At 63.9% G+C, this 56,805-nt stretch carries 47 protein-coding genes (1 of these 47 only partly in view); 23 read left to right on the top strand and 24 right to left on the bottom strand.

All coding sequences use genetic code 11. The annotated features are described in order from the left end of the window. Nucleotides 1–392, top strand: partial view of a uracil-DNA glycosylase gene (ung, locus tag ACGLHT_RS19530; protein WP_075046180.1) — the 3' portion only. 301 nt of this gene lie to the left of the window's left edge; only the last 392 of its 693 coding nucleotides appear in the window; its start codon lies off the left edge, out of view; the stop codon is at nt 390–392. Nucleotides 393–512: 120 nt separating this feature from the next. Here ung and ACGLHT_RS19525 read toward each other — a convergent pair whose 3' ends face one another. The 5 genes from ACGLHT_RS19525 to ACGLHT_RS19505 form a co-directional block, all read right to left on the bottom strand. Further along, nucleotides 513–1,544 carry an AbrB family transcriptional regulator gene (locus ACGLHT_RS19525; RefSeq protein ID WP_137162306.1) on the bottom strand — a complete coding sequence of 344 codons (1,032 nt, stop codon included), beginning with the start codon at nt 1,542–1,544 and terminating at the stop codon, nt 513–515. After that, complete coding sequence (locus ACGLHT_RS19520; RefSeq protein WP_085614236.1) at nt 1,537–3,051, bottom strand: tripartite tricarboxylate transporter permease; 1,515 nt, start codon at nt 3,049–3,051, stop codon at nt 1,537–1,539. Before ACGLHT_RS19520 ends, ACGLHT_RS19525 begins: the two co-directional genes overlap by 8 nt. 3 nt (nt 3,052–3,054) lie before the next feature. Further along, a complete protein-coding gene (locus ACGLHT_RS19515) occupies nt 3,055–3,513 on the bottom strand; it encodes a tripartite tricarboxylate transporter TctB family protein (RefSeq protein WP_274078335.1) in 459 nt (152 codons plus the stop codon). Nucleotides 3,514–3,713: 200 nt separating this feature from the next. Continuing rightward, entirely contained in the window at nt 3,714–4,694 is a 981-nt protein-coding gene (locus tag ACGLHT_RS19510; protein WP_274120330.1) for a tripartite tricarboxylate transporter substrate binding protein, read from the bottom strand. A 46-nt stretch (nt 4,695–4,740) separates the two neighbouring features. Continuing rightward, complete coding sequence (locus ACGLHT_RS19505; RefSeq protein ID WP_025340434.1) at nt 4,741–6,030, bottom strand: OprD family porin; 1,290 nt, start codon at nt 6,028–6,030, stop codon at nt 4,741–4,743. A gap of 199 nt (nt 6,031–6,229) precedes the next feature. Between ACGLHT_RS19505 and ACGLHT_RS19500 the strand changes: the two genes are divergently transcribed. Together ACGLHT_RS19500 and ACGLHT_RS19495 are read left to right on the top strand one after the other, a co-directional pair. After that, nucleotides 6,230–6,901 carry a response regulator gene (locus ACGLHT_RS19500; protein ID WP_025340433.1) on the top strand — a complete coding sequence of 224 codons (672 nt, stop codon included), beginning with the start codon at nt 6,230–6,232 and terminating at the stop codon, nt 6,899–6,901. Beyond that, nucleotides 6,894–8,273, top strand: a complete 1,380-nt coding sequence (locus tag ACGLHT_RS19495; RefSeq protein ID WP_025340432.1) for a sensor histidine kinase — start codon at nt 6,894–6,896, stop codon at nt 8,271–8,273. Before ACGLHT_RS19500 ends, ACGLHT_RS19495 begins: the two co-directional genes overlap by 8 nt. Before the next feature lie 127 nt (nt 8,274–8,400). Here ACGLHT_RS19495 and ACGLHT_RS19490 read toward each other — a convergent pair whose 3' ends face one another. Both ACGLHT_RS19490 and ACGLHT_RS19485 read right to left on the bottom strand, forming a co-directional pair. Then, a complete protein-coding gene (locus tag ACGLHT_RS19490; protein ID WP_015271603.1) occupies nt 8,401–9,207 on the bottom strand; it encodes an HDOD domain-containing protein in 807 nt (268 codons plus the stop codon). Between the two features lie 55 nt (nt 9,208–9,262). Then, complete coding sequence (locus tag ACGLHT_RS19485) at nt 9,263–10,204, bottom strand: folate-binding protein YgfZ (protein ID WP_025340430.1); 942 nt, start codon at nt 10,202–10,204, stop codon at nt 9,263–9,265. Between the two features lie 133 nt (nt 10,205–10,337). Between ACGLHT_RS19485 and ACGLHT_RS19480 the strand changes: the two genes are divergently transcribed. Together ACGLHT_RS19480 and ACGLHT_RS19475 are read left to right on the top strand one after the other, a co-directional pair. Then, complete coding sequence (locus tag ACGLHT_RS19480) at nt 10,338–10,592, top strand: succinate dehydrogenase assembly factor 2 (RefSeq protein WP_003252043.1); 255 nt, start codon at nt 10,338–10,340, stop codon at nt 10,590–10,592. Then, on the top strand, nt 10,576–11,040 hold the full coding sequence (locus tag ACGLHT_RS19475) for a protein YgfX (protein ID WP_100412747.1): 465 nt from the start codon (nt 10,576–10,578) through the stop codon (nt 11,038–11,040). Before ACGLHT_RS19480 ends, ACGLHT_RS19475 begins: the two co-directional genes overlap by 17 nt. Before the next feature lie 290 nt (nt 11,041–11,330). Here the strand turns inward: ACGLHT_RS19475 and nadB are convergent, their stop codons facing one another. After that, nucleotides 11,331–12,935, bottom strand: a complete 1,605-nt coding sequence (nadB, locus tag ACGLHT_RS19470) for an L-aspartate oxidase (protein WP_274120329.1) — start codon at nt 12,933–12,935, stop codon at nt 11,331–11,333. A gap of 434 nt (nt 12,936–13,369) precedes the next feature. On the opposite strand from nadB, the gene rpoE reads away from it, so the two are divergent. The 10 genes from rpoE (at nt 13,370) to pdxJ (ending at nt 23,350) form a co-directional block, all read left to right on the top strand. Then, entirely contained in the window at nt 13,370–13,951 is a 582-nt protein-coding gene (gene rpoE / locus ACGLHT_RS19465) for an RNA polymerase sigma factor RpoE (RefSeq protein WP_003252049.1), read from the top strand. Between the two features lie 31 nt (nt 13,952–13,982). After that, nucleotides 13,983–14,573 (top strand): sigma-E factor negative regulatory protein, encoded by a 591-nt coding sequence (locus tag ACGLHT_RS19460; RefSeq protein WP_075046173.1) that lies wholly within the window; start codon nt 13,983–13,985, stop codon nt 14,571–14,573. Between the two features lie 12 nt (nt 14,574–14,585). Continuing rightward, the gene (locus ACGLHT_RS19455) at nt 14,586–15,548 is read left to right on the top strand and encodes a MucB/RseB C-terminal domain-containing protein (protein ID WP_274120328.1); all 963 of its coding nucleotides are present in this window, start codon (nt 14,586–14,588) and stop codon (nt 15,546–15,548) included. 222 nt (nt 15,549–15,770) lie between these two features. Continuing rightward, a complete protein-coding gene (locus ACGLHT_RS19450) occupies nt 15,771–17,171 on the top strand; it encodes a DegQ family serine endoprotease (RefSeq protein ID WP_394520098.1) in 1,401 nt (466 codons plus the stop codon). A 181-nt stretch (nt 17,172–17,352) separates the two neighbouring features. Then, complete coding sequence (gene lepA / locus ACGLHT_RS19445) at nt 17,353–19,152, top strand: translation elongation factor 4 (RefSeq protein ID WP_025340425.1); 1,800 nt, start codon at nt 17,353–17,355, stop codon at nt 19,150–19,152. A gap of 5 nt (nt 19,153–19,157) precedes the next feature. After that, the gene (lepB, locus tag ACGLHT_RS19440) at nt 19,158–20,012 is read left to right on the top strand and encodes a signal peptidase I (protein ID WP_003258486.1); all 855 of its coding nucleotides are present in this window, start codon (nt 19,158–19,160) and stop codon (nt 20,010–20,012) included. 161 nt (nt 20,013–20,173) lie between these two features. Next, nucleotides 20,174–20,863 carry a ribonuclease III gene (gene rnc / locus ACGLHT_RS19435; protein ID WP_003258487.1) on the top strand — a complete coding sequence of 230 codons (690 nt, stop codon included), beginning with the start codon at nt 20,174–20,176 and terminating at the stop codon, nt 20,861–20,863. Beyond that, nucleotides 20,856–21,758, top strand: coding sequence for a GTPase Era (gene era, locus ACGLHT_RS19430; RefSeq protein WP_015271595.1), 903 nt, complete (start codon nt 20,856–20,858; stop codon nt 21,756–21,758). The genes rnc and era overlap by 8 nt, the downstream gene beginning before the upstream one ends. Nucleotides 21,759–21,882: 124 nt before the next feature. Then, a complete protein-coding gene (recO, locus tag ACGLHT_RS19425) occupies nt 21,883–22,566 on the top strand; it encodes a DNA repair protein RecO (RefSeq protein ID WP_015271594.1) in 684 nt (227 codons plus the stop codon). A 61-nt stretch (nt 22,567–22,627) separates the two neighbouring features. After that, nucleotides 22,628–23,350, top strand: coding sequence for a pyridoxine 5'-phosphate synthase (gene pdxJ, locus ACGLHT_RS19420; RefSeq protein ID WP_153670549.1), 723 nt, complete (start codon nt 22,628–22,630; stop codon nt 23,348–23,350). Nucleotides 23,351–23,459: 109 nt separating this feature from the next. Here the strand turns inward: pdxJ and ACGLHT_RS19415 are convergent, their stop codons facing one another. Together ACGLHT_RS19415 and ACGLHT_RS19410 are read right to left on the bottom strand one after the other, a co-directional pair. Then, a complete protein-coding gene (locus ACGLHT_RS19415; RefSeq protein ID WP_274120326.1) occupies nt 23,460–24,836 on the bottom strand; it encodes a heavy metal sensor histidine kinase in 1,377 nt (458 codons plus the stop codon). Continuing rightward, nucleotides 24,833–25,507: a heavy metal response regulator transcription factor gene (locus ACGLHT_RS19410; RefSeq protein WP_137162299.1), complete on the bottom strand. Its 675-nt coding sequence runs from the start codon at nt 25,505–25,507 to the stop codon at nt 24,833–24,835. Before ACGLHT_RS19410 ends, ACGLHT_RS19415 begins: the two co-directional genes overlap by 4 nt. Nucleotides 25,508–25,850: 343 nt before the next feature. Here ACGLHT_RS19410 and ACGLHT_RS19405 point away from each other — a divergent pair, with 343 nt between their 5' ends. Beyond that, nucleotides 25,851–26,054, top strand: coding sequence for a hypothetical protein (locus tag ACGLHT_RS19405; RefSeq protein ID WP_025340422.1), 204 nt, complete (start codon nt 25,851–25,853; stop codon nt 26,052–26,054). 68 nt (nt 26,055–26,122) lie between these two features. Here ACGLHT_RS19405 and cmoB read toward each other — a convergent pair whose 3' ends face one another. Then, nucleotides 26,123–27,079, bottom strand: a complete 957-nt coding sequence (cmoB, locus tag ACGLHT_RS19400) for a tRNA 5-methoxyuridine(34)/uridine 5-oxyacetic acid(34) synthase CmoB (protein WP_025340421.1) — start codon at nt 27,077–27,079, stop codon at nt 26,123–26,125. Continuing rightward, complete coding sequence (gene cmoA / locus ACGLHT_RS19395) at nt 27,076–27,819, bottom strand: carboxy-S-adenosyl-L-methionine synthase CmoA (protein ID WP_025340420.1); 744 nt, start codon at nt 27,817–27,819, stop codon at nt 27,076–27,078. The genes cmoB and cmoA overlap by 4 nt, the downstream gene beginning before the upstream one ends. A gap of 238 nt (nt 27,820–28,057) precedes the next feature. On the opposite strand from cmoA, the gene ACGLHT_RS19390 reads away from it, so the two are divergent. Together ACGLHT_RS19390 and ACGLHT_RS19385 are read left to right on the top strand one after the other, a co-directional pair. Further along, the gene (locus tag ACGLHT_RS19390; protein ID WP_137162297.1) at nt 28,058–29,209 is read left to right on the top strand and encodes an alpha-xenorhabdolysin family binary toxin subunit A; all 1,152 of its coding nucleotides are present in this window, start codon (nt 28,058–28,060) and stop codon (nt 29,207–29,209) included. Nucleotides 29,210–29,222: 13 nt separating this feature from the next. Next, complete coding sequence (locus tag ACGLHT_RS19385; protein ID WP_137162296.1) at nt 29,223–30,146, top strand: alpha-xenorhabdolysin family binary toxin subunit B; 924 nt, start codon at nt 29,223–29,225, stop codon at nt 30,144–30,146. A 7-nt stretch (nt 30,147–30,153) separates the two neighbouring features. Here ACGLHT_RS19385 and ACGLHT_RS19380 read toward each other — a convergent pair whose 3' ends face one another. The 5 genes from ACGLHT_RS19380 to ACGLHT_RS19360 form a co-directional block, all read right to left on the bottom strand. After that, nucleotides 30,154–30,546, bottom strand: a complete 393-nt coding sequence (locus ACGLHT_RS19380; protein WP_137162295.1) for a protease inhibitor I42 family protein — start codon at nt 30,544–30,546, stop codon at nt 30,154–30,156. Nucleotides 30,547–30,716: 170 nt separating this feature from the next. Next, nucleotides 30,717–33,137 (bottom strand): endopeptidase La, encoded by a 2,421-nt coding sequence (lon, locus tag ACGLHT_RS19375; RefSeq protein ID WP_274120325.1) that lies wholly within the window; start codon nt 33,135–33,137, stop codon nt 30,717–30,719. A 217-nt stretch (nt 33,138–33,354) separates the two neighbouring features. Further along, nucleotides 33,355–35,766, bottom strand: coding sequence for a glucose/quinate/shikimate family membrane-bound PQQ-dependent dehydrogenase (locus ACGLHT_RS19370; protein ID WP_238066867.1), 2,412 nt, complete (start codon nt 35,764–35,766; stop codon nt 33,355–33,357). Between the two features lie 30 nt (nt 35,767–35,796). After that, on the bottom strand, nt 35,797–37,131 hold the full coding sequence (locus tag ACGLHT_RS19365) for a carbohydrate porin (RefSeq protein WP_137162293.1): 1,335 nt from the start codon (nt 37,129–37,131) through the stop codon (nt 35,797–35,799). Nucleotides 37,132–37,434: 303 nt separating this feature from the next. After that, on the bottom strand, nt 37,435–39,480 hold the full coding sequence (locus tag ACGLHT_RS19360; protein ID WP_274120346.1) for a TonB-dependent receptor: 2,046 nt from the start codon (nt 39,478–39,480) through the stop codon (nt 37,435–37,437). A 165-nt stretch (nt 39,481–39,645) separates the two neighbouring features. Here ACGLHT_RS19360 and ACGLHT_RS19355 point away from each other — a divergent pair, with 165 nt between their 5' ends. Next, on the top strand, nt 39,646–39,867 hold the full coding sequence (locus ACGLHT_RS19355) for a VF530 family DNA-binding protein (protein ID WP_003252112.1): 222 nt from the start codon (nt 39,646–39,648) through the stop codon (nt 39,865–39,867). Nucleotide 39,868: 1 nt separating this feature from the next. Then, nucleotides 39,869–40,504, top strand: a complete 636-nt coding sequence (locus ACGLHT_RS19350) for a Pr6Pr family membrane protein (protein ID WP_274120324.1) — start codon at nt 39,869–39,871, stop codon at nt 40,502–40,504. A 259-nt stretch (nt 40,505–40,763) separates the two neighbouring features. On the opposite strand, the gene ACGLHT_RS19345 is transcribed toward ACGLHT_RS19350, so the two are convergent. The 3 genes from ACGLHT_RS19345 to ACGLHT_RS19335 all read right to left on the bottom strand — a co-directional run bounded on the left by ACGLHT_RS19345 (nt 40,764) and on the right by ACGLHT_RS19335 (nt 45,302). Next, nucleotides 40,764–41,525, bottom strand: a complete 762-nt coding sequence (locus ACGLHT_RS19345) for a siderophore-interacting protein (RefSeq protein WP_274078340.1) — start codon at nt 41,523–41,525, stop codon at nt 40,764–40,766. Beyond that, entirely contained in the window at nt 41,518–42,063 is a 546-nt protein-coding gene (locus tag ACGLHT_RS19340) for a PadR family transcriptional regulator (RefSeq protein ID WP_046614772.1), read from the bottom strand. Before ACGLHT_RS19340 ends, ACGLHT_RS19345 begins: the two co-directional genes overlap by 8 nt. Before the next feature lie 89 nt (nt 42,064–42,152). Further along, nucleotides 42,153–45,302 (bottom strand): transglycosylase domain-containing protein, encoded by a 3,150-nt coding sequence (locus tag ACGLHT_RS19335; protein ID WP_274120323.1) that lies wholly within the window; start codon nt 45,300–45,302, stop codon nt 42,153–42,155. A 476-nt stretch (nt 45,303–45,778) separates the two neighbouring features. Between ACGLHT_RS19335 and ACGLHT_RS19330 the strand changes: the two genes are divergently transcribed. Further along, nucleotides 45,779–47,197 carry an amino acid permease gene (locus ACGLHT_RS19330; protein ID WP_137164735.1) on the top strand — a complete coding sequence of 473 codons (1,419 nt, stop codon included), beginning with the start codon at nt 45,779–45,781 and terminating at the stop codon, nt 47,195–47,197. A 124-nt stretch (nt 47,198–47,321) separates the two neighbouring features. On the opposite strand, the gene ACGLHT_RS19325 is transcribed toward ACGLHT_RS19330, so the two are convergent. Together ACGLHT_RS19325 and ACGLHT_RS19320 are read right to left on the bottom strand one after the other, a co-directional pair. Further along, on the bottom strand, nt 47,322–48,941 hold the full coding sequence (locus ACGLHT_RS19325; RefSeq protein WP_025340407.1) for an FMN-binding glutamate synthase family protein: 1,620 nt from the start codon (nt 48,939–48,941) through the stop codon (nt 47,322–47,324). A gap of 276 nt (nt 48,942–49,217) precedes the next feature. After that, entirely contained in the window at nt 49,218–53,486 is a 4,269-nt protein-coding gene (locus ACGLHT_RS19320) for a DEAD/DEAH box helicase (RefSeq protein ID WP_274120322.1), read from the bottom strand. 246 nt (nt 53,487–53,732) lie between these two features. Between ACGLHT_RS19320 and ACGLHT_RS19315 the strand changes: the two genes are divergently transcribed. Continuing rightward, entirely contained in the window at nt 53,733–54,146 is a 414-nt protein-coding gene (locus tag ACGLHT_RS19315) for an NUDIX domain-containing protein (RefSeq protein WP_137164733.1), read from the top strand. Here the strand turns inward: ACGLHT_RS19315 and metR are convergent. Then, nucleotides 54,130–55,047 carry a transcriptional regulator MetR gene (gene metR / locus ACGLHT_RS19310; RefSeq protein ID WP_003258025.1) on the bottom strand — a complete coding sequence of 306 codons (918 nt, stop codon included), beginning with the start codon at nt 55,045–55,047 and terminating at the stop codon, nt 54,130–54,132. The two genes, ACGLHT_RS19315 and metR, sit on opposite strands and share 17 nt — an antisense overlap. Before the next feature lie 196 nt (nt 55,048–55,243). Between metR and ACGLHT_RS19305 the strand changes: the two genes are divergently transcribed. Then, on the top strand, nt 55,244–56,239 hold the full coding sequence (locus ACGLHT_RS19305) for an alpha/beta fold hydrolase (RefSeq protein WP_274120321.1): 996 nt from the start codon (nt 55,244–55,246) through the stop codon (nt 56,237–56,239). 414 nt (nt 56,240–56,653) lie between these two features. On the opposite strand, the gene ACGLHT_RS19300 is transcribed toward ACGLHT_RS19305, so the two are convergent. Next, on the bottom strand, nt 56,654–56,805 hold a 152-nt coding region (locus ACGLHT_RS19300; RefSeq protein WP_394520095.1), incomplete at its 5' end, for a GlpM family protein.

Raw genomic sequence — 56,805 nt, 5'->3', positions numbered from 1 at the left:
AGCTGCAGCGCGACCTGAACATCCCGATTGCCAACCATGGCTACCTGCAGAGCTGGGCCGAGCAGGGCGTGCTGTTGCTCAACACGACCATGACCGTGGAGCGCGCCAATGCCGCGTCGCATGCCAAGAAGGGCTGGGAGTTCTTTACCGACCGGGTCATCCAGGTGGTCAGCGAGCAGTGCCCGAACGTGGTGTTCCTGCTGTGGGGCTCGCATGCGCAAAGCAAGCAGAAGCTGATCGACGGGACCAAGCACCTGGTGCTGAAGTCGGTGCATCCATCGCCGTTGTCGGCTTACCGTGGGTTCCTGGGGTGCGGGCATTTCAGCCGGGCCAACAGTTTCCTCCAGCAGCGCGGGCTGGCGCCGATCAACTGGGCGTTGCCGCCGCTGTGATCACCTGAAAGAACGCGTCGCCTGCTTCGCGGGTGAACCCGCTCCCACAGGTACCGCACTACCCTCAGGGCTTGTGTGGTCCCTGTAGGAGCGGGTTTACCCGCGAAGAGGCCGTCACAGTCATTCCGGGGTTGCGTTCCACACCCGGAACAACGGCTCTGCCAGAAACAGCACGAACAACAAGCGCATCACCTGCAGCGCCGTCACCAGCGGCACCGACAGCTGCAGTGTCTCTGCCGTCAGGCTCATCTCGGCAATTCCGCCCGGCATCATCCCCAATGTCAGCGAGCGCAGATCCAGCGCGGTCATCACGCTCAATACCCAAGCGGCGCTGCCGGCAATCGCCATGCACAACGCCGTGGCCACCAGGGTACGCCCCAGGAACGACGGTGCGCGGCGGAAGAACGCGCGGTTGAAGTGGCAGGCCAGGCCACTGCCGATCAACCACTGGCCGATCTGGCTGGCGCCATTGGGCAGGGTTATCTGCAGGTTGCCCGCCAGGCTCACGGTGGCTGCCATCAGCAATGGCCCGAACAGCCACGGGTTGGGCTGGCGCAAGCGCTGCCAGAGCAGGGCGACGGCAACGCCCAGCGGCGCAATCAGCGCCAGCCAGCCCCAGCTCACACTGCCGGTGTGATTCAGCGGTACCCCGTCACCCAGCAGGAACTTGAACAGCGCCGGCACGCACAGTACCACCGCCAGCACGCGCAGGCTCTGCGCCGCCGCTACCTGGCTGAGCACCGCGCCGTTGCGCGCGCCAAGGTTGACCATCTCCCCCGAACCGCCCGGCATGCTGGCAAAGAACGCCGTGGCACGGTCTTCACCGGTGCGCCGCAACAGCCATACGCTGATCACGCTGGACAGGGTGGTGAACAGTGCGCCGAAGAAGATCAGCGCGAAATGGCTGGCCACCTGCTCGATCACCGCCGGGGTGAAGTGCAGGCCGATACCGATGCCGATGATCCACTGCCCGCATTTGCGACCATTGGGGATTTCCGGCAGCTGCCAGGGTGTCAGGCAGCGTACCAGGATGATCGCCAGCAACGAGCCGACCATCCACGGCAAAGGCCAGCCGACCTTGCTGGCGGCAAAACCGCCAGCGAGGCCGACCAGCCCGGTCGCGACAAACAACGGCAACGAGCGATCAGGCATCGGCCATCGCCCGGCGCTGCTGGCTGCGTTTGCGCCAGATGCGCAGCAGCGGCAGGGTCAGCATGCAAATGGTCAGTACCCATACCGACATGCTGATCGGGCTCGACCAGAGGATGCCCAGTTCGCCGTTGGAGATCGACAGCGCCCGGCGCAGGTTCTGCTCCATCAGCCCACCGAGGATGAAACCGAGCAGGATCGGCGACAGCGGGAAGTCCAGCTTGCGCAGGATATAGCCCATGATGCCGATGCCGACCATCAGGAACAGGTCGAAGGTGGTGGCATGCACGGCGTACACTCCGATCCCCGTGATGATGGCGATCACCGGCACCAGCGCCCAGTTCGGCACGGCGAGAATGCGGGTGAAGATGCGGATCATCGGGATGTTGAGGATCACCAGCATGATGTTGGCGATGAACAGCGAGGCGATCAGGCCCCAGACGATGTCTGGCTGCTGTTCGAACAGCAGTGGGCCCGGGGTGATGTTGTACAAGGTAAGAGCGCCGATCATAACCGCAGTGGTGCCCGAGCCGGGGACGCCCAGGGTCAGCATCGGTACCAGGGCGCCACAGCAGGAGGCGCCGATGGCGGTTTCCGGGGCGGCCAGGCCGCGGGCGTCGCCCTTGCCGAACTTGCCCTTGTCACCTGCCAGGCGTTTTTCGGTCATGTAGGCCACGGCGCTGGCCAGTGTTGCACCGGCGCCAGGCAGCACACCCATGATGAAGCCCAGCAGGCCGCAGCGGATGTTGACCACGAACACCGAGGCCGCTTCCTTGAAGTTGAACAGCATGCGCCCGGTGGCCTTGATCGCCTGGTGGCCATGGTGGGTCTTTTCCAGCAGCAGGAGGATTTCGCTGATGGAGAACAGGCCCAGCACCAGCACCACGAACTGGATGCCGTCGGCCAGATGCACGCTGTCGCCGGTGAAGCGGTACACGCCACTGTTGGCGTCGATGCCGACTGCCGACAGGAACAGACCGATCAGTGCGGCAATGAAGGTTTTCAGTGGCTTGTCGCCGGCCATGCCACCGAGGGCGACGATGGCGAACACCATCAGTACGAAGTACTCCGCCGGGCCGAAGGCGATTGCCCATTTCGCCAGCAGCGGGGCAAACAGCACCATGCCGCAGGTGGCGATCAGCGCACCGATGAACGAACTCCAGGCCGACAGCGACAGCGCCACGCCAGCCAGGCCATTGCGGGCCATCGGGTAGCCATCGAGGGTGGTCATCACGGTCGAGGCTTCGCCGGGGATGTTCAGCAGGATCGAACTGATGCGCCCACCGTACTCACAGCCCAGGTACACCGCCGCCAGCAGGATCAGCGCCGATTCCGGCGGCAGGCCGAGGGCGAAGGCGATGGGGATCAGCAAGGCCACGCCGTTGATCGGGCCCAGGCCCGGCAGCAGGCCGACCACGGTGCCGATCAGCGTGCCGGAGAGGGCGGTGACCAGGTTGTAGGGGGACAGGGCGACGCCGAAGCCCTGGCCCAGGTAGCTCAAGGTATCCATGTGTCAGTTCTCCAGTACGCTCAGCAGGCCAAGGGGCAGGGGCACGTCCATCACGCGGTCGAACAGCCAGTAGAGGAACAGGCTCATGCCCACCACCACGATGGCGCTGTGCAGCCAGCGGCCGCCGTACAGGCGGGCCATGGGCACGCCGACCAGAATGGCGCTGAGGATGAAGCCCAGGGCTTCGAAGGTGCTGGCGAAAACGATCAGCAGGCCGACGCAGGCGGTGATCTTGATCAGGGTTTCGCGGTCCAGTTCCGGTTCGTCGTCCTTGCGCACGATGGGCGTGGGGCGGAACACCAGGTACAGCAGGCCCAGGCCAAGCAGGCCGAGCATCAACAGCGGGTAGGCGCGCGGGCCCACCGGTTCATAGGAAAACGCCGCCTGGTAAGGCCAGGCCATCACGGCCAGGGTGGCGCACACCGCCAGCAGGGCCAGGGCGAAGATGCGTTGCAGGATCATGAAGGAATCCTCGTTGGGATCGCTCAAGCGAGATGCAAATCCTGTGGGAGCGGCCTTGCGTCGCGATCGGGCGCGAAGCGGCCGCAAAACCTGCCACTGCGATCTGTCTGAAGCATCGCATCGGCTGAGACAGGGGCCGCTGTGCGGCCCATCGCGACACAAGGCCGCTCCCACAGGGATTGTGGTAACTCCGGCCAGTGTTACTGGATCAGGCCAAACTCCCTGGCCAGTGCCTTGTAGTCAGCCACTTGCTTCTTCACATAGCCGTCCAGCTCTGCACCGGTCATGGCGAAGGGGAACAGTTCGCGCTGGTCACGCAGCTTGGCGAAGTCTTCCGAGGCCAGCATCTTGTCGAATGACTGTTTCCACCAGGCGTAGTCCTCGTCGCTCACCTTTGGCCCCAGGTAGAAACCGCGTACCACCGGCCAGACGATGTCGTAGCCCTGCTCCTTGGCGGTGGGGATTTCTTTCATCTCGGGCTCGTCCAGGCGGTTTTCCGAGAACACCGCGAGGATGCGCATGTTGCCGCTCTGAATGTGCGGCATGGAGTCGGAGATGTCGGTCGAGCCTACCTGGATATGCCCGCCCAGCAACGCCGTGGCGATTTCGCCACCGCCTTCCAGGGCCACGTAGCGCAGGTCACGCGGGTTGATACCGGCGGCCTTGGCGATCAGGGCGGTCTGCATCCAGTCCTGGCTGCCGACGGTACCGCCGGAGCCGATCACCACCTTGCTCGGGTCTTTCTTCAACGCCGCGACCAGGTCGTCGAGGGTCTTGTAGGGCGAGTCGCTTTTCACTGCGATGGCGCCGTAGCTGGTGCCGACGGCGGCCAGCCATTTCACCGCGTTTTCGTCGAAGCGGCCGAACTTGCCCTGGGCCAGGTTCAGCAGCGAGCCGCTGGACCAGGCCACCAGGGTGCCGGCATCGGCCGGGCGTTGGGCGACCACGGCGTTGTAGGCCACCGCGCCGACACCGCCGGGCATGTAGGTGACGCGCATCGGCTTGGTGAGGATCTTTTCCTGCACCAGGGCGCTCTGCACCAGTTTGCAGGTCAGGTCGAAGCCGCCGCCGGGCGAGGCGGGGGCAATGCATTCGGGGCGTTTCGGTTCGGCAGCGAGGGCGTTGCCGGCCAGCAGCAGGCAGCCGGTAGCGAGGACGAGGCGGCGCAGTGAAAAGGTCATCGTCTATCTCCGTGAGCGTTGTTGTTATCAAGTTATCGCTATGGGGTTACCACAGCGCCACGCTGTAGCTCACCAGCAGCCGCACCTCGTCCGCGTCGCGGGCGAAGTTGGAGCGGAAGGTGGCGTTGCGCAGGCGCACGGCGACGTTCTTCAACGGGCCGCTTTGTACCACGTACTTCAGTTCGGTGTTGCGCTCCCACTCCTTGCCCTCGCCACCGGCCGCGCGGCTGACGTTGTCGCCGCTGATGTAGCGGGTCATGAAGGTCAGGCCGGGCACGCCGAGTGCGGCGAAGTTGTAGTCGTAGCGCGCCTGCCAGGAGCGCTCGTCGGCACCGGCGAAGTCGTTGATCTGGACGAAGTTGACCAGGTACGGGTCGGCACCATCGACGTACGGGAAGGCGCTGTCGCCGGACAGCTGCTGCCAGGCGGCGCTGACCTTGTGCCCGCCCAGGGCGTAGCTGAGCATGCCGTTGACGGTGGTGTTGTCGATGTTGCCGGCCTTGGCGGCGCCGGCGTCGTCACTCACCGCCAGGCGCAGGTCGGCGCCGAAGGTGCCCGGGCCCCATGGCTGGGTGGCGACCATGCCGATGAAGTGCTGGCGGTAGATATCGTCGAGCTGGGCAAAGTGGTAGCTGCCGGTGATGCGATCGGTGAACTGGTAGTCGAGGCCGGCCAGGTCCAGGTTGTCGGCGCTGAACGAGCCACCGAAGCGGCCGTTCTTGTTGTTCAGGGCCAGGTCTTCCCAGTTGGTATCGTTGCGGTCCTTGGCCTTGTCCAGTCGGCCGCCGGTGAAGGTCAGGCCCTTGACCTCCTTCGAGGTGAGCAGGCCGCCTTCGAAGGTTTGCGGCAGGATGCGCCCATCGTTGGGCTGCAGGGTTGGCAGTTCGGGGATCAGCGTGCCGATCTTCAGTTCGGTCTGCGACACCTTCACCTTGCCGGTCAGGCCGAGCTTGGAGTACTCGTCGGCGGCCTTGCCGTCATCGTGGGTCGGCAGCAGGCCGGTGTCGGTGCGGTCGGGGCTGGAGTCGAGCTTGATGCCGAGCATGCCCAGCGCATCCAGGCCGAAGCCCACGGTGCCATCGGTGTAGCCAGACTCGAAGTTGAGCATGAAGCCCTGGGCCCACTCGTCGCGCTTGGATTGCTGCGCACTGGTGCCGTCGCGGAAGTCGCGGTTGAAGTACATGTTGCGGGTTTCGAAGGTGGCCGTGCTGTCTTCGAAGAAGGCGGCCTGGCTCATCGGGGCGACACCGGCAAGCGCAAGGGCGCTGGCGATGGCGGAGGGGCGTGCGGCAAAGGAACGGGTAGGCGCGAACGCCTGCGGCTGCGATGACAGCATCACTGATGGCTCCGTTTATTGTTCTTATTCGTTGCACCTTGCTGGTGCTTTTTTCGGCGCGAAGGGCGACCGTGGTGCGATGCTAGGTAACCAACCTTTCGCTAACCTTTCAGCGTGAAAGGTTTGTCGACAGGGCTTCACAGGCCTGCCGACAGCGGTACACTCCGCGCCACCGTCCCACCCGAGCAGGGAGAATCCGATGCGTGTGCTGCTGGTCGAAGACCACCTGCAACTGGCCGAAAGCGTGGCCCAGGCCTTGAAAAGCCATGGCCTGACCGTGGATGTGCTGCATGACGGCGTGGCCGCCGACCTGGCCCTGGCCAGCGAGGAATACGCCGTGGCCGTGCTGGATGTCGGCTTGCCGCGCATGGACGGCTTCGAGGTGCTGGCGCGCCTGCGCGGCCGTGGCAAGACCCTGCCGGTGCTGATGCTGACCGCGCGCAGTGACGTCAAGGACCGGGTCCACGGCCTGAACCTGGGCGCCGACGACTACCTGGCCAAGCCGTTCGAGCTGACCGAACTGGAAGCACGGGTCAAGGCCCTGCTGCGGCGCAGCGTGCTCGGTGGCGAGCGCCAGCAACGCTGCGGGCCGCTGGTGTACGATCTGGACACCCGGCGCTTCGCCCTGGGTGGCGAAAACCTGACCCTGACCTCGCGCGAACAGAGCGTACTGGAAGCGCTGATCGCCCGACCGGGCCGGGTGATGAGCAAGGAGCAACTGGCCGCCCAGGTGTTCGGCCTGGACGAAGAAGCCAGCCCCGACGCCATCGAAATCTACATCCACCGCCTGCGCAAGAAGCTCGACGGCCACCCGGTGGCCATCGTCACCTTCCGTGGCCTTGGCTACCTGCTCGAGCACCGCGATGCGTGACAACGGCAGCCTGCGCGGGCGCTTGCTCGGCAACCTGGCCTTGCTGCTGGTGGTGCTGATGCTGGCCAGTGGCCTGAGCGCCTACTGGAACGGCCGCGAGGCCGCCGATACCGCCTACGACCGGACCCTGCTGGCCTCGGCGCGGACCATTGCCGCAGGCCTGTCCCAGCGTGACGGCTCGCTGAGCGCAGATGTGCCCTACGTGGCCCTGGACACCTTCGCCTACGACAGTGCCGGGCGCATCTACTACCAGGTGCTGGACATCCAGCAGCGGCTGATTTCCGGCTACGAGAACCTGCCAGCGCCGCCGCCGGGCACACCGCGTACCGACGATTACCCGGCGCTGGCGCGGTTCTACAACGCCACCTACCTGGGCCAGGATGTGCGCGTTGTCAGCCTGCTGAAGCCGGTGAGCGAGCCGAACATGAACGGCATGGCGGAAATCCGTGTGGCCGAGACCGAGGAAGCGCGGGTGCGCATGGCCCGTGGCCTGATGGCCGATACCCTGCTGCGCCTGGGGATGCTGGCGCTGGGCGCGCTGGTGATGGTGTGGTTTGCCGTGAGTGCCGCGTTGCGGCCGCTGGAGCGCCTGCGCACGGCGGTGGAAGAACGCCAGCCGGACGACCTGCGGGCCTTGCCGGTGGTGCAGGTGCAGCGTGAGCTAGGCCCACTGGTGCGGGCTTTGAACCATTTCACCGAGCGATTGCGCGGCCAGTTCGAGCGCCAGGCGCAGTTCATCGCCGACGCCGCCCATGAGTTGCGTACGCCACTGGCCGCGCTGAAGGCACGTGTCGAGCTGGGCTTGCGTTCGGCCGAGCCGCAGGAGTGGCGGCAGACACTGGAGTCCGCGGCCCAGGGCACTGACCGCCTGACCCACCTGGCCAACCAGCTACTGTCGCTGGCGCGGGTCGAGAACGGTGCGCGGGCGATTGCCGAAGGCGGGGCGCAGCGCCTGGACCTGAGCCAGTTGGCTCGTGAGCTGGGCATGGCCATGGCACCGCTGGCGCACAAACGCGGGGTGGCGCTGGCCCTGGAGGCCGAGGCGCCGGTGTGGCTGAAGGGTGAGCCGACGCTGCTCAACGAGTTGTTGAGCAACCTGGTGGACAATGCCTTGGCGCATACGCCGGCTGGCGGCAACGTGATCTTGCGGGTGCTGGCGCCGGCGGTGCTTGAGGTGGAGGACGACGGGCCGGGGATTCCCGAGGCCGAGCGTGAGCGGGTGTTCGAGCGCTTCTACCGGCGCAGTGCGCAGGGCAGTGGGCTTGGCTTGGCGATTGTCGGCGAGATCTGCCGGGCGCACCTGGCGCAGGTGAGCCTGCATGACGGTGCGAAGGGCGGGTTGCGGGTGCGGGTGAGTTTTATCGCGGATTGATGTGTGGCCTGTACCGGCCCTTTCGCGGGTGAACCCGCTCCCACAGTGACCGCGCCGCTGCTGAAGGCTGCGCTATACCTGTGGGAGCGGGTTTACCCGCGAAGAGGCCGGCACAGGCTGACACCGGTCAGCGCAACATGCTCCGCGCCTCGATCAGTTCACCCACTTCAAGCTCGGTGCCGTACGGCAGGCCCAGGTGGCGGTATGCCGGTAGTGCTGCCAGCGGCCGGTGGCGCCCGCGCTGGCTGATGCAGCGGGCGATCTGCACGATGTCGATGTAGTCGATCTTGTCAGTCTGCCGGTCCAGGTCCTGCACCTGGCTCGGCAGGTTGACCAGTTGCTCCGGAAATTCCCAGGCCTTGAGGATCTTGTCGCCCAGCACCGGCTGGATCTGCTCGATCACATAATGCAGGCACACCGGGTCGGACAGCAGTTCGTTGTGCTCTTCGGCATAGATCAGCACCGGCAGTGCGCCAATCTGGTTGACCAGCCCGCCGAGGGTGGCCTGGTCGGGCTTGAGCTGTGTAAAGCGGCGGCAGATTTCGTAGCTGATGCCCGCCACATCCAGGCTGTTGGCCCAGATATCACGTAACTTCTGCTCCACTGCCGGCGCCCGGGCGTGGAAAATCTGCTCGATCACCAGGCCAATGGCCAGGTTGCAGCTGTAGTTGATGCCCAGCCGCGTGATGGCGGTGTGCAGGTCGGTGACCTCGACCGCCGCGCGCAGCAGCGGGCTGTTGACGACCTTGATCAGGCGCGCTGAAAGGGCCGCATCGCGACCGATCACCTTGCTCAGGGCCGCTACGCTGATTTCGCTGTCTTCCGCCGCCTCGCGGATGCTCAAGGCAACCTCGGGCAGGGTCGGCAGGACCAGGTCATCCTTTTCGATGGCATCGAGCAACTGTGCTTGAACCATCTCGGCCAGCTTGTTCATGGGCGTGTCTACCGCAGTGGTGGTGCGGCCCCGCCACGTAGGCGGGGCAGGCTGGTCAACGCTGGATTTCCCGGTCGCGGTCCAGTTCGTAGGGCAGGGTCAGCACCTGCAGGCGTGGGCCTTCCAGGCTGCCCAGGTGCAGGTTGTCGTCTTCCACCGCTTCGGCGCTGAGCACGGCGAGCAGTTCGCAGCCTGTGCCGTTGCTGGCAGCAATGACCACTTCACCGACCGACGAACCATGGGTGGGCGAGAAGATCTCGGCGCCCGGGGCCGGAATGGCCTGCTGGTCCAGTGCCAGACGGTACTGGCGGCGCTTGAGCTTGCCCAGGTACTGCATGCGGGCAACGATTTCCTGACCGGTGTAACAGCCCTTCTTGAAGCTGACGCCGTCGACGGCCTGCAGGTTGATCATCTGCGGGATGAACAGCTCGCGGGTCGGCCCCATTACCTGGCCGATCCCGGCGCGAATCTGCCCCAGCAGCCAGTCGCCGAGGCTACCTTCGGGCAGTGCGGCGGCCAGCGCCTGGCGAACGCTGTCGGCTTTGTCTGCCGGTACCCACAGCTCCACGCGGCCAGCGGACACGGCAATGGCGATCAACCCGTCGTGGCGCACGGTGCTGCCAGCTGCCGCAGGCACATCGAGCCCCAGGGCCTGCAGCGCCGCATCGCCGCCTTGCAGGCCGAAGCGTGCCCAGGCAGCGCTTTCATCGGTCAGCGTCGCCTTGGAGAACACGGCGTACTTCTTGAGGTCGGCCAGCTGGGCGTCGAGCAGCTCGCTGGCCATGGCCAGCAGGTAGCCGTTGCCTTCGGGCAGGATGCGGAAACTCGACTGCATGCGCCCCTTGACCATGCAGCGGGCGCCGAGGCTGGCGTGTTCCGGGCTGAGGTAGTTGATGTTGCAGGTCAGCTGGCCTTGCAGGAACTTGCCTGCATCGGAGCCGCGGACGGCGAGGATGCCCTCGTGGGACAGGGGGCAGAAGAAAGCGGAATCGGCCATGGGTCATCGCGGTGGCTAAAGACTGGCGGCCATCATAGAACGCCGGTAACAAAATAGGTAGGTGACTAGACCAACGCCCGGTGTCGCTTCGCTCGCCTGGCTGTATACTGGCGGGCCATTCGAGGAGGGCCCCATGGTCGAACAAACTGAACTCAACCGGCTTTTCTGGCACAGCCGCCGCGGCATGCTGGAACTGGACGTGCTGTTGGTGCCTTTCACCCAGGAAGTCTACCCCACGCTCAACGAAACCGACCGCGAACTCTACGTGCGTCTGTTGAGCTGCGAGGATCAGGACATGTTCGGCTGGTTCATGGAGCGCACCGAGTCCGAAGACCCGGAGCTGCAGCGCATGGTTCGCATCATCCTGGACCGTGTCCAGCCCAAGTGAGTGCTTCGAGTGCCGCTGGCAAGGCTCGCGCCTGCTGCTGGCGGCCTACCTGGGGTGCCAGGTACTGGCGTGGTTCGCCGTATGGGCGAGCCCGCTGCCCGGGTGGTCGGCCCTTGCTGTTGTCGCCGCCTGTATTGCCCACGCTGGCTGGGCCATTCCCCGACGTATTCTGCTGACGCATGAGCATGCCGTTGTTGGCCTGCGCCGTGATGTGCGCGGCTGGCAGGTGTTCAGCCGTGCCCGTGGCTGGCAGCCGGTGCGCTTGTGCCGGGACAGCGTGGCGTTACCGGCGCTGGTGGTATTGCGCTTTGTGCGGGCGGGGCGCTGGTTGGGGGAGAGCCAATGCGTGCCACGGGATGCGCTGGGGGCTGATGAGCACAGGCGCTTGCGGGTGCGGTTGAAATTCAGCCGGCGCAGGTGGGCAGGGGTTGGGGCGAGTCAGGGCTGACAGGTGTTCGTCGTGGCGGCTTCAGCGCCTGCGAGATCGAGCGCCGCCCGCGCGGCGCTTCGCAGCACAAGGCTGCTCCTACCGTTTGTTTCGGGCCAGTTATTCCTGTGAGCGCGACTCGCGGCCCTGGCGTACGCCTCGATATCGTGTCGGGCAAACAAGGCGGTCGCGAGCGCAGGCACAGGCGTTACTGGCCCGAAACAGATGTAGGAGCAGCCTTGTGCTGCGAAGCGCCGCGCGGGCGGCGCTCGATCTCGCAGGCGCTGAAATTGCCGCGCCAGGGGCCGGACTTAGATCGGACTAAGAATGGTGTCCTTGGCCTCGTCCAGCATCCCCGGGTAATCCAGGGTGTAATGCAGTCCGCGGCTTTCCTTGCGCTGCATGGCCGACATGATCATCAACTCGGCCACCTGCGCCAGGTTGCGCAATTCGATCAGGTCGCGGCTGACCTTGTAGTTGCTGTAGAACTCGTCGATTTCGTCCAGCAGCAGGCGAATGCGGTGCTGCGCTCGCTGCAGGCGCTTGCTGGTGCGCACGATGCCGACGTAGTCCCACATGAAGCGCCGCAGTTCGTCCCAGTTGTGCGCAATGATCACGTCCTCGTCCGAGTCGGTGACCTGGCTGGCGTCCCAGCCGGGCAGGGCCTTGGGCATGACCACTTCATCCAGGTGCGCCTGGATGTCGGCCGCGGCGGCACGGCCATAGACGAAGCATTCCAGCAGCGAGTTGCTGGCCATGCGGTTGGCACCATGCAGGCCGGTGAAGCTGGTTTCACCTATGGCATACAGGCCCGGCACGTCGGTGTGGCCGCGGTCGTCGACGATCACTCCGCCGCAGGTGTAGTGCGCCGCAGGTACTACCGGGATCGGCTGGCGGGTGATGTCGATGCCGAAGGCCAGGCAGCGCTCGTACACGGTGGGGAAGTGGCTCTTGATGAAGTCGGCCGGCTTGTGGGTGATGTCCAGGTACACGCAGTCCACACCCAGGCGCTTCATCTCGTGGTCGATGGCGCGGGCCACGATGTCGCGCGGGGCCAGTTCTTCGCGGGGGTCGAAGCGTGGCATGAAACGCTCGCCATTGGGCAGGCGCAGCAGGGCACCTTCGCCGCGCAGGGCTTCGGTGACCAGGAAACTCTTGGCCTGCGGGTGGTACAGGCAAGTCGGGTGGAACTGGTTGAACTCCAGGTTCGCCACCCGGCAACCGGCCCGCCAGGCCATGGCGATGCCGTCGCCGCAGGCACCATCGGGGTTGCTGGTATACAGGTAGACCTTGGCCGCGCCGCCAGTGGCCAGCACGGTGAAACGCGCACCGAAGGTGTCCACCTCGCCGGTGTTGCGGTCGAGCACATAGGCACCCAGGCAGCGCTCGCCGGGCAGGCCAAGGCGACGTTCGGTAATCAGGTCGACCGCCACGCGCTGCTCCAGCAGCTGGATGTTCGGGCGTAGGCGGGCCTGCTCCAGCAGCGTGGTGAAGATGGCTGCGCCGGTGGCGTCGGCGGCATGGATGATGCGACGGTGGCTATGGCCACCTTCGCGGGTCAGGTGGAACTCGAAGCCGCCGTCGTCGACGCTGTAATGCTCGTCGCGGGTAAAGGGCACGCCTTGCTCGATCAGCCACTCGATGGCTTCGCGGCTGTGCTCGACGGTAAAGCGCACAGCTTCTTCATGGCACAGGCCGCCGCCGGCATTGAGGGTGTCCTCGACATGCGACTGCACGGTATCGGTATTGTCCAGCACTGCCGCGACACCGCCCTGGGCCCAGAAGGTCGAGCCGTTGGCCAGGTCGCCCTTGCTGAGCACGGCGACTCGCAGGTGGCTGGGGAGGTTCAGTGCCAGGCTGAGACCGGCGGCACCGCTGCCGATCACCAGGACATCATGTTGGAATTGTTGGCTCATGTCGGGACACTAGTATTCTTTGGAAGGGGCGCGGCACAATAGTCACGCGCCGATGGCATTGTGAAACTATCGTTAAAGCTGGCCGGGTTGCCTTTATAGCAGCCCCGGGTGGCCAATTTCCATGCCACTTGCCTGGTCGCGACAACCTTTGTGGGAACTTTCCGACATGGCCGGAAATCCTATGAAGGCTGCCCACGCGCCACAACTTGCCGCGGCGACGCAGGGCGGCAGGCCTGTCCGGGCTGTCCCTGCGTACTCGAAACCTGATTATCGACGTAGCCGGCCGTGACCGTGCCGCGTCTTCCGTGCAACCCGACCAAGGGCTGCAGGAAACTTGCTTGGAGGGGAGAACTTTTGCGCAAAGCCCGAGTCTATGGTTGCAAGCCTGAACGATGGCTGTTGCAACGCTCCTTCGAGTTCACTGAGGAGTGTTCATGCTAACCCAGGAAGAGGATCAGCAGCTTGTCGAGCGCGTTCAGCGCGGTGACAGGCGAGCTTTCGATCTGTTGGTGCTGAAGTATCAGCACAAGATTCTCGGGTTGATCGTGCGGTTCGTTCACGATACCCACGAGGCCCAGGATGTAGCACAGGAAGCCTTCATCAAGGCCTACCGTGCGCTTGGCAACTTCCGCGGAGACAGTGCGTTCTATACGTGGCTGTACCGCATCGCCATCAACACGGCGAAGAACTACCTGGTGTCCCGTGGAAGACGGCCGCCAGATAGTGATGTGAGCTCCGAGGATGCGGAGTTTTACGACGGCGATCATGGTCTCAAGGATCTCGAGTCCCCAGAACGCTCGTTGTTGCGGGATGAAATCGAAGGCACTGTCCATCGCACCATCCAGCAACTGCCTGAAGACCTGCGCACGGCACTGACCCTGCGCGAGTTCGACGGGCTGAGTTACGAAGACATTGCCAGTGTCATGCAATGTCCGGTGGGTACCGTGCGCTCTCGAATCTTCCGCGCTCGGGAGGCCATAGACAAAGCCCTGCAACCTTTGCTGCAGGAAACCTGAGACAGCGGCGACAGCCAAGAGAGGAACCGCCATGAGTCGTGAAGCTTTGCAGGAATCGCTGTCCGCGGTGATGGATAACGAAGCGGACGAGCTTGAACTGCGTCGTGTGTTGAACGCCGTAGACGATGCTGAAACCCGTGCCACCTGGTCGCGTTACCAGGTTGCCCGCGCAGCCATGCACAAGGAGCTGCTGCTGCCCAACCTGGATATCGCCTCGGCGGTGTCTGCAGCGCTGGCTGACGAAGCCGTGCCGGCCAAGGCCAAGAAAGGGCCATGGCGCAGCATTGGCCGCCTGGCGGTAGCTGCCTCGGTCACCGTAGCGGTGCTGGCCGGTGTGCGCATGTACAACCAGGACGAGATCACTGGCGCCGAGCTTGCTGCCCAGCAACCTGCCCAGCAAGGCCTGACTGTGCCACAAGCACAAGGCCCGGCCGTTTTGGCAGGCTATAGTGAGAGCAGTGAGCAACCGACCGGGCCGATGGCCAACGGCGTGCTGCAGAACCAGGCCGGCTGGGACCAGCGTCTGCCAGGCTACCTGCGCCAGCATGCCCAGGAATCTGCGCTCAAGGGCACTGAAACCGCATTGCCGTATGCCCGCGCCGCCAGCCTGGAAAACCGTTAAGTAAGGAGGATCATGCGCGCGCTACCTCTCCTGTCGCTGCTGATTGGCAGCTGCATGACGGTGCCAGCATTGGCGGCCAATTCCTCGCCCGAGGCGAGCGAGTGGCTGAGCAAGCTGGCACAGGCCGAGCAAAAGCAGAGCTACCAAGGCTCTTTTGTCTACGAACGCAATGGCAGCTTCTCTTCCCACGAGATCTGGCACAGGGTCGACGACGGCAAGGTCAGCGAGCGGCTGTTGCAGCTTGATGGCGCCGCCCAGGAGATCGTGCGCGTGGATGGCAAGGTAGAGTGCGTCAGCGGGGCCTTGGCCAGTGGTGTGACGACGCCGCCGGACGCCGCGCAGCGTGTGCTTGATCCACTGAAACTGATGGGCTGGTATGACTTGAGCGTGGCGGGCAAGTCACGGGTCGCCGGGCGCGATGCCGTGATCGTGACGCTCACCCCGCGCGACCAGCACCGTTATGCCTTCGAATTGCACCTGGACCGTGCTACCGGCCTGCCGCTGCGCTCGTTGATGGTCAACGACAAGGGGCAGTTGCTGGAGCGCTTCCAGATGACCCGTCTCGATACCGAAGCACCTAGCGACGACGACCTGCGCGCCAGCGCTGCGTGCAAGCCGGTGCAGCATGTGGCCGCTGCCGCCAATGACACGGTCGCCGGCTGGCGTTCGGACTGGCTGCCGCCTGGCTTCGAACTGGTCAACAGCTCGGTACGCCGCGACCCCAAGAATGACAGCACGGTCAGCAGCCTGATGTACGACGATGGCCTGGCGCGCTTCTCGGTGTTCCTCGAGCCGGTAAAGGATGAGGGCGGGACCGACATGCGCACCCAGCTTGGCCCGACTTCGGCGGTCTCGCGTCGGCTGAACACGCCCAAGGGCAAGGTGATGGTCACTGTGGTCGGCGAGATTCCGCTGGGTACCGCAGAGCGTGTGGCGCTGTCGATGCGCCCCCAGGATGGCCAGGCGCGCCAGTGATGGCGCGCATTTGCGGGCCTGGCGTGCGGGCCATGCCAAGGCGTGCGGACATGCCTCTGAAATGAAATTAAAGCATTGTCATTTGCAATCCATCGGCAAATTTTCTATAGGTCAGGCTTCTTGGAGCCTGGCCTTTCCTGCTTTGTGCAGGGGCCTTTCTAAACTACCGCTCGTTGTGACGGGAGCCGTATGTCAATACCACGCTTGAAATCCTACCTATCGATGTTCGCCGCCGTGCTGATGCTCGGCCAGGTGCTCAGCGCCCAGGCCGAGGAAGCCCTGCCGGACTTCACTACCCTGGTCGAGCAGGCCTCGCCAGCCGTGGTCAACATCAGTACCAAGCAGAAGCTGCCGGACCGCCGCATGGCCGCCGGGCAGATGCCCGACCTGGAAGGCCTGCCGCCGATGTTCCGCGAGTTCTTCGAGCGCAACATGCCGCAGCAGCCGCGCTCGCCGCGTGGCGACCGCCAGCGCGAGGCCCAGTCGCTGGGTTCGGGCTTCATCATTTCCAGCGATGGCTACGTGCTGACCAACAACCACGTGGTAGCCGATGCCGACGAAATCATCGTCCGCCTGTCGGACCGCAGCGAGCTGCAGGCCAAGCTGGTCGGCACCGATCCGCGCACCGACGTGGCCCTGCTCAAGGTCGAGGGCAAGAACCTGCCGACCGTCAAGCTGGGTGATTCCGAGAATCTGAAGGTGGGCGAGTGGGTACTGGCCATCGGTTCGCCGTTCGGCTTCGACCATTCGGTGACCAAAGGTATCGTCAGCGCCAAGGGTCGCACCCTGCCCAACGACACCTACGTGCCGTTCATCCAGACGGACGTTGCCATCAACCCGGGCAACTCCGGCGGCCCGCTGTTCAACATGAACGGCGAAGTGGTGGGTATCAACTCGCAGATCTTCACCCGTTCCGGCGGTTTCATGGGCCTGTCGTTCGCCATCCCGATCGATGTGGCGATCGATGTCTCCAACCAGCTGAAGAAAGACGGCAAGGTCAGCCGCGGCTGGCTGGGCGTGGTGATCCAGGAGGTCAACAAGGACCTGGCTGAGTCGTTCGGCCTGGACAAACCGGCCGGGGCCCTGGTGGCACAGGTGCTGGAAAACGGCCCGGCAGCCAAGGGCGGCCTGCAGGTGGGTGACGTGATCCTGAGCATGAACGGCCAGCCGATCGTCATGTCGGCCGACCTGCCGCACCTGGTCGGCAGCCTCAAGGACGGCGAAAAGGCCAAGCTGGAGATCATCCGCAACGGCAAGCGCCAGAACCTCGACATCAGCGTTGGCGCACTGCCGGACGACGATGCCGACATCGGTACCGGCGCCGAAGGCAGCGCCGAGCGCAGCAGCAACCGCCTGGGCGTCTCGGTGGCCGACCTGACCGCCGAGCAGAAGAAAGCCCTGGAGCTCAAGGGTGGCGTGGTCATCAAGGAAGTCCAGGATGGCCCGGCCGCGATGATCGGCCTTCGCCCGGGTGACGTGATCAGCCACCTGAACAACCAGGCCATCGGTTCGGCCAAGGAATTCACCGAAATCGCCAAGGAACTGCCGAAGAACCGTTCGGTGTCGATGCGCGTGCTGCGTCAGGGCCGTGCCAGCTTCATTACCTTCAAGCTGGCTGAATAAGCGGCTTGGCAAGGAGAAAAGGGCAGCTTCGGCTGCCCTTTTTCATGAAAGTTCACAATTGCAGGGGCGAATGCTGTGTACAGCCCGATAGAGGAATCTCCCATATCCCGGCAGCTTAAGGTACAATTCCCGGCTATTTTTCGGCGGGCGTCCGGCTCGCAGCCTTTTCGAGTGTTGACCCGTGAGTGATTTGAGTCATATCCGCAATTTCTCCATCATCGCCCACATCGACCATGGCAAGTCGACGCTGGCCGACCGTTTCATCCAGATGTGCGGTGGCCTGTCGGCACGCGAGATGGAAGCCCAGGTGCTCGATTCCATGGACCTGGAGCGTGAGCGCGGTATCACCATCAAGGCCCACAGCGTCACGCTCAACTACAAGGCGCAGGACGGCAAGGTCTACCAGCTGAACTTCATCGATACCCCCGGCCACGTCGACTTCACCTACGAAGTCTCGCGTTCGCTGGCGGCCTGTGAAGGCGCGCTGCTGGTGGTGGATGCCGGCCAGGGCGTCGAGGCCCAGTCCGTAGCCAACTGCTACACCGCCATCGAGCAGGGCCTTGAGGTCATGCCGGTACTGAACAAGATGGACCTGCCGCAGGCCGATCCGGATCGCGTCAAGGACGAGATCGAGAAGATCATCGGCATCGACGCCACCGACGCCGTGGCCTGCAGTGCCAAGAGCGGCATGGGCGTGGACGAGGTGCTCGAGCGCCTGGTACAGACCATCCCCGCCCCGGAAGGCGATATCGAGGCGCCGCTGCAGGCGCTGATCATCGACTCCTGGTTCGACAACTACCTGGGCGTGGTCTCGCTGGTGCGCGTACGCCACGGCCGCGTCAAGAAAGGCGACAAGATCCTGGTCAAGTCCACCGGCAAGGTGCACCTGGTCGACAGCGTGGGCGTGTTCACCCCGAAACACACCCAGACCGCCGACCTGAAGGCCGGCGAAGTGGGCTTCATCATTGCCAGCATCAAGGACATCCACGGTGCCCCGGTCGGTGACACCCTGACCCTGTCCTCGACCCCTGAGGTCGAAGTGCTGCCAGGCTTCAAGAAGATCCAGCCGCAGGTCTACGCCGGCCTGTTCCCGGTCAGCTCCGACGACTTCGAGGACTTCCGCGATGCGCTGCAGAAGCTGACCCTGAACGACTCGTCGCTGCAATACATGCCGGAAAGCTCCGACGCCCTGGGCTTCGGCTTCCGTTGCGGCTTCCTCGGCATGCTGCACATGGAGATCATCCAGGAGCGCCTGGAGCGCGAATACGACCTGGACCTGATCACCACGGCGCCAAGCGTGATCTACGAGCTGGAACTGAAAACCGGCGAGACCATCACCGTCGACAACCCGTCGAAGCTGCCAGACGTCTCGGCGGTCGCCGATTTCCGCGAGCCGATCGTCACTGCCACCATCCTGGTACCGCAGGAACACCTGGGCAACGTCATCACCCTGTGCATCGAGAAGCGTGGCGTGCAGCGCGACATGCAGTTCCTCGGCAGCCAGGTGCAGGTGCGCTACGACCTGCCGATGAACGAAGTGGTGCTGGACTTCTTCGACCGCCTCAAGTCCACCAGCCGCGGCTATGCTTCGCTGGACTATCATTTCGATCGCTACCAGTCGGCCAACCTGGTCAAGCTGGATGTACTGATCAACGGCGACAAGGTCGATGCCCTGGCATTGATCGTGCACCGCGACAACGCGGCCTACAAAGGCCGTGCGTTGACCGAGAAAATGAAGGAACTGATCCCTCGGCAGATGTTCGACGTGGCGATCCAGGCAGCTATCGGCGGCCAGATCATCGCGCGGACAACCGTCAAGGCGCTCAGAAAGAACGTACTGGCCAAGTGCTACGGTGGTGACGTCAGCCGTAAGAAGAAGCTGCTGGAGAAGCAGAAGGCCGGTAAGAAACGCATGAAACAGGTGGGTAACGTGGAGATTCCACAGGAAGCCTTCCTCGCCGTGCTCAGGTTGGATAGCTAGGTCCTATGTCGCTAAATTTCCCGCTGTTGCTAGTCATCGCCGTCTTCGTCTGCGGCCTGCTGGGCTTGATCGACCTGCTGTTCCTGGCTCCGCGCCGGCGTGCGGCAATCGCCAACTACCAGGGCAGCGTCAGCCAGCCCGAGATGGCGGTGGTCGAGCGCCTGGGCAAGGAACCGTTGCTGGTCGAGTACGGCAAGTCGTTCTTCCCGGTGCTGTTCATCGTGCTGGTGCTGCGTTCGTTCCTGGTCGAGCCGTTCCAGATCCCTTCGGGGTCGATGAAGCCGACCCTGGAAGTGGGCGACTTCATCCTGGTGAACAAGTTCTCGTACGGCATTCGCCTGCCGGTGATCGACAAGAAGGTCATCGAGGTGGGTGACCCGCAACGCGGTGATGTGATGGTGTTCCGTTACCCGAGCGACCCGAACGTCAACTACATTAAGCGTGTGGTAGGCCTGCCGGGTGACCAGGTGCGCTACACCAGCGACAAGCGGTTGTTCGTCAACGGCCAGCCGATTGCCGAACAACTGGTGGGCACCGAGCCGGGCACCCTGGGCAGCGCCGAGCTGTACAAGGAAAAGCTCGGCGAGGCCGAACACCTGATCCGCAAGGAAATGAGCCGTTACCGCATGCCGCCGGACCAGCAATGGACCGTGCCGGCAGGCCATTACTTCATGATGGGCGACAACCGCGACAACTCCAACGACAGCCGTTACTGGGATGACCCGAACATCCCGAAGGAACTGCACGGCATGGTTCCGGACCGGAACATCGTCGGCAAGGCCTTCGCGGTGTGGATGAGCTGGCCAGAGCCCAAGCTCAGCCACCTGCCCAACCTGTCGCGGGTCGGTCTGATCCATTGATACCCATCGGCGCTGGCCAGCAGGCAGCGCCGAATGCATTTCTGACATAGGCTGTGTTCTCAGGGATCGGGAGATTCGCCGCACATCGCGGCGGGCCACAGCCAAACAGTCTTTCAGGATGTTGATTTGAACAACGCGTTGAACAACGAACGGGTGGCTGCATGAGTGCTCCCCTTGCCCGTCTGGAGCGAAAGCTCGGTTATACCTTCAAGAACCAGGACCAGATGCTCCTGGCACTGACCCATCGCAGTTACGCCGGGCGCAACAATGAGCGCCTGGAGTTTCTCGGTGACGCCATTCTCAACTTCGTCGCCGGCGAAGCGCTGTTCGAGCGCTTCCCGCAGGCCCGCGAAGGCCAGCTGTCGCGCCTGCGCGCGCGCCTGGTCAAGGGTGAGACCCTGGCCCGCCTGGCCCGTGGTTTCGACCTGGGCGATCACCTGCGCCTGGGTTCGGGTGAGCTCAAGAGCGGTGGCTTCCGCCGCGAGTCGATCCTGGCCGACGCCCTGGAGGCGCTGATTGGCGCCATCTACCTGGACGCCGACATGGAAACGGCCCGGGAGCGCGTGCTGGCCTGGCTGGCCGATGAGTTCGAAGGCCTGACCCTGGTCGATACCAACAAGGACCCGAAAACCCGCCTGCAGGAGTTCCTGCAGTCGCGCAGCTGCGAGCTGCCGCGTTACGAAGTGGTGGACATCCAGGGCGAACCGCACTGCCGGACCTTCTTCGTCGAATGCGAAGTGGTGCTGCTGAACAACAAGAGCCGTGGCCAGGGCGTTAGCCGGCGTATTGCCGAGCAAGTCGCTGCCGCGTCTGCACTGATCGCCCTGGGCGTGGAGAATGGCAATGACTGATAGCAACCCGACCCGCTGCGGCTACGTAGCCATTGTCGGCCGCCCGAACGTGGGCAAGTCGACCTTGCTCAACCACATCCTCGGCCAGAAGCTGGCGATCACCTCGCGCAAGCCGCAGACCACCCGCCACAACATGCTCGGCATCAAGACCGAGGGTGACGTGCAGGCGATCTACGTCGATACCCCCGGTATGCACAAGGCCAACGACAAGGCCTTGAACCGCTACATGAACCGCAACGCTTCGGCGGCCCTGAAGGACGTCGACGTGGTGATCTTCGTGGTCGACCGCACCAAATGGACCGACGAGGACCAACTGGTGCTGGAGCGCGTGCAGTACGTGACGGGCCCACTGATCATCGCGGTCAACAAGACCGACCGCATGGAAGAGAAGGCCGAACTGATCCCGCACCTGCAATGGCTGCAGGAGCAGTTGCCGAACGCCGAAGTGATGCCTATTTCCGCGCAACAGGGGCACAACCTGCAGGCGCTGGAAGCACAGATCGCCAAGCACCTGCCCGAGAACGAGCACTTCTTCCCCGAAGACCAGATCACCGACCGCAGCAGCCGCTTCCTGGCCGCCGAACTGGTGCGCGAGAAGATCATGCGCCAGCTGGGTGCGGAATTGCCGTACCAGATCACCGTGGAAATTGAAGAATTCAAGCAGCAGGGTCATGTGCTGCACATCCATGCGCTGATCCTGGTCGAGCGCGACGGCCAGAAAAAGATCATCATTGGCGACAAGGGCGAGCGCATCAAGCGCATCGGCTCCGAGGCGCGCAAGGACATGGAGGTGCTGTTCGACTCCAAGGTCATGCTCAACCTGTGGGTCAAGGTGAAAGGCGGCTGGTCCGATGACGAGCGCGCCCTGCGCTCGCTGGGCTACGGCGACCTGTAAATTCGCCTGACGGCTCAGGTTACTCTGTGGGAGCGGGTTTACCCGCGAATGCGTCAGTGGGTTCACCATCGCATTCGCGGGTAAACCCGCTCCCACAGTTGTCTGGGGCTTTTAGAGAGCGTTTATGGAACAACCTGTCGGCCAGCCAGCCTATGTGCTGCACAGCCGTGCCTACAAGGAAACCAGCGCGCTGGTGGACTTCTTCACCCCGCAGGGCCGCATGCGCGCCGTGCTGCGCCGTGCGCGTGGCAAGGGTGGCAGCCTGGTGCGGCCGTTCGTGCCGCTGGAGCTGGAACTGCGTGGGCGTGGCGAGCTGAAGAATGTCGGGCGCATGGACAGTGCCGGCATCGCCGCGTGGCTGCATGGCGATGCCCTGTTCAGCGGTTTGTACCTCAACGAACTGCTCATGCGCCTGCTGCCCGCCGAAGCGCCTTTCCCGGCGCTGTTCGAGCACTACACCCTGACCTTGCAGGCCTTGGCCGCCGGTCGCCCGCTGGAGCCGCTGCTGCGCTCCTTCGAATGGCGGCTGCTGGACGAGCTCGGTTACGCGTTTTCGTTGCACCACGACGTCAATGACCAGGCGATCGCGGTCGATGGCCTGTACCGCTTGCGTGTGGACGCCGGCCTGGAGCGGGTCGAGCTGGTGCAACCCGGGCTGTTCCGCGGCACCGAACTGCTGGCCCTGGCCGAAGCCGACTGGGATGCCCCAGGTGCCTTGCTCGCCGCCAAGCGCCTGATGCGCCAGGCACTGGCGGTTCATCTGGGGGCAAAACCGCTGGTCAGCCGGGAACTGTTTCGCAAGCGCTGATCACGACGTATGCTGTGGGGCTCAATCTTCAGGAGAGCCTTTCGTGACTCACAGCAACCGCATGCTTCTCGGCGTAAACATCGACCACGTGGCGACCCTGCGCCAGGCCCGGGGCACGCGTTACCCTGATCCGGTCAAGGCTGCCCTGGATGCCGAGGAAGCAGGCGCCGATGGCATCACCGTGCACCTGCGTGAAGACCGCCGGCACATCCAGGAGCGTGACGTGGTGCTGCTCAAGGACGTGCTGCAGACGCGCATGAACTTCGAGATGGGCGTCACCGAAGAGATGATGGCCTTTGCCGAGAAGATCCGCCCCGCACATATCTGCCTGGTACCCGAAACCCGTCAGGAACTGACCACCGAAGGTGGCCTGGACGTGGCGGGCCAGGAAGCACGGATCAAGGCTGCGGTTGAGCGCCTGTCGCGTACCGGTGCCGAAGTGTCGCTGTTCATCGATGCCGACGAGCGGCAGATCGAGGCTTCGCGTCGCGTTGGCGCGCCTGCCATCGAACTGCACACCGGGCGTTACGCCGATGCCGAAACCCCGACCGAAGTGGCCGAGGAACTCAAGCGTATCGTCGATGGTGTGGCGTTTGGCGTGGGGCAGGGGCTGATCGTCAATGCCGGTCACGGGCTGCATTACCACAACGTCGAGGCGGTGGCGGCAATCAAAGGCATCAATGAGCTGAACATCGGCCATGCGCTGGTGGCGCATGCGCTGTTCGTCGGCTTCAAGGCCGCTGTGGCCGAGATGAAGGCGCTGATCGTGGCCGCGTCGCGCTAATCGTTGGTCGCCTGTACCGGCCTCTTCGCGGGTACCCCACAGGCCTTGAGGCTTGTGCGATCCCTGTGGGAGCGGGTTTACCCGCGAAGAGGCCGGCACAAGCGATGTATTACTCGGCTGGAAACACCAGGGTAAACCGGGTAGGCCCCAAGGGGCTGCTGCTGACCTCGACCCGCCCACCATGCAACTGCATGATCGATTTCACGATCGCCAGCCCCAACCCGGTCCCTCCCTCCAGCCGCGAGCGCCCCGAGCCCACCCGGTAAAACCGTTCGAACAAGCGCGACTGGTGTTCTTCAGCAATACCAGGCCCCTGGTTTTCCACCGAAAGCCGAACTTCGCTGCCCACGCGCTCGATACGCAGTTCCACAGGCTTGTCATCGGGGCAGTGCCGAATGGCATTGCTCAACAGGTTCGACAGTGCCCGCTGAAACATCAGCCGATCACCCTGCGCCGTCCCCCAGCCTTGCACACGCAACTCAACCCCTTTCAGCTCGGCACTGAACGCAAACAGCTCGACAACCCGCGCCGTCTCGTCGGCCAATGCCATGGGCTTGAGCGCGACCTGGGCCTGGGGTTGGCTGACCTGGGCGAGAAACAGCATGTCATTGATGATGCGGTTGAGCCGGGTCAGTTCTTCGATGCTGTCTTCCAGCACTTCCCGGTAATTCGCGTTGTCCCGTTCGCGGGCCAGCGTCACTTGCGCCTTGCCCATCAGGTTGCTCAACGGTGTGCGCAGTTCATGGGCCAGATCATCGGAGAACTGCGACAGCTGGCTGACGCCCTGATCGAGGCGGTCGAGCATCACGTTGATGCTACTGGCCAGCTCTGCCAGTTCCAGCGGCAGGCCGGTAGCGGGAAGACGATGTTGCAGGTCCTGGGCCGACACCCGCCCGGCAATGCGCCGGAAGTGCCGCAGTGGCTTCAGGCCGCGCTGCATCAGCCACCAGGCACCGGCCCCGATCAGCAGCAGCAACGGCAGCGCGAGCAAGGTGGAGTGCAGGTAGGCCTGCAGCAGGGCGTTGTCGTCGGCGCGGTTGAGCGACATCATCACCTTGACCGGGGTGTCGTCGCGCAGGCGCATCAGCCGGGTCACGGTGAGTATCTGGTTGCCATTGCTGTCGCGCCACGCATGAAAGGCCAGACGGGCATCGGTGCGCAGATCGCCTACCTGCGATTCCAGCGCTGGCCCCAGGCTGAGCAGGTGCGGGTGGCGGCCTTCGAGGGCCAGCACGCTGAGGCTGAGGTTGTCGTGTCCCATCACCAGGTCGAGCAAGGGATGGGCGCGGCTGCCCAGGTCTTCGCTACGCAGGTCGACCCGAAGGTTGTGCTCGACCTGCAGCATCTTGCGCGCCAGGTCCTTGCGTGCGCGGCTGTCCAGTTCGTGATCGAGGGCGAACACGGCCAGGCAGGCCAGCAGCACCAGTGCGGCGCCCATCAGCGTCACGCTCAGGCCCAGGCGCAGTGACAGGCTGGCGTTTTTCAAAAGCGTGCCTCGAGCACGTAGCCGACGCCGCGCAGGGTATGGATCAGCTTGTTGTCGAACGGGTCGTCGATCTTTGCCCGCAGGCGCCGTATCGAAACCTCGACCACATTGGTGTCGCAGTCGAAGTTCATGTCCCACACCAGCGAGATGATTTGGGTGCGTGACAGCACCTCGCCGGTCTGGCGCATCAGCAGGTGCAGCAGGGCGAATTCCTTGGCGGTCAGGTCTATACGCTGGCCGGCGCGGTAGGCGCGGTGGCGGCCAGGGTCCAGCTCCAGATCGGCGACGCGCAGGGTGCTGGGCTGCAGTTGCTGGTCGTTGCGGCGCAGCAGGCTGCGGATACGGGCCAGCAGTTCCGGGAACTCGAAAGGTTTGAGCAGGTAATCGTCGGCCCCCAGGTCCAGGCCCTTGACCCGGTCGGCCAAGCGGCCGTGGGCGGTAAGCATCATGATGCGCGTGGCCGATTCGGCGCGCAGCCGCTGCAGCACGGTCCAGCCATCGAGTTCGGGCAGGTTGACGTCGAGGATGACCAGGTCGTAGGGCTGCTGGAGGGCCAGGTGCAGGCCATCTGTGCCGGTGTGGGCGCAGTCGACCACGTAGCCGGTCTCGCGCAGGCCCTGTTGCAGGTAGTCGGCGGTACGCAGTTCGTCCTCGATGATCAGTAGACGCATGGGTGGGCTCGGTGTGATGAAAGGGGGCGATTCTCGACCCTGTAGTGGCGTCAGGGTCAAGGAGCGGGATGTTACGGCATGAGTAAGGACGCGCGGCGCAGATAACGGATTTGTAATCCTGGTGTTATCTGGCTGTCTGCTAGGGCCCTTTCGCGGGTAAACCCGCTCCCACAGGATTTTCACAGACGCTGAAATCCGTGCAGTTCCTGTGGGTTTACCCGCGAAGAGGCCAGCACAGACAACACAGGGCCACATTGCAAGACTGTAATCCCCGCCTCACCTTGCCGTTAGCTAGCCCTCGCTAGGATGGCCCTGTCTGATCGGTTATCACGAGGCAACCACGATGAACCTGACCAAATACCTGCTGTTGGCCACCCTTGCCCTGGGCAGCGCCAGTGTTTACGCCGAGGGCGGTGCAGAACGTTCCAAACAATTCTGGCAAGCGTTCCGCGAAGACCAGCAGCGCCTGCACGGCGACAAGCAACAGGCCGTTGCCGAGCGTGAGCGCAAGGCACAGGAGAAGGCCCGCGAGTTGGCCAAGGATTGAGTGACAGCACCTACGCCGTGACAGCTCCTCGGCGCAGGTGTATTCAGGCGCCCATCCGGGCGCCTTTTTTATTTGCGCGCCAGCAGGGTGGCGCGGCGTGGGGCCGGCAGGCCTTCGATGGTCTTGCTGTGGTCGTTCGGGTCGAGGAAGTCGCCCAGTGACTGGTAGCGCATCCACTCGGTGCTGCGCTGTTCCTCGACGCTGGTCACGCTTACGTCGACGCAACGCACGTCGCTGAAACCGGCACGGCGCAACCAGCGCTCCAGGGCCGGTACCGACGGCAGGTACCAGACGTTGCGCATCTGTGCATAGCGGTCCTCAGGTACCAGCACCTGGTTTTCGTCACCCTCGATCACCAGGGTTTCCAGCACCAGTTCACCGCCTTTGACCAGGCAGTCCTTGAGCGCCAGCAGGTGCTCGATGGGCGAGCGGCGATGGTAGAACACCCCCATGGAAAACACCGTGTCGAAACCTTCGAGGTTGGCCGGCAGGTCTTCCAGGGCGAATGGCAGGTGCCAGGCGGGCAGCTCTGGCAGGTATTGCTGAACGGCCTGGAACTGGCAGAAGAACAGCCAGTTGGGATCGACGCCAATCACCATGTCGGCGCCGGCACCGAGCATGCGCCACTGGTAGTAGCCGTTGCCGCAGCCCACGTCGAGCACGCGCTTGCCCTTGAGGTCCAGGTGCGGGCCGACCCGGGACCATTTCCAGTCCGAACGCCATTCGGTGTCCACATGCACGCCGAACAGGTCGAATGGCCCTTTGCGCCAAGGGGACAGGCCCATCAGTGCCTGGCGCATCTGCGCGCGGGTGGCGTCGTCGCAATCGCAGTCCAGGCGCAGCCCGTTGACCAGGTCGATTTCGCTCGGTTGCAGGGCGGGCAAGGCTTCCAGAGCACCTCGCCAGCGGTCGAGGTCACCGTGACCCTTCTCCAGCTTGGCTTCCAGTTGCGCTTGCAGGCCTTGCGACCAGGAAGCCAGGGGCGTGCCCGCCAGGCGGCGGACGAGGGGGGACAGATCGATCATGGCAGGGCAATCAAAGAGGCGAAGTTAAGGCATTGGAACCAGGGCACCACTTTCGAGAAACCGGCTGCGCGCAGGCGCGCCTGGTGGGCTTCGAGGGTGTCGGGCCTCATCACGTTCTCGATGGCACTGCGCTTCTGGGCAATTTCCAGTTCGCTGTAGCCATTGGCACGTTTGAAGTCCAGGTGCAGTTCATTGAGCAGGTCCTGCTGTTCATCATCGGCGAAGCGCAGTTTCTCCGAGAGGATCAGCGCACCACCGGGCAACAGCGCCTGGCGGATGCGGCCGAGCAGCTCCAGGCGCTGGTCGGGGGCGATGAACTGCAGGGTGAAGTTCATCGCCACCACCGAGGCGGGCTCGAAGGGCAGGGCCAGGATGTCGGCTTCCAGCACCTGCACCGGCAGCAGTTCCTGGAACATCGAGTCCTGGGCGGTGAGGTACTGGCGGCAACGCTCGACCATCGCCGCGGAGTTGTCCACGGCGATTACCCGGCAGCCGTCACTGCGCACATGGCGGCGCAGCGATTGGGTAACGGCACCCAACGACGCACCCAGGTCGTACAGCGCGGTATGCGGCTGGGCGAAGCGCGCGGCCAGCACGCCGAGGTTCTCGACGATGGTCGGGTAGCCCGGTACCGAGCGCTTGATCATGTCCGGGAACACACGCACCACATCCTCGTTGAAGACGAAGTCGGGCACTTGCTCCAGGGGCTGGGCGAAAAGGCGGTCGGGTTGTTTGCTCACGGGGAGGGCTCGGGCCGGAAAAACGGGGCGATATTCTAACCAAACCGGGCCAAGGTTGCCTATTTATCGGACCGAAATGACAAATGGGCGTCACAGGGGGCGTTTCCCTTGCGCACGTGTCTGGCAGAAACTGCAGATGTTTCCGTGACGGTATCGATAATTGCCTGACTCTATTAATGCCTTGTGAATACTAAGGTGCACCGGCGAGTCGCGCCAGAGGATTAATAGGAGGTTTTATATGGGAAGTGATGTCGTTGAGCCCAAAGCGTTGCCATTCGATAAGCTTACCGAAGACCAGCGTGTTGAGTTTATACCCAGTCAAATTTTCGAACTGAAGAAGAATGAGCCCGCATTCATTTTTAGTCGGGATAACTTACGAACAATCAAGCGCTATGAAAACGCCGTGCGCCAACTGCCGAAGGATTACGAGGTCAAGGTGAATGAAACGTTCGCTGCGCTTGGTCTCGACATCAATGATGTCAATGTTTTTTTCAATAACTTACGCAGTCACGTCAACTCTTGGGATCGCGTTGAGGATGCATGCAAGACCATGGGCGCAGACCTGCAGGTCTTTGCTGAGGACTTGATTGATGAAGCGAATAACCTGATAAGCAAGATCAAGTGCATGGACGCTTGGGAATCGGCAGCCATTGTGCGTGATGATACGGACAGTGTTGGGCTTTCTGCAGTGGATACGCACATCTTCAGGGAAAGTGTCGACATCCACCTGAGTGCGATTACCGAAGACATCGAGGCGAAGCTCGATGGTATCCGGCATGTCAAAGCGCTGATTGACCGTTTCGGCGATGACATTATCGAGAACCTCCAGCCCATGGCGAAATCCTTGCTGAACCGCATTGGCGGCGAGAATATCCCGGAAGCACTGGCGAAGCTGGAGCCCGAGCTCGACGAGTTGGATGCCGAGATTCTGAAAAAATTGGATGAATATAATGCGCTTGTCGGCACTGCTTTTTACGGGCTGGTTTTTGGGCCGTTAGGGCTGATAGTGACCGGCGGTATTTACGGGGCTCAGGCCGAGAAGGTGCGAGCTGATAAGAACGAGCTGATCAGAGATAGAGAGAAGCTGGCAGCCCGTCGAAGTGGGCTGCTAGGCGGTGCATCCGAGTTCGAAGTTATCAGAACTCATGTTTCCGACATGCAGTTTCGCCTGGTCGACGTCGGCACGGCCATCAAGAACCTGGAAGATGTCTGGGTTTTGATGGAGGCGTATGCCAAGAACTCCAAGAAGCGCGCGGCGGGCGTTTCTACCCAGTTGGCACTCAAACGTTTTGTCGACCGCTTCCAGCGAGTTATTTCCCCCTGGGAAAACATTCTTGGTATTTCGAACAATATATCCAGGCTGTTCAATGAAGCGCTGCAGGACTATTGAGGAGAAACTTTTTATGGAAGCCAAGGTTGATAATTTACCTGACATCAAGGTAATACTCACCAGCGAAGCGCGAATGGCCGAGCTTTACTATGCCAACATGAATGGCATGCTCCCGTCTTTGCGTGAGCGGTTGCTGGACCTGACCAAGTTGCTCAAGGCTGGCAACGACTGCATGCGGGAAAACGTACTTTCCAGTCTGGTGGCATTGAACCTGGAGCTGGACAGCAGTACAGCAGTTTTGGATGACGAGGACCTGCTACGTCTTCGCCAGAGCTTGCAGGCGGACATGGAGAATATAGCCAAGGCTGTCGAACGGGTATCTGCTTACCGTACACCCGATGTGAAGGGGCTCAGGCGAGATCAGGACGAAGTTGTCGCCAAGCTCGGCGCCTCTGCGACGCAGCTTGAGCAGACCGTGGCAGCTCAGCAGAAACGTGTCGCCGAAGTCGATGGCCTGCTCGATACCTTGGACCATCCCTCTGTTCGCGATGCGCTGCGCAATGTCATACCGCAAGAGCAGGATATTGATAGCTTGTTCGCGACGTTCAAAGACCCTTCGGTAACGCCGGAGCTTGTCAAAGGGGCTTTGGTAAAGCTCAATTCGCATCTGGACTTGCTTGAGCAGGGGCGAAAGTTTGCTGATGTTGTCGCCGCTCGTGAGCGGCTCTCCAGCAACTTGAACCAGCAAAAGCAGGGGCTGCGTACCGTTCAGAGGCAACTGGAGGAGGCGCAGGAGAAAAGCGGCCAGTTCGATCAGGTCGAACAACTGCTCGGGGAGCGTGAACCTTGGCTGGAGCAGATGAGCAAGTTCGTCCGTCATTGGCAAATGCTTTCAAACCTGATGGATGCCTCCGCCCAGCTGGCCGAGTTGCAGGCAGCGCTGGAAAAAGCCCGCGAGTACATGGTTGCCTTGCGCCGCCGCTTCGAAGCGGCCTGAAGCGTGATCACCTCACCCTGATGGCACAATCAAATGTTTGCACGGGTGGTGTGTCCGCTGCCCACGGTTGCTGATACACCAGCACCAGCTGAGCATCACCGGCGCTGCTGGCCTGGTAGCGCCAAGTGGATATCCCAGCGCTGCCAACCACTTCTTCTGCTTCCGGAGCGCTATACACCTCTGGGCCCAGGTTGCGCAGTACGTTGGCGGCCGGGTTTTCGACACGCCAGCGGTAGCCGGTGGACGGGTTGCTGGGCAAGGTTAGGGTCAGTGCCTGGCCTACCTGCAGACGGATGGGACATTCGCTTTCGGCGTCCAGTTCGACGGTCTGTGGGGGGTGTTGGGCACAGGCAGAAAGCAGGGCGAAGCTCAGGGGAACGAGCAGACGAGGGGCGGTCATGTTGGCTCCGGAGGCTGACGATGGCCTGAGGATAACCGATGATCGAGGAGATTTGTGTTGCCTGTGCCGGCCCTTTCGCGGGTAAACCCGCTCCCACAGAGATCTCACTGGGCTCAAGCCCCGCGCTATCCCTGTGGGAGCGGGTTTACCCGCGAAGAGGCCGGTGCTGGCTAGAACAGCACTTTGGCTACATCGGCGAAGCGCTTGGCGAAATGCACGGTCAGGCCTTCGCGCAGGTAGTCCGGCAGCTCCTCATAGTCCCCACGGTTAGGCTCCGGCAAGATCAGCTCGAAGATCTTCTGCCGCCGCGCCGCAATCACCTTCTCGCGCACACCGCCAATCGGCAGTACCTGCCCGGTCAGGGTCAGCTCGCCGGTCATGGCCACGCCCTTCTTCGGCGCCTGGTCTCGGGCCAGCGACAGCAGGGCGCTGGCCATGGTGATGCCGGCACTCGGGCCGTCCTTGGGCGTGGCGCCTTCGGGCACGTGCAGATGAATGAACGCTTCGTTGAAGAAGCCAGGATCACCACCAAACTGCTTGAGGTTGGAGCTGACGTAGCTGTAGGCGATTTCGGCCGACTCTTTCATCACATCACCCAGCTTGCCGGTCAGCTTGAAGCCGCGGTTGAGGGTGTGGATGCGGGTGGCTTCGATCGGCAGCGTGGCGCCGCCCATGCTGGTCCAGGCCAGGCCGGTGATCACGCCTTTGCCAGCCAGCACCTGCTCGCTGCGGAACACCGGCATGCCGAGCGCGGCGTCCAAGTCCTTGGTGCCGATCTTCAGTTTGGCCTCGGGGTTTTCCAGCAGCTTGACCACGGCCTTGCGCACCAGCTTGCCCAGTTGTTTCTCCAGCTGGCGTACCCCGGCTTCGCGGGCATAGCCTTCGATTACCGCGCGCAGGGCGCTGTCGCTGATGCCGAGGCTGGTCTTGGCCACGCCGGCCTTTTCCAGCTGCTTGGGCCACAGGTGGCGCTTGGCGATGGCCAGTTTCTCTTCGGTGATGTAGCCGGACAGGCGGATCACTTCCATGCGGTCGAGCAATGGCCCGGGGATCGAATCCAGGGTGTTGGCGGTGCACACGAACAGCACCTTGGACAGGTCCAGGCGCAGGTCCAGGTAGTGGTCGAGGAAGTCGACGTTCTGCTCCGGGTCGAGGGTTTCCAGCAGCGCTGAAGCCGGGTCGCCCTGGTAGCTCTGGCCCATCTTGTCGATCTCGTCGAGCATGATCACAGGGTTCATCACCTCGACGTCCTTCAGGGCCTGCACCAGCTTGCCGGGCTGGGCGCCGATGTAGGTGCGGCGGTGGCCCTTGATCTCGGCCTCGTCACGCATGCCGCCGACACTGAAGCGGTAGAACGGCCGGCCGAGCGATTCGGCGATGGATTTGCCGATGCTGGTCTTGCCTACCCCGGGCGGGCCCACCAGCAGCACGATCGAGCCGCTGATCTCGCCTTTCCAGGCGCCCACGGCGAGGAATTCGAGTATGCGCTCCTTGATGTCGTCGAGGCCGGCGTGGTGCTGGTCGAGGACCTTGCGTGCATGCTTGAGGTCGAGCTTGTCCTTGCCGTACACGCCCCAGGGCAGGGCGGTGGCCCAGTCCAGGTAGTTGCGGGTGACGGCGTATTCGGGCGAGCCGGTTTCGAGGATGGCCAGCTTGCCCATCTCTTCGTCGATGCGCTTGCGTGCCTGGTCCGGCAGGGTCTTGCCTTCGAGGCGCTGCTCGAACTGCTCGAGGTCGGCGCTGCGGTCATCCTTGGTCAGGCCGAGCTCCTGCTGGATGACCTTGAGCTGTTCCTTGAGGAAGAACTCGCGCTGGTGCTCGCCGATCTGCCGGTTGACCTCGGCCGAGATCTCGTTCTGCAGGCGCGCCACCTCGACTTCCTTGCGCAGCATCGGCAGGACCTTTTCCATGCGCTTGAGCATGGGTACGCAGTCGAGTACTTCCTGCAACTGGTTGCCGGTGGCCGAGGTGAGCGCGGCGGCGAAGTCGGTGAGCGGCGACGGGTCGTTGGGGCTGAAGCGGTTGAGGTAGTTCTTCAGCTCTTCGCTGTACAGCGGGTTGAGCGGCAGCAGCTCCTTGATCGCGTTGATCAGCGCCATGCCGTAGGCCTTGACCTCGTCGGTCGGCTCGGCTGGCTGACGCGGGTATTCCACCTCGACGAGGTACGGCGGGCGGTGGTGCTTGAGCCAGGTACGGATGCGTACCCGGGTCAGGCCCTGGGCGACGAACTGCAGCTTGCCGTTTTCGCGGCTGGCGTGGTGCACCTTCACCAGCGTGCCGTACTGCGGCAGCGCCGAGGTGTCGAAGTGGCGGTGGTCTTCTGGCGGGGTATCCATGAAGAACAGGGCCAGGCTGTGGTCTGGCGACTTGGCCACCAGGTCGAGGGTTTCTGCCCAAGGGTCTTCATTGACGATGACCGGCAGCACCTGGGCCGGGAAGAACGGACGGTTGTGAATCGGGATCACATAGACCTTGTCCGGCAGCTGCTGGCCGGGCAGGGCGAGGGCGTGGCCGGTTTCGGCCTGGGGAGTGGTGTGTTCGACTTCGCTGTGTTCGTCGGGATGTTCCGGGAAATCCTGCTGGTCGCTCATGGGGCACCTGCGTGAATGACTATGGTGCTTAGATGGGGCGCGGGGGGATGGGTTTCAATGGTAGTTGAAGGGTGCAGAGAGGAGTGATGCCTGTACCGGCCTCTTCGCGGGTAAACCCGCTCCCACAGGTACGGCGCCGAGCTTGGGGGCAGCGCCATACCTGTGGGAGCGGGTTTACCCGCGAATGCGGCAGCAGGTTCACTGCCGCATCTCTGGATTACTCAGCCAGTTTGTAGGCGATGATGTAGTCGCCCATCCTGGTGCCCAGCGAGCCATGCCCGCCGGCAGTCACCAGCACGTACTGCTTGCCATCCTTGCCGCTGTAGCTCATCGGCGTGGCCTGGCCACCCGCTGGCAGGCGGGCTTTCCACAGTTCCTTGCCGTTGTTCACGTCATAGGCGCGCAGGTACTGGTCCAGGGTGCCGCTGAGGAAGCCGACGCCACCGGCGGTGACGATCGAACCACCCATGCTCGGCACGCCAACCGGCATGCCGATCGGCACCGGGGTGCTGTCGCGGGTGGTGCCGTTCTTGTGCTTCCACACCACCTTGTTGGTGAACAGGTCGATGGCGGCGACATAGCCCCAGGCCGGGGCCTGGCATGGTACGCCCAGTGGCGACATGAACGGGTGCATGGTCACCGCGTACGGCGCACCGGTGTTCGGCTGCACGCCGCTGGTCTCGCTTTCGCGCTTGCTGCCCTCGGCCACCTGCTCACGCGGGATCATCTTCGACACGAAGGCCATGTAGTTGGGCGAGGTGAACAGCAGTTGGCGCACCGGGTCGACCGACACGCTACCCCAGTTGAACACACCGACGTTGCCTGGGTAGATCAGCGAGCCTTGCTCGGAAGGCGGGGTGTACTGGCCTTCGTAACGCAGTTCGCGGAACTGGATGCGGCACAGCATCTGGTCGAACGGTGTGGCGCCCCACATGGCCTGTTCGGTCAGTTCAGGGCCGAGCAGGTTGAGGTCGGAGCGGGCCTGGGTCGGCGAGGTGTGGTCGCCCTTCACCGCACCTTGCGGGGTGGGGATCTCGCGGATCGGCACGATCGGCGTGCCGTCGCGGCGGTCGAGCACGTACAGGCTGCCTTGCTTGGTCGGCACGATGATTGCCGGCTTCACGCCATCGTCGGTCTTCAGGTGGACCAGGGTCGGCTGGCTGCCGACGTCCATGTCCCACAGGTCGTGGTGGGTGAACTGGTAGTTCCAGCGAGCCTTGCCGGTGGCAAGGTCCAGGGCGACCACGCCGGCGCTGTACTTCTCGGCACCCGGGGTGCGGTTGGCGCCCCACTGGTCCGGGGTCTGGTTGCCCAGTGGCAGGTAGATCATGCCGAGGTCTTCGTCGACGCTGGCGATCGACCACATGTTGGCCGAGTTGCGGCTGTACATCTTGCCAGGAGCCAGCGGCTGGGTGTCGTCCGGGTTGTTGCTGTCCCAGTTCCACACCAGGTGGCCATCGTGTACATCGTAGGCGCGGATCACGCCGGATGGCTCGTTGGTCGACTCGTTGTCGGTGACATGGCCACCGATGATCACCAGGTCACGGGTGACCGCCGCTGGCGAGGTGGAGTAGTAGCCGCCGGCGGTGAACGGGCCGATGCCGGTGGTGAGGTCGATCACGCCCTGGTTGGCGAAACCTTCGCAGACCTTGCCGTTGTCGGCGTTGATGGCGATCAGGCGGGCGTCTGCGGTGGGCAGGTAGAGGCGGCGTGGGCAGGCCTGGGCCACGGCCTGGCCGGCGTCGGTAATTTTCGGTACCGGGCTGCCGTCGCGGCTGACGTAGCGGTTTTCGTCATAGTACGAAACGCCACGGCAGGTCATGTGGGCGAAGCCCTTGAAGGTGCCGACCGGGCTCTTGACCTGCGGGTCGTAGCGCCAGATTTCCGCGCCGGTGTCCGGGTCCAGGGCCAGCACGCGGCTGTGCGCGGTGCAGGCATAGAGCATGCCGTTGACCTTCAGCGGGGTGTTCTGGTTGGTCAGCTCCACCGGGTCGTTTTCGGTCGGCAGGTCACCGGTGCGGATGCGCCAGGCCTCTTCCAGGCGGTAGGCGTTCTGCGGGGTGATCTGGCGCAGCGGCGAATAGCGGTCGCCGTGCTCGGTGCGGCCGTAGGCCTGCCATTCGCCGTCGGGCATGGCCGGGGCGGCGCTGGCCATTTCGCTGCTGTCGCGGCCCAGTTCGCCGAACACTTCACCGGGGTGGGTGAACTGGCTGCCCAGGGCGCAAGCGCCCGAAGCGACCACTGCAATGCCGAGCAGCGCAGTGTTGGCCTTGTTGCCCGGGCCGATCAGCGGGCGCCGCGCCCAGGGCAGCAGCAGGACCACACCGATGGCAAACCAGATGGCCAGGCGTGGTACCAGTTGCCACCAGTCCAGGCCCACTTCGAGCAGGGCCCACACGGTGCTGCCCAGCAGGACCAGGCCGTACAGGCCCAGGGCGATGCGGCGCTGGGCCAGCAGCAGGATGCCCGACAGGGCAAAGCCGATACCGGCGATCAGGTAGTACAGCGATCCGCCCAGCTGGCTCAGCTTGATGCCGCCGGCCAGCAGGGCCAGGCCCATCAGCAACAGCAGCGCGCCGATCAGGCGCGGTAGCCAGCGGCTTCCATTGTTGGCACCTTCAGTGCTCATCGTAGGTTCTCCGTCAGGTCAAAAAGGGGGTTAGAAACTGCTCTGGATCTTCAGGCCGCCGATCAGGGCGCCATCGACCTGCGACACCCCGCCCGGGTGGCGGATGTACTGCAGGTTGGGGCGGACCGTGAGCCAGTCGGCCAGGTGGATGCCGTAGTACAGCTCGGCGCTGTACTCGGTGTCCTGCACCGGCAGGAAACCAGGGTTGTCGTAGTCGTAGAGGCCGGCGGCCTGGTTGGCCAGGCGCGCGTTCTTGCGATAGGCAGGGTTGACGTGCACACGGGCCAGGGCGAAACCGATGTCGTCCTTGGCGCGGGCGTCGAAGGGCCCTTTGTATACCAGTCCTGCCTGCACATAGTTGTCGATGGCATTGGTCTTCTTGTCGTGCACCGTGGCGTTGGCGAACAGGCTCAGGCCACGCGACTGGTCGGACGCCAGCGAAGTCACCTGCTGCTGGGCGCCGAGCCACAAGCCGTGCTTGCTCGAACTGCTGCGGTAGGCGGCGCCGCTGAGGGCTGCCGGCTGGCCGTTGCTGTCCTTGAGAACATCCTGTGCCTTGGCATTACTGTAGTAGTAGCCGGCGCGATATTCCCCTTTCAGACCATTGACCTGTGGACTCCATACCAGTTCTATCGGCATTACCGCGCCTTGGGTGCCGCTGCCGCTGAGCTTGAAGCCGTTGCCCGATTCCAGGTTCGAGGGGTTCTGCTCGAACACGCCGACCTGGGCGTAGAGCGCGTCGCTGAGGTTGTAGCGCACGCGCAGGGCCCACTGGCTGACCGGCCAGTTGTACCAGATGCCGCCCACCCAGTTGCCTACCTGCGAGCCGCAGAAGGCCAGGTTCTGGAAGTCGCACGGGAAGCTGTTGAAGTCCTCGCCTTCGCCGAAACGGCCGAATTTCACATCCAGTGCGCCATCGAAGTACTTCTGCTTGATCCACATCTGCGTCAGCCGCCAGGTTTCGCCACGGCCCCAGACCTCCTGGGCCGAGGTGAAGCCGCCGACACGCGGGTCGTTGATGCGGTCGTTGCTGATGTTGTCGCCGTGGCGCTCGGTGATGGTCAGCTGGAATTCGGTGTCGTGCCAGCCAAGGATCTTCTCCAGGTCCAGGTGGCTGCCGAAGGTGAACTGGTCGCTGTAGCGCGCGGTGCGGTCGTGGTCGTAGCCACCATGCAGGTTGCTGCCCATCTCGCCGGTGTAGCCGAGGGTGAAGTCGTAGCCTTTTTCCAGCAGTTCGCTGCGGGTGCCACCCCAGTCGCCGAGCATCCAGGGGGAGTCGCTGGCGAACATCTCGCTGGCGCCGGTGGGGGCCGCCAGGGCGCTGAGGGCAAGGCCGATGTAAAAGGTTTTGGGCAGTTGGAGCATGAGATAGCGCTATCTTTTGATTATTGAATAAACGGCAAGCGCATCGAAGGGCGGGCCCCTCAATGGAAATGACGACAAGATGGTTTCGATGAAGCGATTCAGCTTGCGGCGGGGAGGATATAGGGGAAGTTGTAAGAAAAAAAGACAAATTGTCGCAGTGGATTGTTGCTGATATGGCAACAGTCCAGAGCTTGCGAGCTCTTTGTGGGAGCGGGCGCGCCCGCGAACACCGGCGGAGCCGGTGCCATCCACCGTGTCGGCTTCTTCGCGGGCATGCCCGCTCCCACAGATACTGATTTGCAATCAGAAGGAGGTACGCAGGCCCACTTCCACACTACGCCCCGGCGCCGGGGCGATATCGCGCAGGATCGAGCTGGCATAGCGCACGGTCTGGTCAGTCAGGTTCTCGCCGCGCACAAACGCCAGCCACTGGCTCTGGCCAACTTCGAAGCGATAGCCAACGCTGGCCCCCAGCGTGGTATAGCCATCGGTGCTGGTTTCGTTGGCCGGTTTGCGATGCTGCGACGCAGCATGCTGCACGTCGACCCGCGCCTGCCAGCGGTCCAGCTCCCAGACCAGGCCGCTGTTCAGGCGCAGTGGGGCGATGCGTGGCAGCGGCTCGCCACTGTCGAGGTTTTTCGCCCGGGTGTAGTCACCGGAGAGCTCCAGGGCAAAGCTGCCATAGCGGTTCTCGGCCAGTTGCCAGCGGTCCTGGGCCTCGATGCCATAGAAGCGCGCCCGCACGCCCTGGTACTGGTATTCCGGGAAACCGTCATGGTCGTGATCGTGGTCATGGTCATCCTCGCCATGGTCGTGGTCATGCCCCTCGCGGGTGTTGCCGGTGCCGATCAGGCCGATGTAGTTGCGGAAGTGGCTGTAGAACACCCCGACACTGCCCTTGTGGGTGCCGTTGTCGAAACGCAGGGCCAGGTCGGCGGAAATGGCTTTTTCCTTGTTCAGGCTGGCATCGCCGACTTCAAAGGCTCCAGTGGCCACGTGGGCACCATTGGCATACAGCTCGTAGAAGGTCGGGGCGCGCTCGGTGTAGCCGAGGTTGGCGGCCAGCGACCAGATCGGGTCGAGCTGGTACACCGCCCCGGAAGACAGGCTGAAGGCGTTGAAAGTGCTGGCGCTGTCGGCGTCGGCGAAGTTCTCGTTGCCTTTGGCATCCGGGTCGACCCGGGTGTGCTCCATGCGTGCGCCCAGGCTCAGGTTCAGGCGCTCGGTGGCTTGCCACTGCTCCAGCATGAACAGCGCCAGGCTGTCGGTGTCGGTGTGCGGGACGAAGGCTTCCTCGCCCAAGGCGGAGAATTCGTTGCGGCTGACCTGGGCGCCGATCACGCCTTCTACCGGCCCTAGCGGTTGGTGGCGGGCTTCGATACGTGCTTCATAGCCCTTGTTCCTGAAGGTGGTGTGGACTTCGCCTTCTTCTATTTCACGGTGCTCGTAGTCGGTGTAGCCGGCATCGACCTTGACCGAAGTGAACGGGCCGTCCAGGTCACGCAGTTCGGAGGCGAAGGCGTAGTGGTCCTGCTTCATGTCCAGGCGCACACCTGGCTCGGCCACCGAGCCATAGTTGCTGTCGTAGCGGCTGTACGACAGGCCGGCGTAACCGTGGTCCCAATGGTAGGCGCCACCCACGGCGCCACCGTCCTGGCGGCCGTCGCTGTTTTCCAGGCGGTGCTTGCCGCCGGGTTCGTCGGCGTCGCGCACCTTGGAACTGCGCGCGTAACCGGGGATGCGCAGGTCGTTGAACTGGCGGCTGTTGGCATCCAGGTGCAGGGCGAAGGCACCGTTGCCGGCCTCCAGCTTGCCAGCGCTGCTGCGGGTGGTATCGGCGCCGCCGTAGCGCAGTTCACCGGCACCTTGGATGCCCTCGATGGGGGTATCCGGGATGCGATTGTCGAAGGTATTGACCACACCTCCGATGGCGTTGCCGCCGTAGAGCAGGGCTGCCGGGCCACGGACGATCTCGACACGGTCGACGGTCACCGGGTCCAGCGGCACGGCGTGGTCGTAGGACAGCGATGAAGCATCCAGGGCGCCGACGCCATTGCGCAGGATGCGAATACGGTCGCCATCCAGGCCACGAATTACCGGGCGACTGGCGCCAGGGCCGAACCAGGTGGAGGCGACCCCGGGCTGCTTGTTCAGGGTTTCACCGAGGCTGCCGTGCTGCTGTTGCAGCAGGTTGTTGCCTTCGAGCACGGTGCTGGGTGCGGCCAGCTGGCTATTGCCCAAAGGGTTGGCGGTGATGACCTGGGGTTCGAGTTCCACGGCGTGGCTGGGTGATGCGGCCAGCCACAGCGCGACGGCGAGGGGAGAGAGGCGAAGCGGTGTGTACAGCATGGGCATGGGGCGTTCCTTGGCAGATGCTTTTGTATTGTTACAATATAACATCTCCATTTCAGCACAGAGGTTTTGCGCCTGGCCAGCGGTTTTTCTGTCGACTCACCTGATCCCACCCACCACTACACTCGTGTAAGGTGCGCATCTTTCCTACGGAGCACTGGCATGAGCACGGCCCAACACAACGCGCTGCACGGCAAGACCCTCGAACAGATCCTCACCGAGTTGGTGGCGCACTACCAATGGCAGGGCCTGGCCGAGCGCATCGATGTGCGCTGCTTCAAAAGCAACCCGACCATCAAGTCGAGCCTGACCTTCCTGCGCAAGACGCCGTGGGCACGGGAAAAGGTCGAGCAGCTGTACGTGAAGCTGCAGCGCCAGGCCTGACATGCCGCGCCGTCCCTGGCTGACCGGCATGGCCGTGCTGGGTTGGTTCGGTCTGGCCGTGCAGGTGTACCTGGTGTTGTTGGCGCGTTGGCAGGAACAGGCCAGTCTGGTGGGTGGCCTGATCAATGTGTTCGGGTATTTCACCGTGTTGACCAATACCCTGGTGGCAACGGTGCTCAGTTATGCGGCGTTCGGCCGGGAATGCCGTGCCAAGCGCTTTTTCCTGTCGCCTGCGGTGAGTTCCGCGGTGGCCGCCAGCATCGTGCTGGTGGCATTGGCCTACAGCGTGCTGTTGCGTCACTTGTGGCAACCGCAGGGCTGGCAATGGCTGGCGGACGAGTTGCTGCACGATGTGATGCCCGTGCTATATGCCTTGTACTGGTGGTGCGAGGTGCCCAAGGGCAGGTTGCGGCTATGGCATCTGCTGGTCTGGGCGGTGTACCCGGCGATGTATTTTGCCTACGCGCTGTGGCGGGGGAGCGAGATTGGCGTGTATGCCTACCCGTTCATCGATGTGGCGAGCCTGGGGTATGGGCAAGTATTGCTCAATGCCCTGGGGGTGTTGGCGGGGTTCTGGGGGATTGGGCTGGTGTTGCTGGGGCTGGACAGGTGGCGGGGGCTGCACAGATTGGCTTGACCTGCACTGGCCCTATCGCCGGCAAGCCAGCTCCCACGAGTACAGCGTTGATCTCTAGGTTGTCGCTGTACCTGTAGGAGCGGCCTTGTGTCGCGAAAGGGCCGCAACGCGGCCCCAGGATTGATGCGCAACAGTTGAAATTGCTGGGGCTGCCTTGCAGCCCTTTCGCGACACAAGGCCGCTCCTACACCCCTCAGCGTTCAAGGGCTGCGCGATTCCTGTGGGAACTGGCTTGCCGGCCAGTGCAGGCAATAAACAATCATTCGTCGTCCGCAGTCCCGTCGGCACGCCAGTAGGCCACAGCCTTGAGCGCATCCTCAGGCAAGCCTTTCTCCAGCAACAGTGCCTTGGCCTGCCGGCTCAGGGCCTTTTCCAGTGCCACCCAGCCGTACAAACGGCCCTGCGGCAAGGTCAGGTTCTTCACCAGTGCCAGCAAGTCCTCCTGTTGGCGACGTACCCAGATCACCTCCACCTGTGCCTTGCTCGGCAGTGGCTGGCGTTCCTGCTCGTCATCGATCTGGATAACCGCCAGTACCTGGCGGCCCGCTGGCAATTCCTCCAGGCGGCGGCCAATGGCCGGAATGGCGGTTTCGTCGCCGATCAGCAGGTAGCTGTCGAAGATGTCCGGCACCACCATCGAAGCCCGCGGCCCGGCAATGTCCAGGGTTTGCCCGGGTGCAGCCTGGGCTGCCCAGGTAGAGGCAGGGCCATCGCCGTGCAGCACGAAGTCGATCTCCAGCTCATTGGCCACCAGGTCGATGCGCCGTGGCGTGTATTCGCGCATGGTAGGCCGCGCGCCACCTTCTCGGCCCAGGTTACGAGCCTCGATGGCTTGCTGTTGCTCCGGCGTTTCGGCAAACAGCAGCTTGATATGGTCGTCGCTGCCCACGCTGGTGAAGCCCTGCAGCTCGGCACCCCCGAGGGTGATGCGGCGCATGCGCGGGGTCAGTTCGGTGACCCGCAGCACCTGCAGGCGGCGTTGGCGGATTTCGTGGTTGACGCGGTGAATGGTGTCACTCATGGGGTGTCTCCCTGACAGGTTCGGCCGGCCCGGAGGCGATGGCCTTGGCGGTGTGGTTGAGCAGGTCGCGGACCCGCTCGATTTCTTCCGGTGTCCAGCGGCCACTGTGCATGTGCAGTGCGTGGCGCAGGTTGCCGACCGCTTCATGAATCTCTGGTGGGCGGTCGTGGCCGCGCAGGGCGCGCTTGCTGACTTCGATACGCATGCGCACGCCGTCCAGTGCGACGGCCTGTTCGGCCAGGGCGGTGCGGCCGGCTTCGGTAATGGCATAGAGGCGTTTGCTGCCCTGCACCTGGCCGCTGATCAGTTCGGCCTCCTCGAGGAAGTTGAGGGTGGGGTAGATCACCCCGGGGCTTGGACTGTAGCTGCCGTCGAACAGGTTTTCGATCTGGCGGATCAGGTCGTAGCCGTGGCCTGGCTGCTCGGCGAGCAGGGCCAGCATCAGCAGCTTGAGGTCGCCGGGGGCGAAGACGCGCGGGCCGCGTTCGCCACGACCTGGGCGCCGCTCGAAGGGGTCATGGGGGGTATGTTCGCGCATGGGGACAGGGCTCCGTCGTTTGCGATATATCGTAAGATGTTACTCAAGATATATCTAAAGACAAGCCCTTAATTGCAGATGATTATCATCTAGTTGTTCGATGTGTCCCCTTGCTGCGCGGCTGTGTGCATGGCCACTTGCGGCGCTTTGCACTCATTCGGATTGCCCGGTTGCAGGTATGGCATGAGGATCGGAGCCATGCCCTTGAGTACCTGCACCGGCAGCGCCGAGGTGAACTTGAAGGCCTCTGCCGAGCGCCCCGGCACGAACGCGGTCAAGGTACCGAAGTGGTTGTCGCCCAGGAAGAACACGAAGGTGGCGGTACGGTTCAGCGAGCGCGAGCCGATCAGCCGGCCGCCAGCACCAAAGCTTTCGATGCGGTTGTCACCGGTACCGGTCTTGCCACCCATAACCAGTGGCGTGCCGTCCTGCAGCTTGAAACTGCCGGAAATACGCCGCGCGGTACCCGCATCCACCACCTGCGACATGGCGCCTTTGAGGGCGCGCGCCACTTCGACCGGCAGAATTCGCACACCTCGGTCCGGGTCGGTGACCAGCTTGGTCTCGTAAGGCGTGTTGGCAGCGAAGTGCAGGGTGTCGATCCGCAAGGTCGGCAGGCGCACGCCGTCGTTCTGGATGATGCCGACCAGTTCGGAGAGGGCAGCGGGGCGGTCGCCCGAGCTGCCGATGGCGGTGGCCAGCGAGGGTACCAGGTGGTCGAATGGATAGCCCACGCGCTTCCAGCGCTGGTGAATGTCGAGGAACGCTTCGATCTCGACCATGGTGCGAATGCGGCTGTCACGGGCGCCCTGATGGCGGCTCTTGAACAGCCAGCCGTAAACCTCCTGGCGCTCGAAGCGGCTGGCATTGACCATTTCGGTCAAGGTAGAGCCGGGGTTCTTCAGCAGGTAACCCAGCAGCCACAAGTCCAGCGGGTGGACCTTGGCGATATAGCCCTGGTCGGGCAGGTCGTACTTGCCCGGGCCATAGGCGTCGTACATCTCCGACAGGCGGCCATCGGTCAGTTTGCCCAGGACGATCTTGTCACCCTTGAGGTGGGCGCGGACGAAGGCGTTGAAGGTTTCCTGGCCAGCCTCGGGGAACAGGTAGCGGTGCACGGCCGCCAACCGTTGCGGGGTTACGCGCATGCTGTCGAGGAAGGTGTCCAGGCGCTGCTGCGAGGTCTTGCGCTGGTATTTCTTCCAGAAGCGCATCAGGTAGTTGGTGCCTTCCTTGTCGGCGAAACGGGCCAGGTATTCCTGGCGGCGCGGGTCGGAGTCGTCCTTGAGCAGCGGCACGCGGTTGTATGGCTGCTGGTAGGTCACGTAGCGCACCAGGTCGCGCATCAGGCGGATGAACGGCAGGTTGATCGACTCGCGCAATGCATCCTTGAGGGTTGGGTTGCGGCTGTTGTCTTCCTTGCGGAAGTTGTTGAACACATGCATGCCGCCGCCGGTGAAGAAGGCTTCGCCGGTGTTGGCCGAATACTTGCGTTCCAGCGCCGCATCGAGCATCGCGTCCAGGCTCTGGTTCTTGCTGTTCTGCGCCAGCCATTCCAGCGACCACTGGCTGATGCGGTCGAGTTCGGCGACTTCGACTTTCTTCAACTCGGCGGCTGGCTTGCCGGCGTACTTGTCGTGCAGTTCGGCGATGATCTCCAGGTAGGTGGTGAGTACCCGCAACTTGGCGGTGGAACCCAGTTCAAGCTTGCTGCCTTCGTTGATGTCGAAGGGCTGGTCGGTGCTGTCGGTCTGCACCCGCACCCGCGAGCCGTCGGCGGTGCGCTCGAACAAGGTGAAGCTGTAGCTCACCTGGTCGGTGGTCTTGGCGGTAAGCAGGCGTTCGCCAATCAGGCCGATCTGCGCTGCGAATTCAGGGTCGGCAAGGTTTTTCAGGTACTGGCTGACCTGTAGCTGCAGGTCGGACTGAAGGGTACTGGTGGCCGACACGTCGAGCCGGTCGAGGTCGTACAGCGGGCGGTTGAGCATGGCCGCCAGGCGGTTGCGTGCCAGGCTGATGCCCTTGTTGGTGACAATCGGCACAATGGTCGGTTGCGCCACCCAGTCGCGGTATACCGCCTTGCTGGCCAGTGCCGCGTCGGCCAGTGGCTGCTCGATGACCTTGTTGGCGGCCAGCACGCGGATGTGCGCGTCGGTCAGTTCGGCCAGCTCGAGCCGCCCCTTGGACAGGTAGTGCGACGGCCGGCGCTGGGCAATCATCAGTGACAGCACCTGGCGCAGGGCCAGGCCGCGTGCGGCCATGCTCTCGGGGTCGCTGGCGTTGGAACTCAGGGCCTGGTTGACCTGGTCGAAGTCGGCGCCGTACCAGACCCGCAGGCCTTCGGCCATGCCATGCACTTCGCCATGCCCAGGCACCGCCGACAGCGGCACGCTGTTGAGGTAGTCCCGCACGATGCGCTGGCGCGCCTCGGTGGTGTCAGGGCCGCCCTGGTAGGCGCGCACGCTGGCGGAAATCATCTGGCGGATCTTCTCGGCGCCGGAAACGGTCAGGCCGTCCGGTGAATGGCGGTACTTTTCCAGCTGCGTGGCCAGGGTGCTGCCGCCAGCGGACTGGCCGGGCAGGGCCAGGTACTTGGCCACCTGGCTGTAGGCGGCCTTGGCGAAGCGCGGCCAGTCCACGGCCGGGTTGTTGCGCGGGTCCTTGGTGTCGAGCAGGTCGCGGTTCTCGATGAACAGCAGGCTGTTGACGATCACCGGCGGGATCGCCGCAAAGTCCGGGTACAGGTGTTGCGGGTAGTTGTACTGGTACAGCATGTCGCCGCGGCAGTCGGTGATCGACAGGCCAGCCTGGATTTTCTCTATATAGGGGGCGAACAGCCCATGATCGACGTAGTTCATCAACGCCGGCGAGAACTTCACCTGCTCGCTGATCAGGTAGTCGCGCTTGAGCAGGCGCGGCAGGAATTCGCCCAGCGCGCTGTAGCCCAGGCGTTTGTCGAACGGCCCTTCGCCGGGGTAGACGATGGCATCGCTGGGGCCTGGTTGCAGCGAATAAGTGAGGGTGCTGGCCAGCTTGCTGAATTCCCGCGACTGCAGATTGGAGGTGCGGAATTCGTCATACGCAGCGAAGCCGATGGCCACCAGCGCCACCAGCAGAATGAGGATGATCAGCCGCCACCATAGCCGACGCTGACGGGGGGACTTGGGTTGTGGCGTCTCGGCCGGAGGTATCTCGGGTGCTTCCGTTCTGCTTGGTTCCGATTGCCACAGTGCGCCCATAGTCTTCTATCCGGCCAGGTATTTTCGTCTTGCTTGTCTGAAGCTTAGACGTTGAGCGGGTCAGGTGAAAAATTTGTAAGAGACGGAGAAAAGTGGCGTAGGGCTATGCGGCTTTGGTGTGGGTTTATTCGAAAGGCGATATTGCTATGGTGGCCGGGCGATTTTGGGGCTGCTGTGCAGCCCTTTCGCGACACAAGGCCGCTCCTACAGGAGACAGAGCACGCTTGTAGGAGCGGCCTTGTGTCGCGAAAGGGGCGCGAAGCGGCCCCAGAGATCTTGCTGAATTTTCCTGTTTATACAGCGAAAACCCCTACAACGGTCTTCCTATACTGCTCGCCCCCTTCGCCTTGCCGGGCGCTCTATTCCGGCACACGGGCCGGCCCACAAGGCCAGCTCGGCAAGCCAACGCCACGCCTATCGGCCTGGCCGGTGCTGCACGAAGGTCAAATCCAATAACAAAATGAGGTTGTATTGCTATGCCAGTCGGCAACCACCCTGCCCACGGCCAGGCCACCGAAGGCGGCCCGCTCAAGCGTGAACTGGGCGAACGGCACATCCGCCTGATGGCGCTGGGCGCCTGTATCGGTGTCGGTCTTTTCCTCGGTTCGGCCAAGGCCATCGAAATGGCCGGCCCCGCCATCATGCTGTCCTACATCATCGGCGGCCTGGCCATTCTGGTGATCATGCGCGCCCTTGGCGAAATGGCCGTGCACAACCCTGTCGCCGGCTCGTTCAGCCGTTATGCCCAGGACTACCTCGGCCCGCTGGCGGGTTTCCTTACCGGCTGGAACTACTGGTTCCTGTGGCTGGTGACCTGCGTTGCCGAAATCACCGCGGTGGCCATCTACATGGGCATCTGGTTCCCCGACGTACCACGCTGGATCTGGGCCCTGGCGGCGCTGGGCAGCATGGGGGCGGTCAACCTGGTGGCCGTCAAGGCGTTTGGTGAGTTCGAGTTCTGGTTCGCCCTGATCAAGATTGTCACCATCATCGCCATGGTCCTTGGCGGCATCGGCATCATTGCCTTCGGCTTCGGCAATGACGGCGTGGCAGTGGGTATCTCCAACCTGTGGAGCAACGGCGGCTTCATGCCCAATGGCGTGACCGGCGTGCTGATGTCGCTGCAGATGGTGATGTTCGCCTACCTGGGCGTGGAAATGATCGGCCTGACCGCCGGTGAAGCACGCAACCCGCAAAAGACCATCCCACAGGCCATTGGCTCGGTGTTCTGGCGCATCCTGTTGTTCTATGTCGGTGCGCTGTTCGTGATCCTGTCGATCTACCCGTGGAACGAAATCGGCAGCCAGGGCAGCCCATTCGTCATGACCTTTGAGCGCCTGGGCATCAAGACCGCCGCTGGCATCATCAACTTCGTGGTCATCACTGCAGCGCTGTCGTCGTGCAACGGCGGCATCTTCAGCACCGGGCGCATGCTCTACAGCCTGGCGCAGAACGGCCAGGCCCCGGCGGCCTTCGCCCGTACGTCGAAGAGCGGCGTGCCGCGCAACGCGCTGCTGCTGTCGATCGGCGCGCTGCTGCTGGGCGTGCTGGCCAACTACCTGGTGCCGGAGAAGGTCTTCGTCTGGGTGACTTCGATCGCCACCTTCGGCGCGATCTGGACCTGGGTGATGATCCTGCTGGCGCAGCTGAAGTTCCGTGCCGGCCTCACCACTGCCGAGCGCAAGGCACTGAAGTACCGTATGTGGTTGTGGCCGCTGAGCTCGTACCTGGCGCTGGCCTTCCTGGTGCTGGTGGTCGGCCTGATGGCGTACTTCGAGGACACCCGCGTGGCGCTGTACATCGGTCCGGCGTTCCTGGTGCTGCTGACGGTGCTGTACTACGCATTCCGCCTGGCGCCGAAAGACGCGCAGGGCGTGGCCAGTACTGCTTCCTGATCTGAAATGGCTGGGGCCGCTTTGCGGCCCTTTCGCGACACAAGGCCGCTCCCACAAGAGATAGCGTACTCCTGTGGGAGCGGCCTTGTGTCGCGATGGGCTGCGTAGCAGCCCCAGGGTTCTATCAGGCTGCCACTTCGCTGTTCGGTTCGAAGCTGTCCGCCCGCGCCAGCTGCCACATGCGCGAATAGAACTGCCCGTTCACCTCGCCAGTCAGCAGCTCACCCGGCTTCAGGAACACATGCATCTGCGAGAACAGCTTGATCTCGGTGGCCGAGATGCGCCGTACCAGGTGCTTGGCTTCCAGCTGCGCCGGGTGCTCCAGGCCTGCTGCCGCAAGCATTTCGGCCAGGGCACGCAAGGTATTGTGATGGAAGTTCAGCACCCGCTGGGCTTTGTCCGGCACCACCAGCGCCCGCTGGCGCAGTGGGTCTTGCGTGGCCACACCGGTCGGGCACTTGTTGGTGTGGCAGCTCTGCGACTGGATGCAGCCGATGGCGAACATGAAGCCGCGCGCCGAGTTGGCCCAGTCGGCGCCAATGGCCAGCACGCTGGCAATGTCGAACGCGCTGACGATCTTGCCGCTGGCGCCCAGTTTGATCTTGTCGCGCAGGTTCAGGCCGACCAGGGTGTTGTGCACGAACAGCAGCCCCTCGCGCAGCGGTACGCCAATGTGGTCGGTGAACTCCACCGGCGCCGCGCCGGTGCCGCCTTCCTTGCCGTCGACGACGATGAAGTCGGGCAGGATGCCGGTTTCCAGCATGGCCTTGGCGATGCCCATGAACTCCCACGGGTGGCCCAGGCAGAACTTGAAACCTACCGGTTTGCCGCCAGACAGCTCACGCAGCTGGGCGATGAACTGCATCATCTCGATGGGGGTGGAGAAGGCGCTGTGGCGCGACGGTGATATGCAGTCTTCGCCCATCAGCACGCCACGGGTTTCGGCAATTTCCCGGGTCACCTTGTGCTTGGGCAGGATGCCGCCATGGCCGGGCTTGGCGCCCTGGCTCATCTTGATCTCGATCATCCGCACCTGCGGGCTGCGCGCCTGGGTGGCGAAGCGCTCGGGGTCGAAGCGCCCGTCCGCCGTGCGGCACCCGAAGTAGCCACTGCCCAGTTCCCAGACCAGGTCGCCACCGTGCTCGCGGTGATAGGGGCTGATGCTGCCTTCGCCGGTGTCATGGTGGAAATTGCCCAGCTTGGCGCCTTGGTTGAGGGCGCGGATGGCGTTGGCGCTGAGCGAGCCAAAGCTCATCGCCGATATGTTGAAGATCGATGCCGAGTATGGCTGGCTGCACTGCGGCCCGCCGACGATGACCCGGAAGCTTGCCGGGTCGGCCAATGGCGCCGGGCGCATGGAGTGGCCGATGAATTCGAAGCCGGACTCGTACACGTCGATCAGGGTGCCGAAGGGCTTGTCCGAGGCTTCGTTCTTCGCCCGTGCATACACCAGCGAGCGCTGGGCGCGGGAGAACGGCAGGGCGTCGCTGTCTGCCTCCAGCAGGTACTGGCGGATTTCCGGGCGAATGGCCTCGACCAGATAGCGGATGTTGCCCAGGATCGGGTAGTTGCGGCGTACTGCGTGGCGTTGCTGCAACAGGTCGAACAGGCCGATCAGGCTGAGGATGGCGGTGCTCAGGGTGAACGGCCACAACCATTCGTGGTGGGTGAAGGGCAGGCTCGCCAGGGTGAACAGCACACAGGCGGCGAAGAAGGCATAGCGGCTGAGAAGTGACAGGCTCATACAGGGTCCTTGCGATGGCGCGGTCAGGCTCAGGGCCTGGGGCAAACCCCGACCATAGCCAAGTTGCACGGCTGTGCAAATTAAAATCGGGGTAGCGAAAATCATTCTCGCAGAGCCTGGCAATAGTCTTCAGGCCAGCACGGGCTTTTGTAGGAGCAGCCTTGTGCTGCGAAGAGGCCAGCAGGGATACGGATTGTCTTCGGCAATAATGGCCTCTTCGCAGCACAAGGCTGCTCCTACAGGTGCTATGCATGCCCGAAGTCGGCAACAAGGGATTCAGATAGTGTCGCGCAGCAGCTTCTGCCGCCAGCTTTCCTGCTCTTGTGCCGGTGCTTCGACCAAGTACGAATAGTGCCCGGCCACCCGCACCGCCACCGGCACCCCGTCGCGATACAACAGGCGGTTGCCGCTCACCGCCGGCACTTTCGCCCCCGGCAGCAGCGACCCGACCAGGTTCAGCGGGTCACTGGCACTTACCACCACCAGTGCCCCGTCCAATTCACGCTTGCGCACCTGCCGCAGCAGCCCCACCGCCTCCGGCAGGGCGAACTGTTCGCCGGCCAGCCCGGCAATGAAACGCCCGCCACGAATCTCGCCACGCGCTTCCAGCCTGTGATAGCAGCGCAGCAGTTCGCGCCAGGGCGGCAGCACATCGCTTTCGCGCTCCAGCAGGCGCCAGCACACCACGCCATAGCGCCGAAGCAGGGCCCGGGCGATGTGCTCCAGGCGCTGGCTGTCGTCTACAGCGCCCCTGCGCAGCAAGGCCCAGCGCCCGGCATGGGACATGCTGCTGGACAGCGGCGGGTGGCCGCGTCGGCTGTTGCGCGATGTGCGTTTCGTCGCCGGGGTGATCAGGCTGCGCAGGCCGGTGAAGCTGTCGGCCCCTACCAGGCCTGCGCCTACCAGCTCTTGCAAGGCCGTTTCCAGTTCGCTGGGCAGCAGGTGGGCATCGTGTGTCAGCTCGTCGAAGAACAGCGCGCCATGTGCGTTCAGCACCTCGTGGACGCGTTGCGCCCGTGCGCCGAGGCTATCCAGGGATGGCACGGGGGCAAGGCTGCGCCACAACCCAAGATGCTCGCGCGGCAACAGCACCAGCGGTGTGCTCGACAAGGTGTTGCTCGACACGGTCGTCGCCAGCCGGCTCCAGGCGAACTGCCCGCTACGGCAGGTATCGTCGAGCCAGTGCGGGCTGTAGTCCTTGATACGTGCCGGCAGCAGTTCGGCCTCCCAGGCTCCGGCTGCACTCGGGAACCCTTGCAACTGGCCAAGTACCTCGGCCACGGCTTGCGGGCCGCGCAGGCGCGTGTCGTTGGCCAGGTGTTGCCAGTCGAACAGAAAGCGCATGAAGTCCTGCAGGCTGACCGGCTCGATCTCCCGGCGCAGGCGTTTGACCGTGTAGCGGTGGATGCGCGCCAGCAAATGGCGCTCGCACCATTGCAGTTCGCTTGCGCCGGGGCTGAAATGCCCACGCAGCACATAGCCTTCGGCCTCCAGGCGGGCCAGGGCCTGTTCGATGGCCGGCAGCGGTTTGCCAAGTGCTGCCGCAATCTGCGCACGGGTCAGCGGGCCATGGCCGCTCAGGCGGGCTCGCAGCAGTTCGACCAGCGCAATGTCCGGCTCGATGGCCTGATCGAAGCCTGGCAGTGCCTGCAACGCAGGTTCCACCCGGGAGCCGGGATACAGCACTTGCAGCAGGCTCAACCGCTCACGCGCCAACCACAGCTTTTCATCCACCAGGCGCAAGCCCCGGCCGGCCTTGGCCAACTGCCTGAGCAGCAGCTCCCAGCTGGCATTGCCCTGCACTTCGTCCTGGCTGATGGCCCCCAGGCCCATCAACGCTTCATGCATTTCGTCGGCATTGCCCGGTTGCGGCCATGCCTCGGCTGCGACGGCGGCGATGGCATCGGCGTCCAGCGCGCCCAGGTCGTCGCCGCTCTGCACTTCGCTCCAGCGTCGGTTGAGCACCGCCTGAGTGCGCCGTTCTTCCAGTGGCGCGTCATCCAGGAAGGCATAGGGCCGTGCATTGAGGATGGCCGCCGCCAGCGGCGAAGGGGCGGGCAGATCTCGGCACAGCAGGCGTACCGTGCCGCTTTCCATACGCCGCAACAGCGCCAGCCAGCCTTCGCTGTCCATCGCCTCGTGCAGGCAGTCGTCGAGGGTTTGCTCGACCAGCGGATGATCGGGAATCTGCCGCTCGCCGACGATGTTCTCCAGGCAGGCGATCTGATCGGGGAATACGGCGGCAATCAGGTCTTCACTCTTCATCCGCTGGATCTGTGGCGCCACCTTGCGACCGCCGACAAAGCGCGGCAGGGCCATGGTCACGCTGGCGTTCCAGCGCCAGCGCACGCCAAACAGCGGCGCATCGAGCAGCGCCTGGACAAGGATCGGCTCGGCGCTGCGGGTGTTCAGGTAACGCCACACGTCGTCCAGTTCGAAACTGTGGCTGGAGGACAGCGACAGCACGATGGCGTCCTCGCTGGCCGCCGCCTGCAACTCGAAGTTGAAGGTGCGGCAGAAACGCTTGCGCAGGGCCAGGCCCCAGGCGCGGTTGATGCGGCTGCCGTAGGGCGAATGGATGATCAGCTGGGTACCGCCGGACTCATCGAAGAAGCGCTCCATCACCAGCGTGTCCTGCGAGGGCAGGGCGCCGAGGACTTCGCGGGTGCGGGCCAGGTAGTCGAGCAACTGGCCAGCGGCGGCTTCGCCCAGTTCGAAGGTAGCCTGCAACCATGCCAGCACCTCGGCCTGGTTGTTGTCAGCCAGCTGTTGGTCGATCTGCGCCTGCAGCCGGGCCACTGCGGCAGACAGCTCATCGCTGCGCCCCGGCGCCTCGCCCAGCCAGAACGGGATGGTCGGTGGCAGGCCCTGGGCATCCTCCACCCGCACCCGGCCCGGTTCGACGCGCAGGATGCGATAGGAGGCATTGCCCAGCTGGAAGATATCGCCGGCGATGCTTTCCACGGCGAAGTCTTCGTTGACGCTGCCGATGTTCAGCGCCTGCGGTTCGAGCAGCACGGCGTAGTCGGCGTTGTCGGGGATGGTGCCGCCGCTGGTCAGGGCGGTCAGCTGGCTGCCGCGGCGGCCACGCAGGGTGCCGCTCACCGCATCGCGGTGCAGGTAGGCACTGCGCACGCCCTGGCGGCCGTTGTAGCCCTCGGCGAGCATGCGCAGCAGGGCCTGGTAATGTTGCTGGTCGAGCTCGGCGTAGGGTGTGGCCTGGCGCAGGCAGTCGAACAGGGCCTGTTCGTGCCAGGGCTGGTTGCTGGCTTCGGCGACGATCTGCTGGGCCAGCACGTCCAGCGGCGCCCGGGGAATGTGCAGTTCATCCAGCTCGCCCCGGCGTATGCAGTCGAGCAGGGCCACGCATTCGATCAGGTCATCGCGCGAGGTCGGGAACAAGCGACCCTTGGGCACGCCATCGACCTGGTGTCCGGCGCGGCCGACCCGCTGCAGCAAGGCCGCGATCGAGCCTGGCGAAGCGATCTGGCACACCAGGTCGATGTCGCCGATATCGATGCCCAGCTCCAGCGATGCGGTGGCCACCAGCACCTGCAGTTGGCCGTTCTTCAGGCGTTGTTCGGCATCCAGGCGTAGCTCCTTGGCCAGGCTGCCGTGGTGCGCGGCAACCGCCTCCTTGCCCAGGCGGTCGCTGAGGTGGCGGGTGATGCGCTCGGCCAGCCGTCGGGTGTTGACGAACACCAGGGTGGTGCGATGTTCGCGCGCCAGGGTGGCCAGGCGGTCATAGACCAGGCCCCAGACATCGGTGGCCATCACTGCACCCAGCGGCACTGGCGGCACCTCGATGGCCAGGTCGCGCTGCCGAGCATGGCCGACATCGACGATTGCGCAGGGGCGGCCGTTGCCGACCAGAAATTGCGCCACCCGCTCGACCGGGCGTTGCGTGGCCGACAGGCCGATACGCCGCAACGGCCGGTTGCACAGGGCCTGCAGGCGCTCCAGGGTCAGTGCCAGGTGGGCGCCGCGCTTGTTGCCTGCCAGGGCATGGATTTCGTCGACGATCACCGTGTGCACGCTGGCCAGGCCTTTACGGCCAGAAGCCGAGCCCATCAGCACGTAGAGCGATTCGGGGGTGGTCACCAGGATGTGCGGCGCCAGCTTGCGCATGGCGGCACGCTCCTTCTGCGGGGTGTCGCCGCTGCGCACGGCCGTGGTGATGCGCGGGGCGTTCAGGCCTTGGTCCGCGAGGGCCTGGCTGATGCCTTCGAGTGGGGCTTGCAGGTTCAGGCGGATATCGTTGGACAGCGCCTTGAGTGGCGAAACGTAGACCACCTGGGTTTGCGCTGGTAGCTCGCCCTGATGCTCCAGGCCTTGGCGGAACAGTTCGTCGAGCACGGCCAGGAACGCGCTGAGGGTCTTGCCCGAACCGGTCGGCGCGGCCAGCAGCATCGACTGGCCCGCATGGATCAACGGCCAGGCCTGGGCCTGGGCATCGGTCACCGTGGCGAAGTGGCGACGGAACCAGGTGCGCACGGCGGGGTGGAACAGCTCGAGCACCGGGTGGTGTTTGGCGGGCAGGTTCATGTGTTGGTTATGGAGGGTGTGGGGCGGGTTGGCAAGGGGCCGTTCGTCTGCCGGATCGGCTATGACCTGTGCCGGCCTCTTCGCGGGTAAACCCGCTCCCACAGGTACTGCGCCGCTCTCTGGCCTTGTGGTGCACTTGTGGGAGCGGGTTCACCCGCGAAGAGGCCGGCACAGGAAACACTGGCCTTGTCAGGCCAGGAACCCCATGGGATCCTCCCCGGCCATTGTTTCAGGTGAGCCCAGCCCATGCCCAACACCATCCGCATCGCCGCCGCCCTGCTGATCGACCCCCAGGGACGCACCCTGCTGGTACGCAAACGCGGCACCCAGGCCTTCATGCAGCCCGGCGGCAAGATCGATGCTGGCGAAACCCCGGTGCAGGCGTTGGTGCGTGAGCTGCATGAGGAGCTGGGTCTGCACATCGACCCGGCCCAGGCCGTGCACCTGGGCCAGTTCAGCGCCCCGGCCGCCAACGAGCCTGGCTTCGAGGTACAGGCCGAACTGTTCCGTGTCGACAGCGCCGCAGCCGTGCTGCCGGCCGCGGAGATCGAGGAGGTGGTGTGGCTGGCCGCTGACCAGGCACCCGCCATGCAGCTGGCACCTCTGACCCGCGACCTGATCCTGCCGCTATACCGCCAGTCCGTCAGCGCACCGCGCTGACACCATCGAGGGTGGCGAACGAGGTGTCCTTCGCCGTCAGCAGGAAGTCGCGCATGTATGGCGCATCGAGCATGTCGGTGCGCACGGCGGCATAAAGCGTGGCGAACAGCCCTTTTTCACCCAGGCGCTTGCCCTTCACATACCCGCGCGAACTGTACTCGTGCAGCGCCCAGTGCGGCATGCCGCACACGCCACGGCCGCTGGCCACCAGTTGCATCATCATCACCGTCAGCTCCGACGTGCGCACGGCGGCGGGCTCGATGTCGGCCGGCTCCAGGAAGCGGGTGAAGATGTCCAGGCGGTCGCGCTCCACCGGGTAGGTGATCAGGGTCTGGTCAAGCAGGTCCTGCGGCACGATGTAGGGCTTGCTGGCCAACGGATGCTGGTTGGCCACCGCCAGCATCGCCTCGTAAGTGAACAGCGGCACGTAGGTGATGCCCGCCAGGTCCAGCGGGTCGGAGGTCACCACCAGGTCCAGGTCACCGCGGGCCAGGGCCGGCAGTGGGGCGAAGGCAAAGCCGGAGGCCAGGTCCAGCTCCACCTCCGGCCAGGCGTCACGGAACTGGTCGATGGTCGGCATCAGCCACTGGAAGCAGCTGTGGCATTCGATGGCCATGTGCAGGCGCCCGGCGGTGCCACCGGCCAGGCGCGCGATGTCACGTTCGGCGCCGCGCAGCAGCGGCAGGGTGGCATCGGCCAGTTGCAGCAAGCGCAACCCGGCGCTGGTAAAGCGGATCGGCTTGGTCTTGCGCACGAACAGCGGCAGGCCCAGGCGCTCTTCCAGCTCCTTGAACTGGTGCGACAGCGCCGACTGGGTCAGGTGCAGGCGCTCGGCGGCCTCCACCAGGCTGTCGGCCTCGCGCAGGGCATGAAGGGTTTTCAGGTGACGGATCTCCAGCACAGCTGACTCCGGTGTGTGGACTTGAGGAAACAGGGAATGAGTTGAGTTTCCCTCATGTTGCCGCGCCTGTCGACTGGGCGTACCGCCGCACCGCCTGGCGGAAGTCATCAAACTGTCACTGAACTGTGGCAGCGCGCCCGAACAGAATTCATCAGACTCGCGCTCTACTGGGGATCTGCATTCTGGTGTTTCTTTCATGCGGGCTTTTTGGCTTTTTCTTTTCTTTGTATTCGGCGTACCGGCGAGTTTCGCTGAACAGCGTTGTGACACCCACGTGCCGGTGCAGCGTGCCGAACTGGGCGCGGTCAGCCTGGTGTACCAGAGCGTCGGTGCGCCACGCGACCCGGCCTTGCTGCTGGTGATGGGCCTTGGCGGGCAGCTGATCCACTGGCCGGACGACGTGGTCGAAGCGTTGTGCCGCCAGGGCTTTCGGGTGATTCGCTATGACAACCGCGATGTCGGCCTGTCACGCTGGAGCCAGCTGCCACCGTCGGCCAACCTGACGGTCGAACTGCTGCGCTACAAACTGGGCCTGCCGGTGGCTGCGCCCTATACGCTGACCGACATGGCGGACGATGGCCTGCGCCTGATGGATGCGTTGGGCGTGCGCCAGTTTCATGTGCTGGGGGTGAGCATGGGCGGCATGATTGCCCAGCACCTGGCCGCCATGGCGCCCGAGCGCGTGCGCAGTCTGACGCTGGTCATGTCCAGTTCAGGGGCGGCGGGGTTGCCGGCGCCGGATCCGGCGCTGGTGCAGTTGCTGGCCCGGCGCAGCGCACCGAACCGCGAAGTGGCCATCGAACAGCAGGCCGACCTGCTGGCGGCGCTGGGTAGCCCCGAGGTGCGTGACGACCGTGCGGCCTTGCTGCAGCAGGCGGCCGTGGCCTATGACCGGGCGTTCAACCCGGAGGGGGCCAAGCGCCAGATCATGGCGATACTGGCCGAGCCGAGCAGGGTCGAGTTGCTGAACCAGTTGCGGGTGCCGACCCTGGTAGTGCATGGCACGGCCGACCCGTTGCTGCCGGTGATGCATGGCGTGCACCTGGCGGCGCATATCCAGGGCAGCCAGCTGCGCTTGATACCGGGGTTGGCGCACCGCTTCCAGGAGCCGTTCAAGGCGCCGTTGCTGGGGGCGGTGTTGCCTTACCTGCAGGCACATCGGCAGGATGTCACGCATATCGCAGGGCTCTGAATTCCCATGCTTCCAGGCTGATGCGATCCCCTGTAGGAGCGGCCTTGTGTCGCGAAAGGGCCGCAAAGCGGCCCCGGCAATATTCGCGGCGAAGCTGAAATCGGGGGCCGCTACGCGCCCCATAGCGACACAAGGCCGCTCCTACACGGACCGCGTCAGCCGTCGCGGCTGCCAGGTACACGAAGTACGGAATGATCGATCACATGCCGAACAGGATGGTGGTCCTCAGGTCGGCAATCAGGGCGAATTTCCATGCTTCCAGGCTGATGCGATCCCATGTAGGAGCGGCCTTGTGTCGCGAAAGGGCCGCAAAGCGGCCCCGGAATACTCGCGGCGAAGCTGAAATCGGGGGCCGCTACGCGCCCCATCGCGACACAAGGCCGCTCCTACATGGACTGCGTCAGCCGACTGGCCTCAGTGCATCCGCACCCACAAGGTCACCAGCACGGTCGCCGCCATCAGCCAGGCCACCGTGGCCAACGCCAGCGTTGCCTCCAGGCGCATGCGGTCGACCAGTACATACAAGGTCGCCAGGTACACGAAGTACGGAATGATCGACCACATGC

It is taken from the genome of Pseudomonas sp. PsB (assembly GCF_043658375.1).
GTDB classification, from domain to species: Bacteria; Pseudomonadota; Gammaproteobacteria; order Pseudomonadales; family Pseudomonadaceae; genus Aquipseudomonas; species Aquipseudomonas putida_Z.
The sequence above is the reverse complement of the archived record's forward strand: the minus strand, read 5'-3'. Positions and strand labels throughout refer to the sequence as shown.

Excerpts from the sequence above, each read along its gene's own strand:
- ACGLHT_RS19330 (WP_137164735.1), top strand. The coding sequence starts at position 45,779 with ATGCCAGTCGGCAACCACCCTGCCCACGGCCAGGCCACCGAAGGCGGC.
- ACGLHT_RS19320 (WP_274120322.1), bottom strand. The coding sequence starts at position 53,486 with ATGAACCTGCCCGCCAAACACCACCCGGTGCTCGAGCTGTTCCACCCC.
- rnc (WP_003258487.1), top strand. The coding sequence starts at position 20,174 with ATGAGTGCTCCCCTTGCCCGTCTGGAGCGAAAGCTCGGTTATACCTTC.
- ACGLHT_RS19500 (WP_025340433.1), top strand. The coding sequence starts at position 6,230 with ATGCGTGTGCTGCTGGTCGAAGACCACCTGCAACTGGCCGAAAGCGTG.
- ACGLHT_RS19485 (WP_025340430.1), bottom strand. The coding sequence starts at position 10,204 with ATGGCCGATTCCGCTTTCTTCTGCCCCCTGTCCCACGAGGGCATCCTC.
- ACGLHT_RS19325 (WP_025340407.1), bottom strand. The coding sequence starts at position 48,941 with ATGAGCCTGTCACTTCTCAGCCGCTATGCCTTCTTCGCCGCCTGTGTG.
- ACGLHT_RS19385 (WP_137162296.1), top strand. The coding sequence starts at position 29,223 with ATGGAAGCCAAGGTTGATAATTTACCTGACATCAAGGTAATACTCACC.
- pdxJ (WP_153670549.1), top strand. The coding sequence starts at position 22,628 with ATGCTTCTCGGCGTAAACATCGACCACGTGGCGACCCTGCGCCAGGCC.
- ACGLHT_RS19405 (WP_025340422.1), top strand. The coding sequence starts at position 25,851 with ATGAACCTGACCAAATACCTGCTGTTGGCCACCCTTGCCCTGGGCAGC.
- ACGLHT_RS19520 (WP_085614236.1), bottom strand. The coding sequence starts at position 3,051 with ATGGATACCTTGAGCTACCTGGGCCAGGGCTTCGGCGTCGCCCTGTCC.
- lon (WP_274120325.1), bottom strand. The coding sequence starts at position 33,137 with ATGAGCGACCAGCAGGATTTCCCGGAACATCCCGACGAACACAGCGAA.
- ACGLHT_RS19380 (WP_137162295.1), bottom strand. The coding sequence starts at position 30,546 with ATGACCGCCCCTCGTCTGCTCGTTCCCCTGAGCTTCGCCCTGCTTTCT.
- ACGLHT_RS19505 (WP_025340434.1), bottom strand. The coding sequence starts at position 6,030 with ATGCTGTCATCGCAGCCGCAGGCGTTCGCGCCTACCCGTTCCTTTGCC.
- cmoB (WP_025340421.1), bottom strand. The coding sequence starts at position 27,079 with ATGATCGATCTGTCCCCCCTCGTCCGCCGCCTGGCGGGCACGCCCCTG.
- rpoE (WP_003252049.1), top strand. The coding sequence starts at position 13,370 with ATGCTAACCCAGGAAGAGGATCAGCAGCTTGTCGAGCGCGTTCAGCGC.
- ACGLHT_RS19340 (WP_046614772.1), bottom strand. The coding sequence starts at position 42,063 with ATGCGCGAACATACCCCCCATGACCCCTTCGAGCGGCGCCCAGGTCGT.
- ACGLHT_RS19345 (WP_274078340.1), bottom strand. The coding sequence starts at position 41,525 with ATGAGTGACACCATTCACCGCGTCAACCACGAAATCCGCCAACGCCGC.
- ACGLHT_RS19410 (WP_137162299.1), bottom strand. The coding sequence starts at position 25,507 with ATGCGTCTACTGATCATCGAGGACGAACTGCGTACCGCCGACTACCTG.
- ACGLHT_RS19480 (WP_003252043.1), top strand. The coding sequence starts at position 10,338 with ATGGTCGAACAAACTGAACTCAACCGGCTTTTCTGGCACAGCCGCCGC.
- ACGLHT_RS19305 (WP_274120321.1), top strand. The coding sequence starts at position 55,244 with ATGCGGGCTTTTTGGCTTTTTCTTTTCTTTGTATTCGGCGTACCGGCG.
- ACGLHT_RS19370 (WP_238066867.1), bottom strand. The coding sequence starts at position 35,766 with ATGAGCACTGAAGGTGCCAACAATGGAAGCCGCTGGCTACCGCGCCTG.
- ACGLHT_RS19510 (WP_274120330.1), bottom strand. The coding sequence starts at position 4,694 with ATGACCTTTTCACTGCGCCGCCTCGTCCTCGCTACCGGCTGCCTGCTG.
- ACGLHT_RS19350 (WP_274120324.1), top strand. The coding sequence starts at position 39,869 with ATGCCGCGCCGTCCCTGGCTGACCGGCATGGCCGTGCTGGGTTGGTTC.
- ACGLHT_RS19335 (WP_274120323.1), bottom strand. The coding sequence starts at position 45,302 with ATGGGCGCACTGTGGCAATCGGAACCAAGCAGAACGGAAGCACCCGAG.
- ACGLHT_RS19390 (WP_137162297.1), top strand. The coding sequence starts at position 28,058 with ATGGGAAGTGATGTCGTTGAGCCCAAAGCGTTGCCATTCGATAAGCTT.
- recO (WP_015271594.1), top strand. The coding sequence starts at position 21,883 with ATGGAACAACCTGTCGGCCAGCCAGCCTATGTGCTGCACAGCCGTGCC.
- nadB (WP_274120329.1), bottom strand. The coding sequence starts at position 12,935 with ATGAGCCAACAATTCCAACATGATGTCCTGGTGATCGGCAGCGGTGCC.
- ACGLHT_RS19525 (WP_137162306.1), bottom strand. The coding sequence starts at position 1,544 with ATGCCTGATCGCTCGTTGCCGTTGTTTGTCGCGACCGGGCTGGTCGGC.
- ACGLHT_RS19315 (WP_137164733.1), top strand. The coding sequence starts at position 53,733 with ATGCCCAACACCATCCGCATCGCCGCCGCCCTGCTGATCGACCCCCAG.
- ACGLHT_RS19365 (WP_137162293.1), bottom strand. The coding sequence starts at position 37,131 with ATGCTCCAACTGCCCAAAACCTTTTACATCGGCCTTGCCCTCAGCGCC.
- ACGLHT_RS19460 (WP_075046173.1), top strand. The coding sequence starts at position 13,983 with ATGAGTCGTGAAGCTTTGCAGGAATCGCTGTCCGCGGTGATGGATAAC.
- ACGLHT_RS19360 (WP_274120346.1), bottom strand. The coding sequence starts at position 39,480 with ATGCTGTACACACCGCTTCGCCTCTCTCCCCTCGCCGTCGCGCTGTGG.
- ACGLHT_RS19495 (WP_025340432.1), top strand. The coding sequence starts at position 6,894 with ATGCGTGACAACGGCAGCCTGCGCGGGCGCTTGCTCGGCAACCTGGCC.
- lepB (WP_003258486.1), top strand. The coding sequence starts at position 19,158 with ATGTCGCTAAATTTCCCGCTGTTGCTAGTCATCGCCGTCTTCGTCTGC.
- ACGLHT_RS19450 (WP_394520098.1), top strand. The coding sequence starts at position 15,771 with ATGTTCGCCGCCGTGCTGATGCTCGGCCAGGTGCTCAGCGCCCAGGCC.
- era (WP_015271595.1), top strand. The coding sequence starts at position 20,856 with ATGACTGATAGCAACCCGACCCGCTGCGGCTACGTAGCCATTGTCGGC.
- ACGLHT_RS19490 (WP_015271603.1), bottom strand. The coding sequence starts at position 9,207 with ATGAACAAGCTGGCCGAGATGGTTCAAGCACAGTTGCTCGATGCCATC.
- ACGLHT_RS19455 (WP_274120328.1), top strand. The coding sequence starts at position 14,586 with ATGCGCGCGCTACCTCTCCTGTCGCTGCTGATTGGCAGCTGCATGACG.
- ACGLHT_RS19355 (WP_003252112.1), top strand. The coding sequence starts at position 39,646 with ATGAGCACGGCCCAACACAACGCGCTGCACGGCAAGACCCTCGAACAG.
- ACGLHT_RS19515 (WP_274078335.1), bottom strand. The coding sequence starts at position 3,513 with ATGATCCTGCAACGCATCTTCGCCCTGGCCCTGCTGGCGGTGTGCGCC.